Source organism: Paenirhodobacter sp., assembly GCF_041916475.1.
Lineage (GTDB): Bacteria > Pseudomonadota > Alphaproteobacteria > Rhodobacterales > Rhodobacteraceae > Rhodobacter.
Genome location: NZ_JAYRZN010000021.1, coordinates 1 through 54,827 on the forward strand (window position 1 = coordinate 1; position 54,827 = coordinate 54,827).

A 54,827-nucleotide genomic window follows, 5' to 3' on the forward strand; every position below is an offset into this window, starting at 1 on the left:
CTCGGGCCCGAGGAGATCGCGCGCCTCTTCCAGCTCCTCCGCCTCCTCGACGATCTTGGCCAGCACTTCGCGCGAGGAGGGCCAGTCGAAGCCCACCCGCGCCGCGCGCTTTTGCAGCTTCAGCGCCCGGGTGAGCGCAGGCAGCCCCATCGCCACCCCGTCGAGCACGCCCTTTTCGGCCCGGCCCGCGCGCTCGGCCGCCTTGATCCGCTCCCAGTCTGCCACCTGCTCGGCGGCGCTCTTGTCGCGGCTCTCGGTGCCGAACACATGCGGATGCCGCGCGATCATCTTGGCGCAGATCCCGCGCAGCACGTCGGTCAGGTCGAACAGCCCGCCCTCCGCCGCCATCTGCGCGTGATAGACCACCTGCAGCGCCAGATCTCCCAGCTCACCGGGCAGCTCGCCCCAGGCCTGCCGTTCGATCGCATCGGCGACCTCATGCGCCTCCTCGATCGTATAGGGCGCGATGGTCGCGAAATCCTGCTCGATATCCCAGGGGCAGCCGCACGCCGGATTGCGCAGGCAGGCCATGATCGCGGCGAGCCTGCGCATCTGCGCCCCCGCATCGCCCGTGTCGTCGAACAGTCCCGGATCGGTCGGATCGGCCATCTGTGCCTCCATATCTGCTCTTGTGCCCGCGCGCATTTCGGGGGCAAGAGTGTCTAACCCCTCCTGAACCGCAGAGTCCACCATGCCCGTCCTGAACCGCATTGCCGCCTTCGCCCCCGAAATGGCCGAATGGCGCCGCTGGCTGCACCGGCATCCGGAGCTGGAGTTCGATCTGCCGCAAACGGCGGCTTTCGTGGCCGAACGGCTGCGCAGCTTCGGCGTCGATGAGCTGCATGAGGGGATTGCCACCTCGGGCATCGTCGCGCTGATCCGGGGCAATGCGCCCGGCCCGGTGATCGGGCTGCGCTCCGACATGGACGCGCTGCCGATCACGGAGCTGACCGGCAAGGACTATGCTTCGGAAACCCCTGGGCGGATGCATGCCTGCGGCCATGACGGGCACATGACCATGCTGCTCGGCGCCGCGAAATACCTGGCCGAGACGCGCAATTTCGCGGGCACGGTGGCGCTGATCTTCCAGCCCGCGGAGGAAGAGGGCGGCGGCGGCGAGGCGATGGTGAAGGCCGGCATCATGGAGCGCTTCGGCATCAGCCAGGTCTATGGCATGCACAATGCGCCGAACCTGCCGCTCGGCGCCTTCCAGACGGCGCCGGGGCCCCTGATGGCGGCGGTGGATACCGCCTGGGTCACCGTCACCGGCAAGGGTGGCCATGGCGCCACGCCGCAGGCTTGCACCGATCCGGTGGTGGCGATCGTGGGCATGGTGCAGGCGCTGCAGACGATCGTGAGCCGCAATGTCTCGGCGCTGGATCAGCTGGTGGTCTCGGTCACGGAAATCCACGTGGGCACCGCGAACAACATCATCCCCGAGAGCGGCTGGTTCGCCGCCACCATCCGCACCTTCGATCCGGAGATCCGCGATCTGGCCGAGGCGCGGTTCCGCGCCATTGTCGCCGGGCAGGCGGCGGCCTTCGGGGTGCAGGCGGAGGTGACCTATGAGCGCGGCTACCCGCCCACGGTGAACAACCCCGCCCGCGCCGCCTTCGCGGCCGAAGTCGCGCGCGAGATCGCCGGGCCCGCCGCAGTGGAGGATGATGTCGAGCGCGACATGGGCGCGGAGGATTTCTCCTACATGCTGCAGGCCCGCCCCGGCGCCTTCCTGTTCATCGGCATCGGGCCGGGCGAGGGGCTGCATCACCCGGCCTATGATTTCAACGACGAGGCGGCCCCGATCGGGGCCAGTTTCTTCGCCCGGCTGGTGGAGCGCGCGCTGCCGCTGTGAACCCTGCGTGAGGCGGGCCATCGCGCCTTGCCATCACCTGGGGGCGCGGATAGGGTGCGCGCCGATAATCGGGGGTATCCCCCAAAGGCCCCAACGAGAGGACCAGACGATGTTCGTGACCCCCGCCTTCGCCCAGGATGCCGGTGCCGCCGCCGGTGGCATGGCCGCCTTCGGCCAGTTCCTGCCGCTGATCCTGATCTTCGTGATCATGTATTTCCTGCTGATCCGTCCGCAGCAGAAGAAGGTGAAGGAGCATCGCTCCATGGTCGAGGCGCTGCGCCGGGGCGATCAGGTCGTCACCCAGGGCGGCATCATCGGCAAGGTGACGAACGTGAAGGAAGGCGGCGAGGTCGAGGTCGAGATCGCGGCGGGCGTGAAGGTCCGGGTGGTGAAATCCTCGATCACCACCGTCATGTCCAAGACCGAGCCGGCGGCTTCGGCCGAATAAGAAGGCGCCCCCGCCATGCAGCATTTTCCGCTCTGGAAGCGCATCCTCGTCATCGGGCTGTGCCTTGCGGGCTTCGCCCTCGGCGTGCCCAACCTGTTCTACAATCGTGTCGAGGCGCATAATGACGCGGTCACGGTGCTGGAACGCGATGGCGCGGTGACGGACGCGCAATCTGCTGCCATGGCGGGCTGGCCCGCCTGGATGCCCTCGGGGCTGGTGAACCTCGGGCTCGACGTGCGGGGCGGCGCGCATCTGCTCGCCGAAGTGCATCTGGCCGAAGTATACAAGGCGCGGATGGATGGCCTCTGGCCGGAGCTGCGCAAGGCGCTGGCCGATGAGCGCCAGGTGATCGGTTCGATCCGCCGCGTGCCCTCCACCCCCGACGTGCTGAAGATCCAGATCGGCAATGCCGATCAGATCGCCCGCGCGGTCGAGGTGGCCCGGGCGCTGGCGCGCCCCGTGGTCTCCATGACCGGGGTGGGCTCGAGCGACATCGAGGTCACCGGCACCGGCGATACCCTCACCGTGAAGCTCAGCGCGGCCGAACAGACCGCGACCGACGACCGCACCATGCAGCAATCGCTGGAGATCGTGCGCCGCCGGGTCGATGCGGCCGGTACCCGCGAACCCACGATCATGCGCCAGGGCGCGGACCGGATCCTGATCGAAGTGCCGGGCATCGGCTCGGCGGCGGAGCTGAAGGGCCTGATCGGCACCACGGCGAAGCTGACCTTCCATCAGGTGGTGGGCCGCGCGGCCTCGGCCGAGCAGCGCCCCGGCCCCGGGCAGGAAATCCTGCCCGACGCGAACGACAAGACCGCGTTCTACATCCTCGACAGCCTGCCGGTCGTGACCGGCGACGAGCTGACCGACGCCCGCCCCGACAGCGACCAGAACGGCATGCCCGCCGTTGCCTTCCGTTTCAATGCGACCGGCGCGCGCGCCTTCGGCGACTATACCGCGAACCATATCGGCGAGCCCTTCGCCATCGTGCTCGATGGCAAGGTGATCTCCGCCCCGGTGATCCAGACCCATATCGCCGGCGGCTCGGGCGTCATCACCGGCCGCTTCTCGGTGCAGCAGGCGACGGATCTCGCGCTCCTGCTGCGCGCGGGCGCGCTGCCTGCGGGCATGACCTTCCTCGAAGAACGCACCATCGGCCCGGAGCTCGGCGCGGATTCGATCCAGGCCGGCATGATCGCCTCGGCGATCGGCTTTGCTGCCGTGGTGGTGTTCATGATCGCCTCCTATGGGCTTTTCGGCTTCTTCGCCTCGGTGGCGCTGGCGATCAACGTCATCTTCATCATCGCCTTCATGTCGCTCATCGGCGCCACGCTGACGATGCCAGGCATCGCCGGGATCGTGCTCACCATGGGCACCGCGGTCGATGCCAACGTGCTGATCTTCGAGCGCGTGCGCGAGGAACTCCGCCGCGGGATCGCCCCGGTGCGGGCCTTCGATATCGGCTATGACAAGGCGATGTCGGCGATCGTCGATGCGAACGTCACCCATTTCATGGTCGGCATGATCCTGTTCGTGCTGGGGGCGGGGCCGGTGCGCGGCTTCGCCGTGACGCTGCTGATCGGGATCGTCGCCTCGATCTTCACCGCGCTCTGGCTGGTGCGGCTGATCATCGCCGAATGGTACGCCTGGCGGCGACCGAAGACGATCGTGGTGTGAGGAGCGCAACCCATGGCTTTCCGTCTCAAACTCGTTCCGACCCATACCGAATGGGACTTCTTCAAGCATCAGTGGCTGACCTTCTGGGCCGCCATTGTCCTCACCGTGATTTCGGTGGGCGCGCTGTTCTGGCCGGGGCTGAGCTTCGGCATCGACTTCAAGGGCGGCACCACGATCCGCACCGAAACCACGCAGCCACTGCGCATTGATGCTTATCGCGCCGCGCTGGACGGGCTGCATCTGGGCGACGTGCTGATCTCCGAGGTCTTCGATCCCTCGTTCCGCGCGGATCAGCATGTGGCCTCGATCCGGATCCAGGCCCAGGGAGAAGGCCCGGCCGCGATGGACGAAACCGGCATTTCCAAGGTCGGTGAGGCGCTGAAGGCGATCGACCCGGCGGTGAAGATCGTCTCCACGGAATCGGTCGGGCCGAAGGTCTCGGGCGAGCTGATCTGGACGGCGGTCTGGTCCGCGCTGGCGACCATCGTCGGCATCATGATCTATATCTGGGTCCGGTTCGAATGGCAGTTCGCGCTCGGTACCGTCGTGGGCCTTCTGCATGACCTGTTCCTGACGGTGGGCCTGTTCGTGGCCTTCCAGATCAAGTTCGACCTTTCCATCGTGGCGGCGCTGCTCACGATACTCGGCTATTCGGTCAACGACAAGGTTGTGGTGTTCGACCGCCTCCGCGAGAACCTCGCGAAATTCAAGACCATGCCCCTGCGCGAGGTGATGAACCTCTCCGTCAACGAGACGCTCTCGCGCACCATCGCCACCAGCATGACCACGCTGCTTGCGCTCATTCCGCTCCTCATCTGGGGTGGCGATGTGATCCGCGGCTTCGTCTTTGCCATGGTCTGGGGTGTGTTCGTGGGTACCTATTCGTCGATCTTCATCTCCAAGAACATCGTGCTGATGCTGGGGCTGGACCGCAACAAGAAGAAGGTCGATCCTTCGGCCAAGCTGTTCGGAGACAAGGTCGAGGTGGCCGATGCCGATCAACGCGGCTGAATTCGGCGCCACCCTGCCGGTAGATGGCTACGGCCCGGGGTTCTTCCGGGTCGGAGGCGCGGTGTATCAGGGCGGGATCGTGGTCCATGCCGAGGCCGTCGCTCCCTGGGCGGGCTATGAGGATCCGGCGCCGCTCCTCGCGCTCGCGGGGCGGGTGGATATCCTCTTCGTCGGCACCGGCGCCCAGATCGCCTATCTGCCGAAACCCTTCGTGCAGCTCCTGGAAGCCGCGGGGGTGATGGTGGAGGCGATGTCCACCCCCTCCGCCGCGCGCACCTACAACGTGCTCCTGAGCGAGGGCCGCCGGGTGGCGGCGGCGCTCCTTCCGATACCCGCCGCCGCGTGAGGCTTCCGTGCGGGCGCGGGATCGGCTAAGGCTCGCTCCATGACCTTGCTGGCCGTTCATGATCTGACCGTGACGCGCGGGGGCCTGCCCGTGCTGGAAGGGGTGAGCTTCGCGCTCGCGCCCGGCGCGGCGCTTGTGCTGCGCGGCCCGAATGGCATTGGCAAGACGACACTGCTGCGCACGCTCGCGGGGCTGCAGCCCCCGGCCGCGGGCCGGCTGGAGGCCGCGCCCGACCAGATCGCCTATGCCGCCCATGCCGATGGGCTGAAGGGCGCGCTCAGCGTGGCCGAGAACCTGCGGTTCTGGGCCGCGATGCATGGCCGCAGCATCGGCGATGCCATGGCGCGGATGAACCTCACGGCACTGGCTGGCCGCCCGGCGTCGAGCCTTTCCGCCGGGCAGAAGCGGCGCCTCGGCCTCGCGCGGCTTCTCGTCACCGGGCGCCCGGTCTGGGTGCTGGATGAGCCGACCGTTTCGCTCGATGTGGACTCGGTCGCGCTCTTTGGCGAGGTGGTGCGCGCGCACCTGGCCGCGGGCGGGGCGGCCGTGATCGCCACGCATATCGACCTCGGCCTGCCCGAGGCGCAGGTGCTGGATCTCGCGCCCTTCCGCGCCCGCCCACCGCAGGACGCGCTGTCGGGCGGGTTCGATGCGGGCTTCGGGGAGGCCTTCTCATGATCGCGCTCCTCCTGCGCGACCTTCGGCTCGCGGTGCGGGCGGGGGGCGGCTTCGGCCTCGGGCTTGCCTTCTTCCTGATCGTGGTGACGCTGGTGCCCTTCGGCGTCGGCCCGGAGGGGGGCGTGCTCGCGCGTATCGCGCCTGGGATCCTCTGGCTCGGGGCGCTGCTTGCCTGCCTGCTGTCGCTCGACCGCATCTTCGCGCTGGATTTCGAGGACGGCTCGCTCGACCTTCTCGCCACCGCGCCGGTGCCGATGGAGGGGGTGGTGGCGGTGAAGGCGCTGGCGCATTGGATCACCACCGGCCTGCCGCTGGTGCTCGCCGCGCCCGTGCTGGCGAACTTGCTGCATCTGCCCACGGCGGCCTATGGCTGGCTGGTGCTGTCGCTCCTGCTGGGCACGCCCGCGCTTTCGGTGATGGGCGCTTTCGGCGCGGCGCTGACGGTGGGGCTGCGCCGCGGCGGGCTCCTGCTTTCGCTCCTCGTGCTGCCGCTCTATGTGCCGACGCTGATCTTCGGCGCCGAACTCGTGCGACGCGGTGCGGCCGGGATGGCCACGCAGGTGCCGCTGATGATGCTGGGCGGCATTACCGCCGCCACCATCGCGCTCGTGCCCTTCGCTTCGGCCGCCGCGATCCGCGTGAACCTGAGGCAGTCATGAGCAGCCCGCGCGCGCATGCGACCTTCAGCCATCTTGAGCCAAACGCCCCCGAAAGGTAGCCAGAAGCCATGTCGATCTGGGAATATGCCAACCCCGTCAAGTTCATGCAGACCTCGGGCCGGATCCTGCCCTGGGCCAGCGCGCTTGCGGGCCTGAGCCTTGTGGGCGGCCTCTTCTGGGGCTTTTTCCTGACCCCGGAGGCCGAGAATTTCGGCTCTTCGGTGAAGGTGATCTATGTCCATGTGCCCTCGGCGATGATGGCGATCAACATCTGGGTGATGATGCTTGTCACCTCGCTGATCTGGCTGATCCGGCGCCATCATGTCAGTGCGCTGGCAGCGAAGGCAGCCGCGCCCATCGGCGCGGTGATGACGCTGATCGCGCTCATCACCGGCGCGGTCTGGGGCCAGCCGATGTGGGGCACCTGGTGGGAATGGGATCCGCGGCTGACCTCGTTCCTGATCCTGTTCCTGTTCTACCTGGGCTATATGGCGCTGTGGTCGGCGATCGAGAATGCCGATACGGCGGCAGATCTGACTTCGGTGCTGTGCCTGGTGGGTTCGGTCTTCGCGCTGCTCAGCCGCTATGCGGTGAATTTCTGGAACCAGGGCCTGCATCAGGGCGCCACGCTGAGCATGGACAAGGCCGAACATATCGCAGATGTGTACTGGTTCCCGTTGCTCCTGTGCATGGCCGGGTTCATCCTGTTCTTCATCGCGCTGGTGCTGCTGCGTACCCGGACGGAAATCCGGCTGCGGCGGCTGAAGGCGCTGGAGCAGAGGGAGCGGATGGCATGATGCCGGAGCTGGGAAAACACGCGCTCACGGTGCTGGCCTCCTTCGGGGCGACGATCGCGCTTCTGGCGGGGCTGGTGGCGGTGTCGCTCTGGCGCGGGGCCGAGGTGAAACGCGCGCTGAAGGCGCAAGAAGAGCGGATGAGGAAGAATGGTTAAGCCCTTGGTTCTGTTGCCGCCGCTGGCATTCGCGGGGATGGCTGCGCTGTTCTGGTGGGGGATGCAGCGGCAAGACCCGGAGCAGCTGCCCTCGGCCTTCGTCGGCAAGGAGGCGCCGCAGGTGGCGCTGGCGCAGCTGGGCGACAATGCGCCCTTCACCCAGGCCGATCTGCGCGACGGCCAGATCAAGCTGGTGAATTTCTGGGCCTCCTGGTGCGCGCCCTGCCGGGTGGAGCATCCGCAGCTGGAATCCTTGGCCGATGACGGCATCGAGATTTTCGGGGTGAACTACAAGGACAACCCGGAAAAGGCCCTGGGATTCCTGGCCGAGATGGGCAATCCCTTCGCCAAGGCGGGCGCCGATGCCCAGGGCAAGATGGCGACGGATTGGGGCGTCTATGGCGTGCCCGAGACCTTCGTGGTGGATGGCGACGGGCGGGTGCTTCTGCGCTTTGCCGGGCCGCTGACGGAAGAGGTCGTGGCCAATCAGATCGAGCCGCTGCTCGCGGGCGAGGGCGAGTGATCAGCGCCTGACGCGCTCCACCCGCGCCCAGTCGGGCCAGAGCCCGGCCTTCTCCACCGCCACCACAGCGAGCGCCGCCCCCAGCACCACCGCGCCGATCAGCACCGTGCGGCGCGAGGGCGGGTGGCGCAGCCATTGCGCCATCCGCAGGAGCCACAGCGGGCTCATTCGCCGAAGGCGACCGTACCGATGAAGGGCAGGTTGCGGTGGTTCTGCGCGAAATCCAGCCCGTAGCCCACGACGAACTTGTCGGGGATCTCGAATCCGGTCCAGGTCGCCTGCACCGGCACCTCGCGGCGCGAGGGTTTGTCGAGCATGGCGCAGCATTCGATCCGGCGCGGCCCGCGCTGGCCGAGCAGCTCCATCACCTTGGAAATCGTGTGGCCGGTATCGACGATATCCTCCACCACCAGCACATCGCGCCCGCCGATATTGCCGCGCAGGTCCTTCAGGATCCGCACCTCGCGCGAGGAATTCACCTCGTTGCCATAGCTGGAGGCTTCGAGGAAATCCACCTCGCAGGGCACGTTGATCTCGCGGATCAGGTCGGCGATGAACACGAAGGAGCCGCGCAGCAGCCCGATCACCACCAGCCGGTCGGTGCCCGCAAAGCTCTCCGAAATTTCGGCGCCGAGCTGCTCCACCCGCGCCGCGATGCGCTTGGCCGAGATCATCTGGCTGATTTCATAGGAACGTCCGTCTGTGGTGCACGGCATCTTCTTCTCCCGCGGGTTCGGCCCTTGCATTCCCCCGATGCTTTAGCGCAACAAGGGGGGGATGCAAACCGGGCAGACCACGGGGGACCGATGCCGACCCACACCGAAAAGCGGGTGATGCCCTATTCCGCCCGGCAGATGTTCGAGCTGGTGGCGGATGTGGCGAAATATCCGCAGTTCCTGCCCTGGAATTCGGCCGCCCGGATTCGCGCGCGCCGCCCCGGGCCGGAGCCGGACTCGGAGATCCTGGAGGCGGATCTGGTGATTTCTTTCAAGGTGTTCCGCGAGCGGTTCGGCTCGCGCGTGACGCTGTTTCCGGCGATCAACCGGGTGGATACCGAATACCTCGACGGGCCGTTCAAGTACCTGCGCAGCTGGTGGCAGTTCCGCGACCGCCCCGAGGGCGGCTGCGATGTGGATTTCTTCGTGGATTTCGAATTCAAGAACGCGATCCTGCAAGGCGTGATCGGGGTGGTGTTCGATCAGGCGATGAAGCGGATCGTTAAGGCCTTCGAGGACCGCGCGCAGACGCTCTACGGCTGAAGCGCGCGGGCCAGAAGCGCCAGCGCATGGTCGCGGGCGGCAATGCGCACCCGTTCGCGCCCGAGCGCGCCGAATTCCACCGTTTCGGTGAAGGTCGGGCGGCCCTGAATCGCGAGGCCGAAGCAGACCCGGCCTTCGGGTTTGAACTCCGATCCACCCGGGCCTGCGATGCCCGTGACCGAGACCGCGAGATGCGTATCCGAGGCCACGAGCGCGCCTTCGGCCATCTCGCGCGCGACCTCCTCGGATACCGCGCCAAAGTCGGTCAGGCTCGCGGTGCGCACGCCGATCATCTGCCGTTTGGCGAGGTTCGAATAGGTGATGAAGCCGCGCTCGAACACGTCCGAGCTGCCCGCAATATCGGTCAGTGCGGCCGCGACCATGCCGCCGGTGCAGCTTTCGGCGGTGGCGATGCGCCAGCCGCGGGCGCGGGCCGCGGCAAGGATCTGTGTCACCGTCATCGCGCCAGCACTCCGTGATAGAGCCCCGCCAGCGCCACCGAAACGATGGCTGCGAACAGGCCCGCGAACAGATCGTCGAGCATCACCCAGGCCGGGCCATCGTGGCGGTCGGCCCAGCCGACGAGCCAGGGCTTCCAGATATCAAACAGACGAAACAGCACGAAGGGCACGAGCCAGGCGGGCCAGGGCAGGCTGGTGACACCCGCATGCCAGAGCCCGTACGAGGTGGCGCAGAAGGCCAGCAGCTGCCCCGCGACCTCGTCGATCACCACCTCCGAAGGGTCGTGATCGGCAAGCCCGCGCAGCATGTCGGCGCAGGCCCAGAAGCCGAGTGCGGTCGCCAGCACGGTGGCCAGCGCGACCAGCGGGAAGCCGCCCAGCAGATGCAGCCCGGAGGCCAGGGCGATGGTTGCGGCGGAGGCCCAGGTGCCCGAGGCCGGGCGCAGATAGCCCAGGCCGAAGACGGTGGCGATGGCCTTGCCGGCGGTCAGGGTATCCAGGGCGCTCATGGGGCTACTCCGCAATCAGGGTGACGGTGGCGAGCGCTGCGATGCCTTCCTCGCGGCCGGTGAAGCCCAGCCGCTCGGACGTGGTCGCTTTGACCGAGACCCGGTCCGCCGCCAGCCCCATGATGCGCGCAAGCTCCCCCCCCATGTCAAGCGCATGCGGCCCGATCTTCGGCTGTTCGCACACCAGCGTGACATCGCAGTTGGAAATGCGGTAGCCCTTCGCCTGCGCGAGCTTCACCGCATGATCGAGGAAGATCCACGAGGCCGCGCCCTTCCACTGCGGGTCCGAGGGCGGGAAATGCCGCCCGATATCGCCCTCGGCCAGCGCGCCATAGATCGCATCGGTGAGCGCATGCATGCCCACATCGGCATCGGAATGGCCCAGCAGCCCGCGCTCATGCGGCACTTTCACGCCGCACAGCACCACATGGTCGCCCTCGGTGAAGGCATGCACGTCATAGCCGTTGCCGGTCCGGATATCCATTTTCGTCCTCTCTCGGGCGATCGCTCCGGCCCGGGCGAAATCCTCGGGCCAGGTGATCTTCAGGTTGTCCTCATGGCCGGGCACGATCCGCACCGGCAGGCCCGCCGCGCGCGCCACCTCCACATCATCGGCCGCGCCGCCCGGATGGGCGCGGTGCGCGGCCAGAATCGCCGGGAAGTGGAAGCCCTGCGGGGTCTGGGCGCGGTAGAGGCCGCTGCGGTCGCGGGTGCCGCTCACCAGACCATCGGCCCCGGTCCAGAGCGCATCCGTCACCGCAAGGGCAGGGGCTGCGGCCGGGCCCTCCTCCAGCGCCGCCAGCACGGCCTGAATGACGCCGGCCGGCACCAGCGGGCGCGCGCCGTCGTGGATCAGCACCCGGGTCACGTCGGAGCCCTCCAGGCAGTCGAGCGCCGCGCGCACCGAGGCCGCGCGATCCGCGCCGCCCGCAACGAGCGTGACCGTACCGCCCAGGAGCGCCATACCGCGGGCCATGTCCTCGGGATGCAGCACCACGAGAATACGCCCGACGCCCGCGAAGGCCGCCACCGTATGCAGCAGCACCGCCTGCCCGTTCAGCAGGCGCCATTGCTTCGGCGCGCCGTCCCCCGCCCGGGTGCCGCGCCCCGCCGCCACGATGATCACCGCGACCGACATGTTCCCTCCATGTTTCCGGGGCAAGGACTATGGCATGCCCGGCCCGGGCGCAATCCGCGAGGCGGGGTGCCGCGCGGGCGGTGAACAGGAAATAAGCGCTGAAAGTTTGTGCATGTGCCGATTTTTGCTGCCATCAATGTCGGGCTGCAATTGAGATTCTCGTAACGAATGGCTAGCTGAGGGGAAACAAGATCGGAAGTGCCGGTGACAATCAGTCTGGATTCATTGCGCCTTGCCCCGCCGGTGCTGCTGGCGCCCATGGCGGGAATCACCGATCTGCCGTTCCGGCGGATCGTGGCGCGCTTCGGCGCGGGCCTTGTCGTGTCTGAAATGGTGGCCTCGGGCGAGATGCTCACGGCGAAACCCTCGGTCCGGGCGAAGGCGCGTACGGAGCTGGGCCTCGATCTGCCCTGTTCGGTGCAGCTCGCCGGGCGCGAGGCCGCGCCGATGGGGGAGGCCGCGAAGATCGTGGCCGATATGGGCGCCCGCATCATCGACATCAACATGGGCTGTCCCGCGAAAAAGGTCACCGGCGGCTATTCGGGCGCGGCGCTGATGCGCGACCCGGATCATGCGCTGCGGCTGATCGCGGCGGTGACGGCGGCGGTCGATGTGCCGGTGACGCTGAAGATGCGGCTCGGCTGGGATACGGAGTGCCTGAACGCGCCCGAGATCGCGCGCCGGGCCGAGGCTGCGGGCGTGCAGATGATCGTGATCCACGGCCGCACGCGGATGCAGTTCTATACCGGCCGCGCCGATTGGGCCGCGATCCGCGCCGTGCGCGACGCGGTCTCGGTGCCGGTGGTGGTCAATGGCGATATCGTCGATGCCGCCTGCGCGCGCCAGGCCCTGGCCGAAAGCGGCGCCGCGGGGGTGATGCTCGGGCGCGGGGCGCAGGGTGCGCCCTGGCGGCTCGCGGAAATCGCGCATGCGCTCTATGGCACGCCCGCGCCGCAGCGCGGCCCGCTCGCCGATCTGGTGGCGGAGCATTACGAGGCGATCCTGTCTTTCTACGGCGCCGAGCTGGGCCTGCGCCTCGCGCGCAAGCATCTCGGCTGGTACGCCGATGCGGCCAGCGCCCCCCTGCGCGCCGAGATGATGACCTCGACCACGCCTCAGGCCACGCTCGGTCTGATCCGTGCCGCCTTTTCCGAAAGGATGGCCGCATGAACCTGCCGCCCCCCGGTATCATCTGGAGTTCGCTGCCCACGCCCGCGCTGCTGATCGGGGGCGACGACCGGGTGATCGAGATCAACCCGGCGGCGGAGGCGTTTCTCAACCTGTCCTCCAAGATGATCAAGGGGCAGTCCGTGCTGGAGCGGCTGGTGATTTCCGCGCCGCTGGAAGAGATTTTCGCCCGGGTGCGCAGCAACCGCTCGGCGCTGTTCGTGAACGATGTCGATGTGACCACCGGCGAGAAGGCCCCGGTGCAGTGCAACCTGCAGGCGGCGCCCTTGGGCGACGACCCGATGACGGTGCTGTTCCTGATCTTGCCGCGCGAGCTCGCGGACCGCTTGGGCAGGGCGAGCATGGTGAAATCGGCGGCGCGCTCGGCGATCGGCATGGCGGAGATGCTGGCCCATGAGATCAAGAACCCGCTCGCGGGGATCGCGGGGGCGGCGCAGCTGCTGAGCATGAACCTTTCGGGCGAGGATCTGGAGCTGACCGACCTGATCGTCGATGAGACCCGGCGGATCGTGAAGCTGCTCGAGCAGGTGGAGCAGTTCGGCAATGTGCGCCCGCCGGAAAAGCGGCCGGTGAACATTCACGACGTGCTGGACCGGGCGCGCAAATCCGCGATGTTCGGCTATGGCTCGCATATGGTGATCATCGAGGATTACGACCCCTCGCTGCCCTCGACGCTGGGCGATGCCGATCAGCTGACGCAGGTGTTCCTGAACCTGCTGAAGAATGCCTCGGAGGCCACCAAGGGCGCCGAGGGCACGATCCGGCTGCGCACTTTCTACGATTATTCGCTGCGCCTGCGCCGCGCCGATGGCAAGGGCCAGGCGCTGCCGCTGCAGGTGGAGGTGATCGACGACGGCCCGGGCATTCCGCCCGATATCGCCGGCGCGATCTTCGAACCCTTCGTTTCCGGCCGCGAGAACGGGACCGGCCTCGGCCTCGCCCTCGTGTCCAAGATCATCTCGGACCATGACGGCTGGATCAGCGTGGATTCCGTGCCTGGCCGCACCGTGTTCCGCATATCCCTGCCTGTCGCCCCCAAGGAGAAATGACCGATGGACGGCACCGTACTTGTCGCCGATGACGACCGCACGATCCGCACCGTGCTCACCCAGGCGCTGACCCGCGCGGGCTGCAAGGTGCATGCCACGGCCTCGCTGATGACGCTGATGCGGTGGGTGGAGGAGGGCAAGGGAGACCTGGTCATTTCCGACGTGATCATGCCCGATGGCAACGGGCTGGAGGCGCTGCCGCGCATCGCGCAGGAGCGCCCGGGCCTGCCGGTGATCGTGATTTCGGCGCAGAACACGATCATGACCGCGATCCAGGCCGCGGAGGCCGATGCCTTCGACTATCTGCCCAAGCCCTTCGACCTGCCCGACCTGATGAAGCGCGCCGCGCGCGCGCTGGAGCAGAAGCGCAAGGCGCAGGTGACGCCGAAGGTGGTGGAGCCGCGCACCGAGGGCACCGATCTGCCGCTCGTGGGGCGCACGGCGGCGATGCAGGCGCTGTACAGGCTGGTGGCCCGGGTGATGAACGCCGATCTGCCGGTGCTGATCCTGGGCGAGAGCGGCACCGGCAAATCGCTGATCGCGCGGGCGATCCACGATTTCTCGGACCGCCGGACGCTGCCGTTCGTGGTGGCTCAGGCGGCCGATCTGCAGGGCGCGGAGGGGCCATCGGCGCTGCTCACCAAGGCCAAGGGCGGCTCGCTGGTGTTCGACGAGGTCGGCGATTACGACGACGAGACCCAGGGCCGGATCGTGCGGATGCTCGATGCGCTGCCAGACCCCGCGCCGCGGATCATGGCCGCCACCCAGGTCGATCTCTCGAGCCTGATGGAGGCCGGCAAATTCCGCCAGGACCTGTTCTACCGCCTCGGCGGGGTGACGCTGGCCGTACCCGCATTGCGCGAGCGTGTGGAGGACATTCCGCTCCTGTCGGACCATTTCCTCACCCGCGCGGAGCGCGATGGCCTCGGCGTGCGGCGCTTCTCCTCGGAGGCGCTGGCGCTGGTGCGGGCCTATGCCTGGCCGGGCAATGTGCGCCAGCTGGAGAACACCGTGCGCCGCCTGGTGGTGACCTCCTCCGAGGAAGAGATCACCCGCGGCGAGGTGGAATTCGTGCTTGGCAACCAGCCCGCGATCGAGCCCCTGCGCTCGGGTGGCGAGGGCGAGAAACTCTCCGCCTCGATCGCGCGGCACCTGCGGCGCTACTTCGATCTGCATGGCGGCAACCTTCCGGCCCCCGGCCTTTATGACCGGATCCTGAAGGAAATGGAGGCGCCGCTGATCGAAATCGCGCTGGATGCCACCGGCGGCAATCAGGCAAAATGTGCCGATCTGCTCGGGATCAACCGCAATACCTTGCGCAAGAAGATCACCGATCTGGATATTCACGTGACACGGCGCCGCAAGCTGATGTAAAACGGCCACAGGGCGTTGCGGATCCGTCGCATCGGATTCGGCGCAGTGACCGGGGGAAGGCTTGACGACAGCGGTTCATCGCACGGCCGTGGACAAATGGGCCCGGCTTCGGCGTCAGCGCCAGGTGCAGAACACCCTGACCATCGGTCTGACGGTGCTGGGGCCGGTCTTGGCGCTCGCCACGTTCATCGTGATGGGGCCGCTGGCGCAGGGCGGCAATTCGCATGCGCTGCGGCTCGTGCTGCTGGCCGATTTCATCTATTTCCTGCTGCTCGCGGGCCTGATCCTGATGCGGCTGATGCAGATGCTGGCGGCGCGGCGGGCGCGGGCCTCGGGCTCGCGGCTCGCGCTCCGGTTGACGGGCGTGTTTGCCGGGATCGCGCTGGTGCCCACGGTTCTGGTGGCGCTCTTTGCCGGGCTCACGGTGAATATCGGGATGGAGGGCTGGTTTTCCGACCGGGTGCGCTCCGTGCTGGAAACCTCGCTGCGGGCGGCGGAGGCCTATCAGGAGGAGCACAAGCGCGACCTCGTGCAGGATGCCGAGGCGCTCGGCGCCTTCCTGAACCTGCAGCGGCAGGCGGCCACCTTCATGTCGGATGGCGATGTGCGCGAGCTGCTGGCCGCGGGCCAGGCGCGGATCCAGCGCGGGCTGAAGGAAGCCTATGTGATCGACGGCACCGGCCAGATCGTCGCGCGCGGCGAGCGCAGCTACCTGTTCGACTATGAAAAACCCGCCCCCGAGCAGATCGTGCAGTCGCAGAAGGGCGGCACCATCCTGATCGAGGACTGGCCGAATTCGGAGCTGCGCGCGCTGGTGCGGCTCGATGCCTTCGTGGACCGCTATCTCTATGTGTCGCGCAAGGTCGACGGGCAGATTCTGTCGCTGCTGGACGATACCCGCGAGACGGTGAACCTGTATCAGCAGCTGGAGCGCACGCGCGGGCGGGTGCTGTTCGAATTCGGGCTGATCTATGTGGGCTTCGCGCTGATCCTGATTCTGGCGGCGGTCTGGGTCGGGCTGTGGTTCGCGGAGCGGCTCGCGCGCCCGATCGGGCGGCTGGCATCGGCGGCGGAGCGGGTCGGCGCGGGCGATCTGGATGTGCAGGTCATCGAGGAAACGGGCGAGGATGAAATCGCCACGATGGGATCGGTGTTCAACCGCATGACCCGCCAGCTCAAGGGCCAGCGCGAGGCGCTGGTCTCCGTCCACCACACCACCGAGGAGCGGCGGCGGCTGTTCGATTCCGTGCTCTCCTCCGTCACCTCCGGGGTGATCGGGCTCGATGCGGAAGGCCGGATCGATTTCCTGAACCGCTCCGCGGTGCGGCTGCTGGACCTTGCGGGTACCGAGAGCCAGGGCCGCCCGCTTCTCGAGAGTGTTCCGGAATTTTCGTCTCTTTTCCGGAAATTGCAGGACGGTCTTAATCCTGTGGTTCAAGAAGAGGTGCGGATATCGCGCGGTGGGCGGCTGGAGAGCCTGTTGGTGCGGATGACGGAACGGCGCACGGATGAGGGCGCGCGTGAGGGCTATGTGGTTGCCTTCGACGATGTGACGGAGCTCGTCTCGGCGCAGCGGATGGCGGCCTGGGGCGATGTGGCCCGCCGGATCGCGCATGAGATCAAGAACCCGCTGACGCCGATCCAGCTTTCGGCCGAGCGGATCAAGCGCAAATATGCGCGGATGGTGAGCGGCGAGGATCTGGAGACGCTGGAGCAGCTGACCGGCGTGATCGTGCGCCAGACCAACGACCTGCGCCGCATCGTCGATGAATTCTCGCGCTTTGCCCGGATGCCGGAGCCCGACCGGCGCGACCACGATCTGGTGCGGCTCACCCGCGATGCGGTGCTGCTGCAGGAAGGATCGCTGCACGGCGCGCGGCTGGTGGCGAGCCTGCCGGAGGGTCCGCTGGTGGTGGAGCTGGATGCGACGATGATTTCGCAGGCGCTCACCAACCTGATCAAGAATGCCGGAGAGGCGATTGAATCGCTTCAGGAAAAGGGCGCGCCGGAAGGCTGGGTGCCGGAGGTGCGGGTGGCGATGGAGATCGCGGCCGATGCCGTGACCATCCGCATCGCCGACAATGGCATCGGCCTGCCCGAAGACCGGGCGCGGCTGTTTGAGCCCTATGTGACGACGCGGGCGAAGGGCACCGGCCTCGGCCTGCCCATCGTGAAGAAGATCATCGAGGAGCATGGCGGCACGCTCATTCTGACCGACGCGCCCGCCTTCTCCGATACCGGGGGGGGCGCCCATCGCGGGGCGCTCGCCGAAATCCGACTGCCGCGGGCCCGGGCGGCCCAGCGGGCCATCAAGGACAGTGCGAACCATGAGTGACATTCTGATCGTCGACGACGAAAAGGACATCCGCGAGCTGATCGCCGACATCCTCAAGGACGAAGGCTATGCGACCCGCCTCGCGGCCAATTCCGATGCCTGCATGGAGCAGATCAATGCCGCGGCGCCGGCACTGATGATCCTCGATATCTGGCTGAAGGACAGCCGGATGGACGGCATCGACATCCTGAAGACCGTGAAGCGCGACAACCCCGACATTCCGATCATCATCATTTCGGGCCATGGCAACATCGAGATCGCGGTCGCCGCGATCAAGCAGGGCGCCTATGATTTCATCGAGAAGCCGTTCAACATCGACCAGCTGATGGTGGTGATCAGCCGGGCGATGGAGACGGCGCGGCTGCGGCGCGAGAACAGCAGCCTGCGTCGGCGCGACCTGCAGACCGGCGACATGCTGGGCGCCTCGGGGGCGTTCCGCAGGCTGAAGGACCAGCTCGACAAGGTGACCAAATCCAACGGCCGGGTGATGCTCTCGGGCGAGCCGGGCTCGGGCAAGGAGACTGCGGCGCGCTATATCCACCTGCATTCCAACCGCGCCTCCGCCCCCTTCGTGACGGTGAATTCGGCCTCGATCGCGCCCGAGCGGATGGAGGAGGTGCTGTTTGGCCGCGAAAGCGCGGAGCGCGGCGCCGAAAAGGGCCTGCTGGAGCAGGCCCATGGCGGGGTGATCTATTTCGACGAAGTGGCGGAGATGCCGCTGGGCACCCAGTCCAAGATCCTGCGGGTGCTGACGGAGCAGCAGTTCAGCCGCGTCGGCGGCAACGACAAGGTGCGGGTCGATCTGCGGGTGATTTCCTCCACCACACGCGACCTGGCGGCCGAAATCGCCGCGGGCCGGTTCCGTCAGGAGCTGTTCGACCGGCTGAACGTGGTGCCGATCACCGTGCCCACGCTGGCCGACCGGCGCGAGGATGTGCCGCTGCTGGCCGAGCATTTCATCGGCATCTTCAACCGCACCCAGGGTCTGCCGCTGCGCCCGCTGAGCGAGGAGGCCAATGCCGCGCTGCAGACGATGGACTGGCCCGGCAACATCCGGCAGCTGCGCAATGTGGTGGAGAGGATCCTGATCCTCGGTGAAGGCACCGGCGAGATCGAGGCGCGGGAGCTGCCGGGTGAGGGCGCGCCGGGCGAGGAGGGGCGGATCGTGCTCGGCGGGCAGCTGGCGACGCTGCCGCTGCGCGAGGCGCGCGAGCTGTTCGAGCGCGAATATCTGCTGACGCAGATCAACCGTTTCGGTGGCAATATCTCACGCACGGCGAATTTCGTGGGGATGGAGCGCTCGGCGCTGCATCGCAAGCTGAAATCGCTCGGTGTGGTGACCTCGGCCAAGTCGGGTGGGCGGATCGCCCATCTGGAGGATGAGGACGAGGACGAAGAGGTCTGAGATGAAGGTCATCATCTGCGGTGCGGGTCAGGTCGGCTGGCAGATCGCGCGCCATCTGGCGGGCGAGAGGAACGATGTCACCGTCGTCGATTCGAATCCCGAGCTGGTGCGGCGGGCCTCGGATACGCTCGATGTGCAGGGGATCGTGGGCTATGCCTCGCATCCCGATGTGCTGGAGCGCGCCGGCGCGAAGGACTGCGACCTGATCATTGCCGCGACCTATTCCGACGAGGTGAACATGGTCACCTGCCAGGTCGCGCATTCGGTGTTCAACATCCCGCGCAAGATCGCCCGGCTGCGCGCGCAGAGCTACCTCGCGCCGCAGTACAACGCGCTCTACCGCCGCGACCATCTGCCGATCGACGTGATCATCAGCCCCGAGCGCGAAGTGGCAGAGGCGGCGCTGCAGCGGCTGGCGGCGCCCGCGACCTTCGACACCGAGAGTTTCCTCGGCGGCAGGGTGCAGCTCCTCGGGATTGCGCTGGAGGAGGATTGCCCGGTCCTGAACACGCCTTTGCGGCAGCTGACGGATCTGTTTTCCACATTGCGCGCGATGGTGGTGGGCGTGCGCCGCGAAGGGCGGCTGTTTGCCCCGGAGCCGGGCGATCAGCTGTTCACGGGCGATCAGATCTATGTCTTCTCCTTCACCGAAGATGTGAACAGGACGCTCGAACTCTTTGGCAAGACGACGAAAAAGCAGGAGCGCATCGTCATCATCGGTGGCGGGAGCGTGGGGCTGGGCGTGGCCCGGGCGCTGGAGGCGCGCAGCGACAAGGTCCGCGCCAAGATCATCGAGAAGGACCGCGCCATTGCCGAGCGGGCGGCCGATGCGCTGCAGCGCACGATCGTGCTCCATGGCGACGGGATGAGCGCGGAGCTGCTTGAGGAGGCCAATATCTCCCGCGCCGATGCGGTTCTGGCGGTGACGGATGACGACAAGACCAACATCCTGGTCGCGGTGCGGGCGAAGCAGGCGGGCTGCCCGATGGCGATCACGCTGGTGAACGACCCGACGATGGTACCCCTGATGGCGGCGCTCGACATCGACGCCTACATCAACCCGCGGGCGACGACCGTGTCCTCGATCCTGCGCCACATACGCCACGGCCGGGTGCGCGAGATCTACTCCATCGGCGATGCCGAGGGCGAGGTGATCGAGGCGCAGGTGCTGGGCACCTCGCCGATGGCGGGCAAGCTCCTGCGTGAGATCGAACTGCCCGAGGGCGTGCTGATGGGGGCGGTGCTGAAGGGGGAGAAGGTGGTGAAACCCGGCGGCGACACCCGGATCGACGAAGGCGATGTGATCCTGCTCTTCGCGCTGTCTCCGGATGTGCCGGAGGTCGAGCGCCTGCTGCAGGTCTCGGTCGATTTCTTCTGATGCTGCGTGCGCTCCGGGAGACCCCGCTGATCCTGCAGATCGCCGCCGTGGGCGCGGCGGCGATGCTGGTGCCCGCGCTGCATGCGGTGAGCACGTCGGAGTACCGGCTGGCGCGGATCTTTCTCTATAGTGGGCTTCTGTTCCTGTTCCTGACGCTGCTGGCGGGGCTGGCTTCGGCTGCCAACCCGCGCGGCAATTCGGGGCGGGTGCAGCTCCTGACCATGCTCGCGACCTTCCTTCTGGTGCCCGCGATGCTCGCGGTGCCGTTCAACGAAGCGGTGGCCGATACCGGCTTCACCAGCAGCTGGTGGGAGATGGTCTCGGCCATGACCACCACCGGCGCGACCCTCTACGACCCGGAGCGGCTGGCGCCGAGCCTGCATCTGTGGCGGGCGCTGGTGGGCTGGATGGGCGGGCTGTTCATGCTGGTGATGGCAATTGCGGTGCTGGCGCCGCTGCGGCTTGGCGGGTTCGAGATCTTCGCCACCGGCGGCGCCACTGCGGGCGAGGCGCCGACCTTCTTCGAGGAGGACACCGCCGAGCCCGAGGAGCGGATCCGCTATTATCTGCTGCGGATCCTGCCGCCCTATGCCGGGCTGACGGCGGCGCTGTGGCTCGGCCTCGTGCTGCTGGGGGAGCGCAGCCTGGTCGCGCTCTGCCATGCGATGTCCACGCTCTCCACCTCCGGGATCACGCCGCTGCGCAGCCTGGAGGGCAGCGCGAGCGGCATTCCGGGCGAGATGCTGATCTTCCTGCTGCTGATCCCGGCCCTGTCGCGCAGGCTCTGGCCGGGGGGCGGCGAGCTGCGCGCCTCCTCCAGCCTGCGCAACGACCCGGAGCTGTGGCTGGCCGGGGTGCTGGTGGCGGTGCTGACGCTGGGGCTGTTCCTGCGGCACTGGATCGCGGCCTTCGACATCGACATGCCGCTCTCGCCGCTGGCGATCCTGCGCTCGCTCTGGGGCAGCGCCTTCACCGCGCTCTCGTTCCTCACCACGACGGGCTTCGCCTCGGCGAGCTGGGACGAGGCGCGGGCCTGGTCGGGGCTCGGCACGCCGGGGCTGGTGCTGGCGGGGCTCGCGATCGTGGGCGGGGGCGTGGCCACCACGGCGGGTGGCGTCCGGCTGTTGCGGGTCTATGCGCTGGTGCGCCATGGCGAGCGCGAGATGATCCGCCTTGTGCATCCGGCGGCGGTGCTGGGCGGGGGCGCCACGGCGCGCTGGCTTCGCCGGCAGGGCGCCTACCGGGCCTGGATCTTCTTCATGCTGTTCGCGATCACGGTCGCTTTGGTCATGGCCGCGGCGGCGCTCACCGGCCTCGGCTTCGAGCCCGCGATGATCATGTCGATCGCGGCACTCTCGAATACCGGGCCACTGGCCGCGATTGCGGGCGATACGGCGCTGCACTGGGCCGAGCTGAACGGGCCTGCGCAATTCGTGTTCGCGCTTGCGATGGTGCTTGGCCGGCTGGAGACACTGGCGATCATTGCGCTGTTCAACCCCGAACTTTGGCGCGCCTAGGCCACGGCCACACAACGGTTTGATTTTGGGGGTGGAAACTCCTCGGCTCTTGCGCATACTCTGCAAGGACGGGAGCCCGAGTGGCCGACGCGCGACACCACAAAACACAAAAACAATAGGCATAAAATAATGGCTGCCGACAAACAGAACCTCCAGGACGCTTTCCTGAACCACGTCCGCAAGACGAAGGTGCCGGTGACGATCTTCCTGATCAACGGGGTGAAACTTCAGGGTGTGATCACCTGGTTCGATAATTTCTGTGTCCTGCTGCGCCGTGATGGCCAGTCGCAGCTTGTGTACAAGCATGCGATCTCGACCATCATGCCCGGTCAGCCGATCTCGCTGTACGAGGGCGAAGACTGAGCGATCCTGTCCTCTCCGCGGAGCGGCCCACCCGGGCCTATGTCCTTCATCCCGATCTGAAGGATGCCGATGCGCGCCGCGAGCCCGAACTGCGGCTCGCGGAAGCGGTATCCCTTGCGGCGGCGCTGCCGAACCTGACGCTCGTCGGGCAGGAGGTCGTGCGCCTGCCGAAGCCGCATGCGGGGCATCTGTTCGGCACCGGCAAGGTGGAGGAGCTGAAGGCCCGGCTGGAGGCGGCGGAGGTCGATCTGGTTCTGGTCGATGGCCCGGTGAGCCCGGTGCAGCAGCGCAACCTGGAAAAGCTCTGGGGGGTGAAGCTGCTGGACCGGACCGGGCTGATCCTCGAAATCTTCGCCGATCGCGCCCGGACCCGTGAGGGCGTGCTGCAGGTGGAACTGGCGGCGCTGAACTATCAGCGCACCCGGCTCGTGCGCGCCTGGACCCACCTGGAGCGCCAGCGCGGCGGCTTCGGCTTCGTGGGCGGGCCCGGCGAAACCCAGATCGAGGCCGACCGCCGCGCCATCGACGAACAGGTGATCCGGATCCGCCGGCAGCTGGCCAAGGTGGTGAAAACGCGCGAGCTGCACCGTGCCGCGCGGCGCAAGGTCCCGTTCCCGATCGTCGCGCTGGTGGGCTATACCAACGCCGGAAAATCCACGCTGTTCAACCGTATGACCGGCGCCGAGGTGCTGGCGAAGGACATGCTCTTCGCCACGCTGGACCCGACCATGCGCGGGATCACGCTGCCCTCCGGGCGCAAGGTGATCCTGTCGGATACGGTGGGGTTCATCTCCGATCTGCCGCATGAGCTGGTCGCGGCCTTCCGCGCCACGCTCGAAGAGGTGCTGGAGGCGGATCTGATCTTGCATGTGCGCGACATCGCCCATCCCGAGACCGAGGAGCAGGCGGCTGACGTGGGCGAGATCCTGGAATCGCTCGGGGTGGCGGAGGATGTGCCGCTGATCGATGTCTGGAACAAGATCGACGCGCTCTCGGAGGCGCTGCGCGCGGCGCTGTTGGTGCAGGATGCGCGGCGGGCGGATGTGCAGGCCGTCTCCGCGCTCACCGGCGAGGGGCTGGAGGCGCTGCTCGCCGCCATCGAGACCCGCCGCGGCGAGGAGCGCCACGACGACACCCTGCTTCTCGGCTTCGATGCGGGCCGGGCCCGGGCCTGGCTGCACGAACAGAACGTGGTCCGCGCCGAAACCGAAACCAAAGAGGGCTGGGAAATCCGGGTGAACTGGTCCGGCAGCCAGCGCCACCGCTTCCGCGCGCTGACAGGCGCGCCCTCCGCAGAGGCGTGAACGCGCCCTTGGGGCGCGTTCTCCGCTGGATTACGGGCTATCGGCCGCGGGCGCGGGTTCCAGCCGGGTGATCCCGGTCGCCGCCGCCCGCGCCAGCGCCGGATCGAGCGACATCGGGATATATTCGCCCCGCCGCCACAGGTCCGAGAGGTCGTCGTAATGGCGGCTCAGCGGATGGCCCGATTGCCCCGTCGCGATCACGAACACGGAGCTGTCCGGATCGGCGAAATCATAGACCCCGCGATAGCCCGCGCCCGCCACATTGGCGAAGGGGTTCGCGCCCGACCCCGAGGTCTGGCCGCGGTTCAGCGTGAAATCCCCGCCCGAGGTCGATTGCCGGATATTGACGAACCAGCGCAGCAGCGGCGTGCGGCCGAGCACGGCATGGTCATGGCGCGCCTCATGCGCATCGCCCCACCGCCAGCTGTCGATATTGCCGCCGTATTTCGCCTTCAGCGCCATCAGGGCATCGTCGAGCGCCATCCGCGCCATGTCGGTACAGGTTTCCACCGGCGCGGATTGGATGATGTCGCACCAGCGCGCGGCGCCCTCGGTATTGCGGAACACGCGCTCGATGAACAGCGGCTCCAGCTGCGAGAATTCACCGGCGAGCGGCCCGAGCTCGTCGCGGATTAGCCGGTTCTGCAGATGCCGCATCCAGGCCGCATAAATCAGCGGTTCGGGCATGTGCTCGTTCATCTCGCCGTCCCAGGCCGCGAGCAGCTCCAGCGCGCGCTGGCGCATCCGCTCGGGCGTGCCTTCGGGGGCGGGCGCGCCGGTGAACCACAGGTCCTTGCCCACCAGCGGCAGCAGGCCGCGCGCGGCGGGCGAGACGGTATCGAGCTGCGCCGCGATGAAGCTCTCGCGCGAATGCACCTCGCGCTCCCCCATCAGCCGGGTCAGGCGCTGCACGCGCTGGCTGTCGCCCCAGTGGTAGCTGATTTGATAGGGGAAGGGCTGGTCCACGGTCTTGTTGTTGGTGTTGATCACGATGCCGCCGGCCGGGTCGAGGAAGCGCGGGTTCTGCTCATAGGGCACGAAGCCCAGCCAGCGGTTGCGTTCCTCCCAGCCGGGCGAGGGCATCCGCCCCTCGGTCACGTTGCGCGGATCGCGCAGCGGGATCCGGCCCACGGTGACCATGCCGACGCCTTTCTGATCCGCCAGGATCAGGTTCTGCGCCGGGGCAACGAAGCGCGCCCCCGCCGCCGCCGCCTCCGCAACGGAGCCCGCCTTCATCAGCTGTAACCCGGCGCTCATGGAGGTGTCGTCGCGCGCCAGCGCCGTCCAGGAGAGCGACATGACATGGCCCTGCGGGGTGATCGTGGCCAGGTTGAACTGGCCCGAGGGCATCACCGGGCCGTTTTCCGTCCAGCGCAGGGTCAGGGTGACGGGCTGCGCATCCTTGATGTTGATGATCGCGCGGCGGGTCTCGAAGCTCTTCCAGCCATCGGGGGTACGGTAGCGGGTCGGGTCCTCCGGGTTCAGCTCCTCCACATGCAGGTCCTGATCGTCGACATAGGCCGAGGTGATGCCCCAGCCGAGCCGCGCGTTGCGCCCCGTGAGCACGAGGGGGATGCCCGGGATCGTGGCGCCGATCACGCCGCCGGAGGCGAGCTCTACCCGCGCCAGATACCACCAGCTCGGGGCGGTGAAATCGAGATGCGGGTCATTGGCCAGCAGCGATCCGCCCGCGGCGGAGCGCCGGGGCGCCGCGGCGAACGCATTGGAGGCACCCGCAAAGTTGCGCCCCGGGAACGGCCAGAACGATGGCTCGGAGGCGCCCGCCACCCGGGATTCGCGCGGCACATCGGGGAACAGGCTCGCGTAATCGGGCAGGGCGGCGGTGCCGGCGCCCGGAATATCGGGCATGATGTCTTTCACCCAGCCCTGGCCCAGCAGCGAGACCCGCGCGCGCAGCACTTCATCCTGCATCTGGCCGGAAAGGCGCGCGGCCAGGAGCTTCATGATCGCGATCGAATCCGCAGGCGTCCAATAGGCGATCGGCGCGTCGAAAAGGAAGAATTCCGGCGCGCCACGGCCGAGCGCGCCCTTGTTCACCTGCTCAATCCAGGCATTCACGCCGCGGGCATAGGCCTCGAGCGCCGCGGTCGTCTCGGGATCCTGCGCCGCGACGGAGGCGACGGCCGCGCCGTAAAGGTCGAACCGGCGCATGATTTCATCGGTCTTCAGCGTCTCGGTGCCGAACACCTCGCTGAGCCGGCCCTGCACGGTGCGGCGCAGCACCGTCATCTGCCACAGCCGGTCCTGCGCATGGGCGAGGCCGAGGGCGAAGAACACATCCGTATCGGAGGCGCCGAAAATATGCGGCACGTCTTCGGTGGAGCGCACGATCTCCACCGGGGCCGCGATCCCCTGCACCTCGTAGGTGGCGTTGTAATCGGGCAGCGAGCGGGTGGCGAAGAACCACACCCCGAGCCCGCCCAGCACCAAAAGGGCCAGCACCAGGGTCACGACGCGCACCATCCAGCGGAACAGGGTGTACATGGGCAGGCTCTGGGCTGAGGTTGACGGGACGGTCCGGGGCGTTACTAAGTCACGGGCAGCCGATGATCAACGCGCGTTTCGCGCACGAATGCGGGAGAGTGAGATGGCGAAGGTGGCGTTCCTGGGGCTGGGCGTGATGGGCTACCCGATGGCGGGGCATCTGGCGGCGAAGGGGCATGAGGTGCGCGTCTATAACCGGACCGCCGCCAAAGCCGCGGCCTGGAGCGCGCAGCATGGCGGCGCCACCGGCGCGACCCCGGCCGAAGCCGCGCGCGATTGCGACCTGGTGATGGCCTGTGTCGGCAATGACGACGACCTGCGCGGCGTGTGCACCGGGGCGGAGGGCGCCTTTGCCGGGATGAAGCCGGGGGCGGTCTTCGTGGACCATACCACGGTTTCGGCGCTGGTCTCGCGCGAGATGGCCGAAGCCGCGCGGGAGCAGGGCCTCGGTTATGTGGATGCGCCGGTCTCGGGCGGCCAGGCGGGGGCGGAAAACGGCGTGCTCACGGTGATGTGCGGCGGCACCGAGGCGGATTATGCGGCGGCGGAGCCGGTGATTGCGGCCTATGCCAAGGCCTGCCGGCGGATGGGCGATGTCGGCGCGGGGCAGCTGACCAAGATGTGCAACCAGATCGCCATCGCCGGGGTCGTGCAGGGGCTGTCGGAAGCGCTGCATTTCGCCGAGAAGGCCGGGCTGCCGATCTCGGATGTGGTCGATGCGATTTCGCAGGGCGCGGCCGGGTCGTGGCAGATGGCCAACCGCTACAAGACGATGGAGGCCGGGACCTATGATTTCGGCTTCGCGGTGGACTGGATGCGCAAGGATCTGGGGATCTGCCTGACCACGGCGAACGAGACCGGGGCGAGCCTGCCGCTGACGGCGCTGGTCGATCAGTTCTACAAGGAAGTGCAGGGCATGGGCGGCGGCCGCTGGGATACCTCGTCGCTCATCGCCCGGCTGCGCCGCTAGCGCGGAGGGCAGGCCGGGACCACGGGCGGGGCACCTGGGGGGGGGGTGATGACGGTCTGGGCCTGATGGTCGCCGTCAGCGATGCGCGCGGTGCTCCAGCGGGCGCTGGCTCCCGGAAGAATGCGACGGAGCGCAGGCGCTTTGAGGGCCGCCACCCTTGCGCGGCGGGCGGCTTCTGTGTTGCGCCCGTATTGGTAAACCCGGGTGAATTGGGATCCGCCTGCGGGCAGATTGTCAGGCATCGGGCGCCGCAGGAGATTCGCTGCATTCTTCGCCCGGTTCTTCTCGGATCGGGCATCGGCGAAGACATCACCTTGTCCTGATTCTGCGCGCCCGATTCATCGGTGGCAGCCGACGCTGAAGGGGGGCTCGTGCATTTACCGGTTTGAGCCTGGCGCGCTGGCCCTGCCATGCGGCGGTGCCGGGAAAGGAGCCACTTCGGCACGGAAAGATCATCTGCATTCGCGAGCCGGGACCCGACGCAGCCTGCAGCTGCCCGCGGCAGGATCTGGCCGTCGATGCCGCTGAAAGGCGCCGGAATTCGCAGTCATCCATGCCAGAGAAGCTGGCGCTCCGTCATTTGATGCACCAAGCCTCGTAAGCGTCCAATGCAGCCTTCTCCTGATGCGTGGCAGGCGCGCGTCCGCTTGCGGCAATGTCGGCGCCGAGGCGGATTTCCGCATCGATGGTGTCCATCCGGCGAAACAGGCGTTCGAGCGTGCGTCTCGTAAAGGAAATTGGGGAGAATGCGGCGAGTGCGTGCAATGGGGCCGCCTGCCGGCGAAATTTTCACCGATAGGCATGCCGTGAACTGGGTAAGAAACGTTTACGGTGTGTTGCTGAAATAAATATAATTTTCAGGAAATGAACCGGCCGCCCCCCCGATCCCGATCCGGGAAGGCCGCCTTCGTCGTGCCGGGAACGCGCGGGCGCCAGCTGAGGGCACGCCAAAAACAAAACCCCGGCCACATTCAAGTGACCGGGGTTTGCGAATTCTGGTGGGCGATAACGGATTTGAACCGCTGACATCTTCGATGTGAACGAAGCGCTCTACCGCTGAGCTAATCGCCCGATGGGGGGCTTCTAGCGTCAGCGTTCGGGCTCTGCAAGAGGGGCTGTTCGATTCTTTGCATTTTTCGAACATGCATCGTTCTGTGGGGCCCATTCGTCTGCTGGCGCCTAACGAGCCGGGTTTGTGGGGCGGCGGAAACGTACCGCGCGCATCAGAGCATTGGGCTGGCGCTATCGCCGCCTTTTGAGCAGACGAACGGGCGGCAAACCCGGCGCAGCGGTGCCAGAGCATTGCGCCTGCGCTTCATGAAGGACGTCCGTTGCCTGATTCCAAAATGCATGAGAGCCGGCGCGGGCCGGCTCTCATGCATTCGGGAATGCGGTGATGGTGCGGTCCGGGTGGCTCACTTCGTGAGGATCAGCTTGCCTGCCTTGGTGATGCGCAGCGTATAGATCTGGCCGTCGAGCGCGATATGCGCGAGCGAGCCACCGTCCGTCAGGTTGCGCGCGTCATGGGCGGGCAGGGCCGGGGCATAGCTTTGCATGGCGAAGTTCATCGGTGCGGTCATTTCAGTCCCTCCAGGCGATCAAGCATCATTTCAAGTCCTTGCGCCGGGGCCATCCCGGTGCAGATGGCTTCGACCAGGTCGCGCAGGGTCAGCGAAGCTTCGGAACGTCGGGCGCTCTGCGCAGCGGGGCCGGAGTGTGAAAGCGTCGGCATGTCCGGTTCTCCTCTTCGTGCCGTTTCGATGCCTCTAACCTGACTGAAACAATAGGTTTTGTAAAGGTGATTCTTTTACTCGGATAATAATCCGCGCCCAAATGCAAAAGGGCCGCCCGAAGGCGGCCCTTTGCGGCGCGGTGGCGCGGATCACTCCGGATCCACATCCCCCGAAAGCCTGCGGTCGTTCTGCAGCTCGAGCCACATCGCATTGGCAACGGCCAGCAGCGCGGCGAGGGGAAGGCCCAGAAGCCAGGCGAAATACCACATGTCCGTCTCCTTCAGTAATAGGTGTGGTTGTGTTCGGTGACGTCCTTCGCCGTGACCTTGCCCCAGAGAACCTTGTAGACCCAGGAGGTATAGGCAAGGATCAGCGGCACGAAGACCACCGCGGCGCAGAGCATCACGAACAGCGTCAGATGCGAGGACGACGCGTTCCAGACGGTGAGCGCGGCGTTCGGCTGCACCGAGGAGGGCAGGATGAACGGGAACATCGTCAGCCCGACCGAGGAGATCACGCCGAGGATCCCGAGCTTCGAGAAGGCCATGGTCGAGAGCTCGCGCCCCGCGCGCAGCCCCAGCACCGCCAGTGCCATCCCCGCGACGCCCAGCACCGGCGCGACCCAGATCCAGGGCCGCAGCGCATAGGCCTGCATCCAGGAGCCCTCGCGCACGACCTGGGTGAGCAGCGGGTTCGACGGGCCATCCGCCAGATGCGGCGAGACGATCCGGTAGCCCTCGATCCCATAGGCCAGCCAGACGCCGCCGAGCACATAGCCGAGGATCGCGACAAGCCCGGCGATCGCGCCGTAGCGCCGCGCCCGCGCCTGTACCGCGCCCTCGGTCTTCAGCGAGAGCCAGGCGGCGCCGTGCAGGATCAGCATCGACAGCGACACCACCCCGGCGAGCAGACCGTAAGGGTTGAGCAGGGCCGCGAATTTCCACCAGAACGGCCCCGGATACATCGGCATCTGGAATTCGTTGAGCTGGAACGGCACGCCTTGTAGCACATTGCCGACCGCCACGCCGAAGATCAGCGCCGGCACCGCGCCGCCTACGAACAGCGCCCAGTCCCAGTTCCGCCGCCAGGCGATGCCCTCGCGCTTCGAGCGGTATTTGAAGCCGACAGGGCGCAGGATCAGCGCGGCGAGGATGACGAACATGGCCAGGTAGAAGCCCGAAAAGCTCACCGCATAGAGCGGGGGCCAGGCGGCGAAAATGGCCCCGCCGCCGAGGATGAACCAGACCTGGTTGCCCTCCCAGACCGGGCCGATAGTGTTGATGACGATGCGGCGCTCGGCATCGGTGCGGCCGACGAAGGGCAGGAGCGCGGCCGTGCCCATATCGAAGCCGTCGGTCAGCGCAAAGCCGATCAGCAGCACGCCCAAGAGCACCCACCAGATGAGCCGGAGCATGTCCAGGCTGAGAAGATCGTGAAGGATCATGATATCACTCCGCTGGCTGATAGGTCTTGGCGCTCAGGCGCGCATCGTGGCGGCGCATCCAGGCTTCGGTTTCGGCCACATCCTGCACCGGGCCCTTGCGGATGTATTTCAGCATCAGGCCCATCTCGATGACGAAGAGCACGGTATAGAGGATGACGAAGCCCGCGAGCGTGATCACCAGATCGCCCACCGACAGATGCGAGACCGACAGCGCGGTGGGCAGCACCCCGTCCACCGTCCAGGGCTGGCGCCCGTATTCGGCCACGAGCCAGCCCATTTCCGCCGCGATCCAGGGCGCCGGGATGATGGCCACCGCGAGCCGCAGCGCCCACCGCGGATAGGTCATGCCGCGGAAATTTGTCTGTACGAAGAAATAGGCCAGCACCCCCAGGAACAGGAAGCCGAGGCCGACCATAATCCGGAAGCCCCAGAAGATCGGCCAGACATGGGGCACGGTATCGTTCGCGGCCATCTGGATCTGCTCGGGCGTGGCTAGGCGCGGATCCTCGATGTAGCGCTTCAGCAGGAAGGCGTAGCCCAGGTCGCGCGAATGGCTTTCGAATTGCGCGCTGAGCTCAGGCGTTTCCGCCTGCGCCGCGCGGATCTGCATCAGCGCGTCATAGGCAATCAGGCCGGAACGGATCCGCTCGGCATTATGAGCGACGAGCTCGTTGATGCCGGTGATTTCCTCGGTGAGCGAGCGGGTCCCGATCAGGCCCATCACATAGGGCACCTGGATCGCGTAATGGGTCTCGCGCGCGGCCTGGTCGGGGAAGCCAAAGGCGGTGAAGGCCGCGGGGGCGGGCTCCGTCTCCCACATCGCCTCGATCGCGGCGAGCTTCATCTTCTGGTTTTCCGAGGCCTCGTAGCCCGATTCGTCGCCGAGTACGATCACCGAGAGCGCCGAGGCCAGCACGAAGACGGCGGCCGTCACAGAGCCCGCCGATACGGTATGGACGAATTTCGCCTGCGCGACCGGGTTGAACAGCACGTCGAAGAACGAGGTCATCTCCATGCGCATGGTCATCGGGTTGAACTTCGCGCCGACCGGGTTCTGCATCCAGCCATTGGCGATCAGGATCCACAGCGCCGAGAAGTTCGACCCGATCGCCACCAGCCAGGTCACCATCAGGTGCTTCACCCGGCTCAGCTTGTCCCAGCCGAAGAACATCAGCCCGACGAAGGTCGCCTCCAGGAAGAAGGCCATCAGCCCCTCGATCGCCAGCGGCGCGCCGAAAATATCGCCCACATAATGGCTGTAGTAGCTCCAGTTCATGCCGAACTGGAACTCCATGGTGATGCCCGTGGCCACGCCGAGCACGAAATTGATGCCGAACAGGCTGGCCCAGAACTTGGTCATCTGGCGCCAGACGGGCCGGTTGGTCATCACATAGACCGTCTCCATGATCGCCACGATGATCGACAGACCGAGCGTGAGCGGCACGAAGAGGAAGTGGTACATCGCGGTCATGGCGAATTGCAGCCGTGACAGCTCGACGATCCCGAAGTCCATTCTCGTCTCCAATATCGGTACCCTCGCGGCGAGAGGTCGCGAGAGGTGCTTCCGTCATATTCATTTTTCAAGGATGCACCTTAACGGCGATCAGTGGACCCGAAATTGATACGGATCAAACGGACGTATTGTCGCATATCGGATTTTCGGGAAAAAATTCCTGACCTGTGCGTCAGGAGGCCGCAGCCTGAAGGCGGATATGGCGGTGCGCCAGGGCCTGATCGGCCTCCCGGTGGCTGACGATGACGATGGCCGCCTCGGGCAGGAGCTGCCGCAGGCCGCTCAGGGCGGCGGCGGCGGTCTCTGCATCCAGCCCTTCGGAGGGCTCGTCGAGAAGCAGGATCCGCGGCGCGCGCAGGGCCGCGCGGGCGAGGCAGAGCCTGCGCGCCTGGCCGCCCGAAAGGCCGCTGCCGCCGGGGCCGAGGCGGGTCTCCAGGCCCTCGCGCGCCTGCAGGGCGGGGGCGAGCGAGACCGCTTCCAGCGCCTGCCACATCCGCGCCGGATCATCGGTTCCGGCGAGGGCGAGGTTCTCCGCCACGGTGCCGCAGAGGAGGGCAGAGCGCTGCGGCACCATGGTAATGTGCGCGCGCAGCTCGGCCTCGGGCCAGGCGCTGATCTCCGTGCCCGAGAGCCGCAGCCCGCCCGCCGTTGGCGGCATGAGCCCGGCCAGCACCGAAAGCAGCGTGGATTTGCCCGCGCCGGAGGGGCCGCTGATCAGAACCGTTTCGCCCGGATGCAGCGTGAGATCGAGCGGGCCGAAGACCGCGCGCGCCGCCCCCGGCCGGGTGTAGCACAGCCCCTCGGCCCGGAGCAGCGGGCCCTGCGCCGCGGCGCGCGGGCCGGGCGCGGGGCGCGCGGGGGTATTGCAGAGCGCCATCACCCGGTCTGCGGCGCCGCGCATCCGGCCGCGCTCCGCAATCCCGCGGCGCAGGAGCAGGATGCCCTCGCCGAGCGCGAGCGCCACGAACACCCCGATTGCCATCGTGGCCGCGTCGATGCGGCCCGCCTGCGCGAGGCGCCCGCCGAGCCAGAGCGCCGCCGCCGTGGCCGCCGCCGTGGAGAGCGACAGGATCGCCGCACCCTGCCGGTCGAGCGCATCGAGCGTGGCGCGCGCCTGCGTGATCCCGGCCACTTCGCCCGCAAGCGCCGCGCCCGCCCGGCCGAGCGCCCCGGCGACGGCCAGATCGGCGCGGTTGCACGCAAGATCCAGCGTGCCCGCGCGCAGGCCCTGCAGGGCATTTTCTTCCTCCGTGGCCGCCCGGTCCGCGTGCCGTGCAGCCAGCCGCAGCGCCGCCACGCCGCCCGCGGCATGCAGCGCCACCACCGCCAGCGCGACCTCTGGCGCCACCAGCCACCACAAGACCCCCAGCCCCGCCAGCAGCACCAGCGCCGCTGAGAGCGCGGGCAGCAGCAGCCGAAGCATGAGCCCATCGAGCGCATCCACATCGGAGGTGAGGCGGTTCAGTGCGCGGGCGGCGCGCAGGCGCTGCTGCGCCTCCCAGGGCAGGCGGGTGATTCCGGCGTGGATCTGCCCGCGCAGCTGCGCGAGCGCGCGCAACGTGGCATCGTGGGTCAGCATCCGCTGGCCGTAGCGCGCCCCGGCGCGGCCCATGGCGAGGAAGCGCACCCCGGCGGAGGGGCGGAAGAAATCGAACCCGATGCCCACGCCCGCGAGCCCGGCCGCCGCCGAAGCGGTGACGAACCAGCCGGAGAGGCCGAGCAGCGCCGCCCCCATCAGCAGCACCACGATCGCCAGCGCCGCGCCGCGCCCGAAGGCGCGCGGCGCGGCGTGGATCATTGTGAGCGCCAGACGCGCGAGCGGGCTCATGGCGCGCCCCGCAGCGTGAGAACCGCATCCATCGCCCGCAGGACCGCCGGATCATGGCTGGCGATGATGACTGCGGCGCCCTTGTCGCGCAGCGCGAGCAGCCCGTGCAGCACCTGCGCCGCCGTGTCGGGATCGAGGTCCGCGGTGGGCTCATCGGCGAGGACCAGCACGGCCGCCGCATGATGCGCGCGCGCCACGGCGAGCCTGCGCGCCTCGCCGCCCGAGACGCCGCCGCCGAGATCCCCGAGCCGGGCCGCAAGCCCGCCGGGCAGCGCGGCCACGATATCGGTGGCCCGGGCCGCCCGCAGCGCGGCCTCCAGATCTCCGGCGCGGCCGAGGGTCAGGGCTTCGGCCAGCGGCGCATCGATGAAGCGCGGCATCTGCGGAACCCAGGCGAGCCCCGCGCGGAAGGCATCGGCGCTCTGAGCATCGAGCGGCCGCGCGCCCCACAGGATCTCGCCCGCCTCCGGTCGCAGGAGGCCCGCGAGGACAGCGAGAAGCGTCGTCTTGCCGGCCCCCGATGGCCCCGCGATCCCAAGCGCCTGTCCGGGGCGCACGGAGCCGTCGGGCAGGGCGATCGGCGGCGCATCGGGCCCCGGGCGCACCCGCAGCCCACGCCAGGACAAGGGCGCCGCGGGCAGGGGGGCCGCCGCAGCCCCAGCCCCCAGGATCGTGCCGCTCGCGGCCAGCTGCGCTTCGGCCGCGGCGATTTCCTCGGCCACCGCCTGCGCCGAGGCCCGGTCATGCCAGGCGGCGGCGAGATCGCGCAGCGGCTGGAAGAATGCGGGCGCCAGCATCAGGATGAAGATCGCGCCTGCCGGGCTCAGGCCTGCGCCCCAACTGCCGAAGGGCAGCTCCCCAAGCAGGTTGAAGCCGACATAGACCGCGACCATCGCCACCCCGAGCGCGGAGAACAGCTCCAGCACGGTGGAGGACAGGAACGCCACCGCCAGCACCTTCATCGTGCGCATGCGCAGGCTTTCGGAGGCGCGCGCCAGATCCGCGCCCGCCCGCGCCTCCGCGCCCAGCAGGCGCAGATCGGCGATGGCCGCGATCCGGTCCACCAGAAGGCCGTTGAGGCTGCCGATTTCGGCCATCTGCCGCTCCGATGCCTCGCGCGCGGCCATGCCCACCAGCGCCATGAACACCGGGATCAGAGGCCCGGCCACCAGCAGCACCAGCGCCGCCACCCAGCTGAACGGCGCCACCAGCGCCAGCAGCACCAGCGGCACGATCCGCGCGCGGACCATCGCCGGGCGGAAGCGCGCGGCCCAGGGGCCGAGGAGGGCTGCCTTCTCTGCCGCGAGGCTCGCGAGGGCGGCGGGGGCGGGGCTCTGGGCGGTGGGGGGCTGCAGCGCGGCGTCAACGATCAGGCGGCCCCGCACCCCGGCCACCAGCCGGCTCGCGGCGCTCTGGGCCGCGCGCGCGGCCAGCGCATCGAGCCCCGCGCGCAGCCCCCCGAGCACGAGAAGTCCGAGCGCCAGAAGCCCGAGCGCCGCCAGCCCGGGCGCGGCAGCGGGCCCCGAAAGCAGCCCGCCGATCGCCAGCGCCGCGCAGGCGGCCTGCGCCGGCCACAAAAGCTCTGAGAGCACGGCAAGCGCCCCCGCGCGGCCAAGCGCGCGCGCTTCTGGGGCGGCGAGGCTGCGCAAGGCGTCATCCGCGCGCGGGCTTTGGGAGGAGGGATCTGTCATCGGCGTTTCCTGCGCCGAAGATCGGCCAAGGCCTGCGCCGTGACAAGAGGGGCAGGGTGCGGCAATCCGCGCGGGCCGGAATGGAAAAGGCCCCGCCGGGGCGGGGCCTTTCGGATCAGCTGCGCAGCAGGTGCAGCAGCTCTTCGAGAGACTTCTTCGCGTCACCGTAGAACATCCGCGTATTGTCCTTGTAGAACAGCGGGTTCTCGATCCCGGAATAGCCGGTGCCCTGGCCGCGCTTCGACACGAACACCTGCTTTGCCTTCCACACTTCCAGAACCGGCATCCCGGCGATCGGGCTGTTCGGGTCCTCTTGTGCGGCGGGGTTCACGATGTCGTTCGAGCCGATGACGATCGCCACGTCGGTTTCCGGGAAGTCCTCGTTGATCTCGTCCATTTCCAGAACGATATCATAGGGAACTTTGGCCTCCGCCAGCAGCACGTTCATGTGGCCGGGCAGGCGCCCTGCGACCGGGTGGATCGCGAAGCGCACGGTCTTGCCCTTCGCGCGCAGCATCGAGGTCAGCTCCGACACCGCCTGCTGGGCCTGCGCCACCGCCATGCCGTAGCCCGGGATGATGATGATGCTGTCGGCCTCGTTCAGCGCATCGGCCACGCTGGGCGCGTCGATCGCGATCTGCTCGCCGGTGACTTCCATCGCGGGGCCCGTGGTGCCGCCGAAGCCGCCGAGGATGACCGAGATGAACGAGCGGTTCATCGCCTTGCACATGATGTAGGACAGGATCGCACCCGAGGAGCCCACCAGCGCGCCGGTGACGATCAGGAGATCGTTGCCGAGCGAGAAGCCGATCGCCGCCGCAGCCCAGCCCGAATAGCTGTTCAGCATCGACACCACCACCGGCATGTCGGCGCCGCCGATGCCCATGATCAGGTGATAGCCGATGAAGAAGGCGAGCAGTGTCATCCCGATCAGCGCCCAGGCACCGGCGCCGTTCATGAAGGCGATCAGCAGCGCGACCGAGCCGATGGCGGCGATGGCGTTCAGCACATGGCCGCCCGGAAGCTTTTTCGCCTTGCCGTCGACCTTGCCCGCGAGCTTGCCGAAGGCGATGATCGAGCCGGTGAAGGTCACCGCGCCGATGAACACGCCGAGGAACAGCTCCACCCGCAGGATGCTCAGCTCCACCGGGGTCTTGTGCGCGACGAGGGCCGCGAAGCCGGTGAGCGCATGGCGCGCCTCTTCGGTCATCGCGCTGACGCGGGCGAGCTCGATATAGGCATTGTAGCCCACGAACACGGCCGCGAGGCCCACGAGCGAGTGCATCGCCGCCACCAGCTGCGGCATTTCGGTCATCTGCACGCGCTTCGCGACGATCCAGCCGATGATGCCGCCCGCCACGATCAGCACGGCCGAGAGCACCCAGAGCCCCTTGCCCGGGCCGATCAGCGTCGCGGCCACGGCGAGCGCCATGCCGACAATACCATACCACACCGCGCGCTTCGCGCTCTCCTGCCCCGACAGGCCGCCGAGCGAGAGGATGAAGAGGACGGCCGCGACGACATAGGCGGCGGTCGTGAATCCGAATTCCATAACCTCTTCCTCCGATTACGACTTCTGGAACATGGCAAGCATGCGCCGGGTGACCATGAAGCCACCGAAGATGTTGATGCCGGCCATGAACACCGAGAGCGCCGCCAGCACGATCACCAGGAGCGAGCCCGAGCCGATCTGCATCAGCGCGCCGAGGATGATGATCGACGAGATCGCGTTCGTCACCGCCATCAGCGGCGTATGCAGGCTGTGCGAGACGTTCCAGATCACCTGGAACCCGACGAAGCAGCTCAGCGCGAAGACGATGAAGTGCTGCATGAAGGACGCGGGCGCCACCAGGCCCACGCCCAGGAGCAGCACCGCGCCGATGCCCAGCAGCAGGATCTGGTTGCGGGTCTGCGCCTTGAAGGCCGCGGTTTCCTGCGCGCGGCGCTCTTCGGGCGTCAGCTCCTTCGGCTTCTCGGCGGGCTTCTTCGCCGCGATCGCCGCGATCTTCAGCGGCGGCGGCGGGAAGGTGATCGCGCCTTCATGGGCCACGGTGGCCGAGCGGATCACATCGTCTTCCATGTTGTAGTTGACGATGCCGTCCTTGCCGGGCGTCAGGTCTGCCATCATGTGGCGGATGTTCGTCGAATAGAGCTGCGAGGCCTGCGCAGCCATCCGCGAGGGGAAGTCGGTGTAGCCGACGATGGTCACGCCATTGTCGGTCACCACCTTCTGGTCCTTCACGGTAAGCTCGCAGTTTCCGCCACGCTCGGCCGCGAGGTCGACGATGACGCTGCCGCGCTTCATCGCCTCGACCATGTCCTTCGTCCACAGCACCGGGGCGTCGCGGCCCGGGATCAGCGCGGTGGAGATGACGATGTCCATCTCCGGGGCGAGCTCGCGGAACTTCTTCAGCTGCGCGTCGCGGAATTCGGGGCTCGAGGGCGCGGCATAGCCGCCGGTCGCGGCGCCGTCCTGCTGCTGCTCCTCGAAATCCAGATAGACGAATTCGGCACCCATCGATTCGATCTGCTCGGCCACTTCGGGCCGCACGTCGAACGCATAGGTGATCGCGCCGAGCGAGGTCGAGGCCCCGATCGCGGCAAGACCGGCCACGCCCGCGCCGATGATCAGCACCTTCGCCGGCGGCACCTTGCCCGCGGCCGTCACCTGGCCGGTGAAGAAGCGCCCGAAATTGTTCGCAGCCTCCACCACGGCGCGGTAGCCCGCGATATTCGCCATGGAGCTGAGCGCGTCCATCTTCTGCGCGCGCGAGATCCGGGGCACCATGTCCATCGCGATCACATTCGCGCCGGTGGCCTGCGCCTTCTCCAGCAGATCCTTGTTCTGCGCCGGATAGAAGAACGAGATCAGCGTCTGGCCCTTCTTCAGCCAGGCGAGCTCGCTCTCGACCGGCGGGCGCACCTTGGCGACGAAGTCCACCGCGTCGAACAGCGCCTGCGCGCCGCTGATCACGGTGACGCCCGCCTTCTCATAGGCCGCGTCGGTAAAGCCCGCGGCAAGCCCGGCGCCCGATTGGATATAGCAGTCATGGCCCAGCTTCTGCAGCTGCACGGCCGAGTCGGGCGTCATCGCAACGCGTGCTTCGCCCTCGAATGTTTCTGTCGGTGCCCCGATCTTCACAGTCAGTCCCCCTTGTCACTCCGACCGGGAATGACCCCGGTTGCAGATGCGGCGGAATCTCCATAACACCGCGCAATAATGTTTCACAAGCACTACTCTTGGTGTAACACCTTAGTATGTTGCGAGTGCAACATATATCCCGACTGTATACCTTGGGATACGATCTTCATCACCGATTGCAACGGCTTAGCAAATGCCTACAGCCAGCGCCGTGTGCGCAGGCGCCAGGCGGCGAATTCCTGCGGAAAAGCGGCCGCAAGTACAGCCTCCTCGGCCCGGATGTAGCGCTGCAGCAAGAATGCCATGAAGGCCGGCACCAGCGGCAGCGTCCAGACGCCGTCGATCCAGAGCAGCCAGCCGGTGAGCGCAATCGCATCCCCGAGATAGATCGGGTTGCGCGAGAGCGCGAACAGCCCGCCCGTCACCAGCTGGCGCGGCGCGCGGCGGGGAATCGCCGTGGTGCGGTGCCAGGCCATCTGCGCGACGGCCGCGAGCATCAGCCCGATGCCCGCGGCCATCAGCGCGAGGCCCACCGGCCGCAGCAGCGGCACGGGCAGGGCCCAGAGCCGCACCAGCCCCCATCCGGCGAGGCCGAAGACGATCAGCCACAGCGGCGGGATGTCGATCTCGCGGAGCAGCCGGCGCATGTCAGTTGTTCTGGAAGACGGTGACCTCTGGCAGGTCGGTGAGCGAGCCGCCGAGGAGCCGCATGGAGGCCAGCGACAGCTGCGAGCCCGCGCCGCGCTCGCCGCCCATCGGCACCAGATCCACCTGGACCGAGGCGCCGGTCTTGTCGTTCACCACCCGGCCCTTGCCTTCCTCGCCGACAAGCGGCGTGCGCAGCCAGAAGCCCGGCACCGTCGGATCGCCCAGCGTGGCCACGGTCTGGCCGATCCGGGTCTCGCCCGAGAGCGCCTGTTCGAGGATCGGCTGGCGCGGGTCGATCGGGGCGCCATCGCCCGATTGCAGGGCGGGCGGCGGAGATTTGCGGGTGGAGCTTTTCTTGCTGCAGCCGGTCACGGCCATGGCCGCGATCAGCACGCAAATACCCACCGTAGCGATCCGCATGGACGCAATCTCCCGTCGTGACACCCCAGCCGAACCTAGGGCAGGGGGCCTGGCTGCGCAACTCATGACATCGCCCCTTGTTCCCGCCCCCCTGTTGGCCTAGCTGTAGCGGATGGACCACGCGCCCCTCATAGACCCTTTCCTGCGGCCGATCACCTATCTGCGGGTGTCGGTGACGGATCGCTGCGATTTCCGCTGTGTCTATTGCATGGCGGAGCATATGCAGTTCCTGCCGAAGCGCGACCTGCTTTCGCTCGAGGAGCTGGACCGGCTGTGCTCGGCTTTCGTGGGGCAGGGCGTGCGCAAGCTGCGCATCACCGGCGGCGAGCCGCTGGTGCGGCGCGACATCATGACCTTCTTCCGCGCGATGGGGCGGCATCTGCAGAGCGGCGCGCTGGAGGAGCTGACGCTCACCACCAACGGCTCGCAGCTCGCGCGCTTCGCGGATGACCTCGCGGCGGTGGGGGTGCGGCGGGTCAATGTCTCGCTCGATACGCTCGATGCGGACCGCTTCGCCGCCGTGACCCGCTGGGGCCGGCTCGATCAGGTGCTGGAAGGGATCCGCGCCGCGACCCGCGCCGGGCTGAAGGTGAAGATCAACACCGTCGCCCTGAATGGCTTCAACGAGGACGAGCTGTTCGGCCTGGTCGACTGGTGCGGCGCCGAGGGCCACGACCTGACCTTCATCGAGGTCATGCCGATGGGCGACATGGAGGAGGCCGGGCGGCTCGGCCAGTATTGGCCGCTGAGCGACCTGCGCGCGCGCCTGGCCGGGCGCCACGAGCTGGTCGACATTGCGGAGCGTACCGGGGGCCCCGCGCGCTATGTGCGCCTTGGCGGCAGTGGCCAGAAGATCGGCTTCATCACCCCGCTCACCCATAATTTCTGCGAAAGCTGCAACCGGGTGCGGGTGACCTGCACCGGCGAGCTTTACATGTGCCTCGGCCAGGAAGACAGCGCCGACCTGCGCGCGGTGCTGCGCGGATCGGAAAGCGATGCGCCGCTCCGCGAGGCGATCCGTGCGGCCATATCGCGCAAGCCGAAGGGCCACGATTTCGACTATTCCCGGGCCCGGATTTCGGGTCAGATGAGCCGGCACATGAGCCATACAGGCGGCTGACCCGCCAGAAAGGACGCCCGATGTACAAGCACATCCTCGTTCCCGTCGCCTTCGACGACGATCACGATCCGGCCGCGGCGCTGGAGGCCACGCGCAAGCTGGCGGCCCCCGATGCGCAGGTGACGCTGGTCCATGTGATGGCGGATGTGCCGGGCTATGCGATTTCCTACATGCCGCCGGGCTATTCCGATGAGCTGAAGCGTACGCTGCAGGCCTCGCTCGACAAGCTCGCCGAGGGGTTCGACAATGCCCGGGGCGTGCTGCGCGAAGGCAGCCCCGCCAATGAGATCCTGGCGCTGGCCGAGGAATCGGGCGCCGATTGCATCGTCATCGCCTCGCACCGTCCGGGCTTCGGCGATTATCTGATCGGCTCCACCGCGGCGCGGGTCGTGCGCCATGCGCATTGCTCGGTGCTGGTGCTGCGCTGAGGGCCAAGGGCCCAGAATGCGGGGCTCAGAATCCGGGCTTCAGAACGTGGGGCCCAGATCCATTTTCGAGCCATCGCTGAACCGGCTCAGGCGGAAGCGCGCGAGGTCATGGCCCGGCGCGCGGCCCTGCATCATATCGGCCATCACCCGCCCGATGGCCGGGCCGATGCCGAAGCCATGGCCGGAGAGGCCGGTGGCGATATAGAAGCCCGCGATCGCGCTCTGGTCCAGCACCGGCACGGTGTCGGGCATCACGTCGATCATGCCCGCCCAGGCGCGCAGCACCTGCGGCGCCCCGAGCTGCGGGAAACTGCGCGCGAAGGCCGCCCGCGCGCGCTCCAGATAGGCCGCGTTCGGCGCGGGGTCGAGCACGCGGAGCTTTTCGAACGGGGTTATATCGGCGCCGGTCCAGCGCCGCGCGGTGGCCCAGCCATCGGGCCAGCCTGCGCCGGGCGCCCGCGGCCGGAGCGCGGTTTTGGACAGGTCGCGCCGCATCTGCGGCACATAGAAGCCGAAATGGCGGAAGGCATCGGGGCCGATGTAGAAATCGTGATGCGACCCGGAGGCGAGCGTATAGCCGCCATCGGCGCGCTGCCGCCAGGCGAAGGTCTCGTCCACGCCGGAAGGCCCGAGCGGCGCGCCCGCCATCGGCGCGAGCTGCGCCACCGTGGAGCGCACCGACAGCTGCGGCAGCCGCACCCCATGCGCCCGCGCGAACAGCCCCGACCAGGCGCCCCCCGCGAGCAGCACCCGCGGCGCCCGCACCCGGCCCATTTCCGTGACCACGCCCACGAGCCGCCCGCCCGCCATATCGAGCCTGCGCACCGCGCAATTCTCGACGATCTCCACCCCCTCACGCACCGCCAGATGGGCCAGCAGCCGCACCGCGACCCAGGGCTCCGCCCGCGCGTCGGAGGGGGTGATCAGCCCGCCCTTCCAGCCCGCCGCATTGGGCAGGATCTCCTGGATCTGCGCCGGGGTCAGCAGGCGGCTTTCCAGCCCATGCGCATGCGCGATCCGGACCCAATGCTCGAAATTCGCGAGGTCCGCCTCGGTGTGGGTATAGTAGGAGACGCCACAGCGCGCGAAGCCCAGCTCCGGCCCGATTTCCTGCGCGAGCTGCTCCCACAGGCGCAGCGCCTCCATCGTGATCGGCAATTCGGCCGGATCGCGGCCCTGCTGGCGGATCCAGCCCCAGTTGCGGCTGGATTGTTCGCCCGAAACCCGGCCCTTTTCGCACAGCACCACCCGCTGGCCCGCCCGCGCGAGGTAGAGCGCCGTGCACACCCCCGCCACGCCGCCGCCGATGACGACCACATCCGCCTGCGCCGGCGGCGGGCCGGGGTAGACGACGGGATCGGTGGCGGAGATCACGAAGCTCATGCGCAGAGCCTGTCCACCAGCCGCTCCATGAAGGCCCAGCCTTCCTCGAGCTGGCTGAGCGCGAGCCATTCGTCGGGCTGGTGCGCCTGTTCGATATTGCCCGGCCCGCAGACCACCGCCGACCAGCCCCGGGTCTGGAACTGCCCGGCCTCGGTCGCATAGCTGACGACGCCGCTGTCGTTGCGCCCGGTGAGCGCGCGCGCAAGCGCCTCGGCCGCGCCATTCTCCTCGGGGGCGAGCGCGGGCAGGGTGAAATCCTCGCTCACCTCGATCCAGGTCTCGGGGCGCACGGCCTTCATCTGCGTCTCCACCTCGGCCACTTTCGCCATCAGCTTCGCATGCCAGTCGGCGAGGCTCTCGCCCGGGATCACCCGGAAGCCCACGGCGAATTCGCACAGCCGCGCGGTGATGTTGTGGGCGGTGCCGCCCTGGATCTTGCCGGTGTGCAGCGTGGTCCAGGCAGGCACGAAGGGCGCGCCGCGCGCGGCCTGCGCGCCTTCGGCATTCATTTCGTTGATCCAGTGCAGGATCTTCGCCGCCTCGTGGATCGCGTTCACGCCGGTGTGCAGGATCGAGCTGTGCACCTCGAAGCCGTGGATCCGGATCCGCCAGGATCCGCCGCCCTTGTGGCCGGTCACGATGCGCATCTGCGTGGGCTCGCCGACGATCACCGCCGCGGCGCGGGGCAGGGCCTGCATCGCCTCGATCATCGGGATGCAGCCAAGGCAGCCCAGCTCCTCATCATGGCTCAGCGCCAGCTGCAGCGGCCGTTTCAGCGGGCGCTGCGCCGCCAGCGCGATCGCGGCGATGGCGAGCGCATCGAAGCCTTTCATGTCGCAGCAGCCGCGCCCGATCAGGCGGCCGTCGCGCTCCGTCACCGTCCAGGGGTCGGAGGTCCAGTCCTGGCCCTCGACCGACACCACATCGGTATGGCCGGAGAGCACCACGCCGCCCTCCACCGCGGGGCCCGCCATCGCATAGAGGCTTTCCTTGCCGGGCTGCGCCGGGTCCGGCAGGCGCACACAGGAAACGCCCCGCTCCGCCAGCCAGCCCTCCACCCATTCGACGAGCGCCCGGTTCGGCCCGGTGCAGACGGTGGGGAAGGCCACGAGCCGCTCGAGCAGCATGCGGGCGGTGGCGAGGTCGGTCATTCCGGGCTCCTATGCGGGATGTTCTGGCGGAGGCTCGCGCTCCGGCGCGCCAAGGTCAAGCCCGTATGCAGGCGGCGCGGGCCGGCGCGCGCATTGCCCGAAAAAGCCGCAGATGACGATTGCGCAGGGCGCATGACGGATATGTGAACCGCGCGAGGCCTTGCCGCAGCGCGGCAATCATGCGAGGCCATGAGGCACCGCCTCCGGGCCCGAAGCCGGGCCGAAGGGGCGCGGATTTTACCTTGAATCTCAGATATATGTTAAGCGCCGCACGGGCAGGGTGGCGCGCCGGCTGCGGCCATCATATAGAAATTTCACGATTTTTAGCCCGGATGCTGTCGCAGGTTCTGCGACATAATGCCCCATGACGGCGCGGATGTTCGGTGGCTAAGCGGCGGCATCTGTCTGGCGGGGACGACCTCGTCAGGTTCCTCCCAGATCGCAGCCCGGCGGGATCGGCCCGTCCGGGCTGGAAATGCCGCAAGAGGCCGGATTTGTTGAAACTGCCCAAACTCCTCCTGATGCTGCCGGTCGCAGTATCGCTGGCGGGATGTCAGTACGACGTGCTCGTCCCGCAGGGATGGGTCGGCGCTGAACAGCGCGACCTGCTGATCATCTCGACGCTCCTGATGCTGATCGTCATCATCCCCGTTCTGGTGATGGCGGTCTATTTCCCGTGGAAGTACCGCGCGAGCCGCGCCGATACCTCGGATTACGACCCCCATTTCCATCATTCGACCAAGATCGAGATCGCCGTCTGGGGCGTGCCGATCCTGATCGTGATCGCGCTCGGCTGGTACACCTATGTGTATACGCACCGGCTCGATCCCTACCGCCCGCTCGACCATGGCGGTGAGCCGCTGGTCGTCGAGGCGGTGTCGCTCGACTGGAAATGGCTGTTCATCTATCCGGAATACGGCGTCGCCTCGGTCAACGAGCTGGCGATCCCCGCCGGCCGTCAGGTCCAGTTCAAGCTGACCTCCTCGACGGTGATGAACACGTTCTCGGTGCCCGCGCTCGGCGGCATGGTCTATACGATGGCCGGGATGCAGACGCAGCTGCACCTGATCGCGGATCACGAAGGCACCTTCCCGGGCCGTTCGGCGCATTATTCGGGGCCGGGTTTCTCGCACATGACCTTCAACACGAAGGCCATGAACGATGCCGATTTCGCGGCCTGGATCGCGGCGGCGAAGGCCGGCTCCGCGCTGACCGCGCAAAGCTACCTCACCCTCGAAAAGCCCTCGATGGACGTGCCGGTCTCTTCCTATGGCACGGTCGAGGACGGGCTTTTCGACCGCATCGTCGGGCTTTGCGTCGAGCCGGGCCAGGCCTGCATGGGCGAGATGATGATGCAGGACAAGCACGGCGGCGGTGGCCTGCCGGGGATCGGCGCGAAGCAGCGCTATGAATATGACGACAAGCGTTCGATCGACGGTTTCGGCGTGCCGATGCCCGCGATCAAGGCGCCGCTGACGCCGCTGGCGTCGCTCGATGCGCCCTGGACGCAGCAGATCTGCACCGCAGAGACAGGAGTGGTGGCCAATGTCCGCTGAAGGCATCAACCCATATACCGGCCCGGTGTCGCCGCTCTTCGGACGGCTGACGCTCGACTGGATCCCCTACCATGAGCCGATCCTGATCGGCACGTTTGCAGGCGTCGCGCTCGGGGGCCTCGGCTTCTTCGTGCTGATGACCTATTTCCGGCTCTGGATGCCCCTGTGGAAGAACTGGGTGACCACGGTCGACCACAAGAAGATCGGCATCATGTACATGGTGCTCGGCTTCGTGATGTTCGTGCGCGGCTTTGCCGATGCGCTGATGATGCGGGCCCAGCAGGCCATGGCCGCCGGTGGCGCCGAGGGCTTCCTGCCCGCGCACCACTACGACCAGGTCTTCACCGCGCATGGGGTCATCATGATCTTCTTCGTGGCGATGGCCTTCATCACCGGCATCATGAACTTCGTCATGCCGCTGCAGATCGGCGCGCGCGACGTGGCCTTCCCGTTCCTGAACAACTTCTCGTTCTGGATGACGGTGGCGGGCGCGCTGCTGATCAACATCTCGCTGTTCATCGGGGAATTCGCGCGCGTCGGCTGGCTGGCATTCCCGCCGCTGTCGGGCAGCGCCTTCTCGCCGGGGCCGGGGGTCGATTACTACATCTGGGCGCTGCAGATCGCCGGTGTGGGCACCACGCTTTCGGGCATCAACATGGTCGCGACCATCTTCAAGATGCGCGCACCGGGCATGAAGCTCATGGACATGCCGGTCTTCACCTGGACCACGCTCTGCGCCAACGTGCTGATCATCGCCGCCTTCCCGGTGCTGACCGCCACGCTCGCGCTGCTGACCCTGGACCGCTACATCGGCACGCATTTCTTCACCAATGACCTTGGCGGCAATGCGATGCTGTACATCAACCTGATCTGGATCTGGGGCCACCCGGAAGTGTATATCCTGATCATCCCGATCTTCGGCGTGTTCTCCGAAGTGGTGCAGACCTTCTCGGGCAAGCCGCTGTTCGGCTACAAGACCATGGTCTGGGCGACCTGCTGCATCATGGTGCTGTCCTTCGTCGTGTGGCTGCACCACTTCTTCACGATGGGCTCGGGCGCCAGCGTCAACACCTTCTTCGGCATCACCACGATGATCATCGCCGTGCCGACGGGCGTGAAGATCTTCAACTGGCTGTTCACCATGTACAAGGGCCACATCCGGTTCGAAGTGCCGATGCTGTGGACGGTGGGCTTCATCATCACCTTCACCATCGGCGGCATGACGGGCGTCCTGCTCGCGATTCCGCCGGTCGATTTCCAGCTGCACAACACGCTGTTCCTGATCGCGCACTTCCACAACGTCATCATCGGCGGCGTGGTGTTCGGGGTCTATGCGGCGGTCTATTTCTGGTGGCCGAAGGCGTTCGGCTTCAAGCTGATGGACAGCTGGGGCCGGCGCTCGTTCTGGCTGTGGTTCGTGGGCTTCTACTTCGCCTTCATGCCGCTCTATGCGCTCGGCCTGATGGGCGTGACCCGCCGGATCAGCCAGTACATGGACACCGCCTGGCAGATCTACTTCATCGTGGCGGCCTTCGGCGCGCTGCTGATCGCGGCCGGTATCGCCTGCACCTTCATCAACATGTTCCTCTCGGTGCTGAACCGCGACAAGCTGCGCGTGGGCTCTGATCCGTGGAATGCGCGGACGCTGGACTGGGCAACCTCCTCGCCGCCTGCGCCCTACAACTTCCCGGAAACGATCCATGTCCGCGGCCTCGACGAGTTCTGGCGGATGAAGCAGGAAGGCCACAAGTGGTCGGGCAAATACGCGCCCATCCACATGCCGCACTATACCGCGGCCGGTGTCCTGATCGCGGCGGCCTCGCTGGTGTTCGGCTTCGCCATGGTGTGGTGGATCTGGTGGCTGGCCATCGCCTCCTTCGTCTCGATCCTGGTTATAGTGATCGGGCATACGTTCAACTACAACCGCGACTACTACATCCCCGCGGATGAGGTCGCGTCCATCGAAGGCAAGGGAGCCACGGCATGAACGTGATCACCCCCACCACCGCGCAGGAGCTTGCGCACGAGGCGGACCATCATCACGAGAGCCCGACGCCGATCGGCTTCTGGATCTACCTGATGAGCGACTGCATCATCTTCGGATGCCTGTTCGCCACCTACGCAGTCCTCGGCAATTCGTTTGCCGGGGGCCCCGGCCCGAAGGATCTGTTCGAGCCGGAATTCGTCGCCTGGGAAACCGCGCTGCTGCTGCTGTCGTCGGTGACCTTCGGCGTGGCGATGCTGCGCGCCACCGCGGGCAACCTCGCCGGCACGATCAACTGGCTGATGATCACGGGCCTTCTGGGCGCGGGCTTCATCGCGATGGAAATCTATGAATTCCATCACCTGATCCATATCGGCGCGGGGCCGGACCGTTCGGCGTTCCTGTCGGCCTTCTTCGCGCTGGTGGGCACCCACGGGCTGCACGTCACCTTCGGGATCGTGTGGCTGGTGGTGCTGACGGTGCAGCTGAAGATTCACGGCCTCGGCGAGGCCAACATGCGCCGTCTGTCGACGCTCAGCATGTTCTGGCACTTCCTCGACCTGGTCTGGATCGGCGTGTTCTCCTTCGTCTATCTCGTGAGGCTGATCTGATGGCGCATTCGCACACTCCCGCCGCGCATGGGCATGATCCGCATTCGCACGGCACCATGTCGCAGCTGATGATCGGCTTCGCGATGGCCGTGGTGCTCACCGCGGTGCCCTTCGCGCTGGTCATGTCCGAGGTGGAGATGAGCCGCACGCTGCTCGTGGGCATCATCATGGGCCTGGGCGCCGTGCAGATCATCGTGCACCTCGTCTACTTCCTGCATGTGAACTCCAAGGCCGAAGGCGGCTGGACGCTTGCGGCCACGGTGTTCTCGGTGATCATCTTGGTGATCGTTCTGGCGGGCTCGCTCTGGGTCATGCACAACATGAACGTCAACATGATGCCCGTGCACAACATGGACATGGGCGGCGAAACCGTGGGCCTGAGCCCCGAAGCGCCGGCGATGCAGGGCATGGACCATTCGGCCCATACCGGCAACTGATCCGGACGACATCGCATCGCGGGGCCGGGAGACCGGCCCCGTTGTCATTCGAGGAGAGACCCCATGCCCCGCACCCTGCGCTGGCCGCGCCTGATCATCGTGACGCTGATCGCCCTTGTGGGCATCGCCGGGTTCGGCGCGCTCGGCATCTGGCAGGTCCAGCGGCTGCACTGGAAGACGGCGCTGATCGAACGGGTGGAAAGCCGCATCCATGCCGAGCCGGTGCCGGCACCGGGGCCTGCGGAGTGGTCCGGGCTCAGCGCCGAGACCGCCGAATACCGCCGCGTCACCCTGCGCGGCCATTTCCTGAACGCCGACGAGGTGCAGATCTACACCCCCACCGAATGGGGCCCGGGCTACTGGGTGCTGACGCCGCTTGCGCGCGATGACGGCACCGTGGTGATGATCAACCGCGGCCTCGTGCCCGAGGACCGCAAGAACCCCGCGACCCGCCCCGCGCCCGAGGGCGCGCAGACCGTGACCGGCCTTTTGCGGATCTCCGAAGACAAGGGCTGGCTGTTCTCGCGCGACAATAATCCGGCCGCGCGGCTGTGGTATCGCCGCGATATCGGCTCGATCACCGCGGCGCTCGGGCTGCATGATGCCGCGCCCTATTTCGTCGATCAGGAGCTGACCGACCCCGAGGGCTGGCCGCTCGGGGGCAAGACCGTCGTCGCCTTCCGCAATGCGCATCTGAGCTACGCGCTGACCTGGTTCGGGCTGGCGGCCTTCGTCGCGCTGGCCTGGGGGCTGGTGCTGCGCAGCGAGCTGCGCCGCTGAGCGGGGCCGTTGCCGCGCCGGCCCGGCGGCGGATGCTTCACGCCTGGCGCCGGGATGGGAGGCGCTGCCAGCGGCTGTGCACGGGGGCTGCATGGCACCGATCCGGGTTTCGTGCGGACCACAGCAGACCCTCGGGTGCGCGGCGGGCCTAGCTGAGGGTGAGGCTGACGCCCCCCTGCGCGAGCCTTTCGGCCAGCGCGCGGGCGGGGGGTGCATCGGTCACCAGCGTATCGATCCCCTGCCACGGCGCATAGACGGCTGCGAAGATCTGCTCGAATTTGGAATGATCCGCCACCACCACATGCCGCGCGGCCTGACGCGACATCGCGGCATAGACGGCGGCAATGTCGATCAGCGCGTCGGAGGGGCCATCGGGGCCGAGCCCGCTCGCCCCTGTGACGACCGCATCGGCATGGAACCGCTGCAGGAATTCGAGCGTATGGGCGCCAACGGTCGCCCCCTCCGTCGCCACATAGGTGCCGGGCGCGATCATCACCCGGATCGTCGGGTTGATCGAAAGCACCGTTGCCACCCCGAAGGAATGGGTGATCACGGTCAGGTTCTTCATCTCTACCGCGATGCGCCGCGCCAGATGCACGGTCGTTGCCCCCGAGCCGATCATCAGCACGCGGGCGTCGCGGATCAGCGGGATCGCCGCGCGGGCGATGCGCGCGCGCTCCTCCACGAACAGGCTGTGGCGGATGCTGACCGCGGGCTCCTCGGCGGGCGGGCGGATCGCGCCGCCATAGGTGCGGTTCAGCTCGCCGCGCGCGGTCATCTCGTCGAGGTCGCGCCGGATCGTCTCGGTGGAGACATCGAGCCGCCGCGCAAGCTCCGCCACCCGCAGCGAAGGCGCGCGTTCGAGTTCCTGAAGGATCTGGCTCTGGCGGGTGGCCTTGGGGCGTCTCATGCGGGCAGGTAGGTGATCAGCTCTTCCGTGGACATGACAGCGCAATAGATCATGTTCAAGACCTCAAGCTCACGCGTGTGCAGCGCATCGGTGCCCGCAGCGCTCGCATCGGCCACTAGGATCACATCGAAGCTCTCGTCGGCGAGGCTGCGCACCGTGGAGGAGACGCATTGATCGGTGAAGATCCCGGTGCAGACGACATGGGTGATGCCGAGATTGGTGAGGATCAGCCTGAGGCTGGTGCCGGTGAGGGCGGAATCGGTGGTTTTGGTCACCACCACCTCGCCCGGGCGCGGCGCGAGCTCTGGCACGATCTGGGAGGCGGGTTCGTCTTTCGGCAGAAGCAGATCGTTCCAGCCGGGTTTGCGCTGGCTCAGCGAACGGTCGCGCCCGTCGGGCATCAGGCAGGCGATGCGGGCGAAGAGCACATCGAGCCCACGCGCGCGGAATTCCCCGATCAGCCGCGCGGTATTCGGGATCACCGCGCCGCGCATCCGCGCGACGAACGGCGCCCAGGCCGGATCCGTGGTGTCCAGATAGGTGTTCTGCACATCGATCACCAGAAGCGCCACCTTGCCGGGGCGAAGATCCGGATCGGGCGGCTCCGGCGCGCCGGCATAGTAGAAGGAGCGATGATCGGTCTTCCAGCTCATCCGCGCCTCCGGATCAGGGCGAGCGCCGCGCCGCCCGCGAGCATGAGTGCCGCGGCCGCGAGCGTGCTCATGGTACCGAGCGCAGGGACCATCGGCGTATAGCCCGCGACCATTTTCGAATAGAGCCATTTCGGGATCGTGCTGTCGGCCCCGGCCGTATAGAGCGAGAGTGGGAAATTGCCCCAGCTGAGCAGGAAGGCAAAGAGCGCGCCGGACCAGATCCCGGGCCACAGGAGCGGCAGCGTGACCTCGCGCAGGATCGTGAGCCGGCTCGCGCCGAGGTCGGAGGCGGCTTCCTCCAGCATCGGATCGAAGCCATAGACCTGGATCGCGATCACCAGTGTGACCACCGGCACGATCCAGACCAGATGCGCGATGACGGCGGTTTTCCAGCTGGTCGGGATGCCGAGCGCGTTGAACCACAGCAGCAGCGCCAGCCCCAGCACCGGCTGCGGGAAGAACACCGGCAGCAGCAGGAATTTCTGATAGGCGCGGCGGCCCGTCCAGTCGTAGCGCGCGAAGGCCAGCGCGCCGAAGAAGCCGAAGCCCACCGCCAGCACGGTGACGCAGGCGGCGATGGCGGCCGAGTTCTGCAGGAGCACGGTGATCTCGAACGAGCTGAGCACCTTGCCCCACCATTCGCCGGACCAGGCCTTCACCGGGAACAGGAAATAGCGCGATTTCGAGAGCCCCGCGAGCGCGCCGCACAGGATCGGCAGATAGACGACGAGGAGGACGAAGCCCGTCCAGCCCCAGATGAAGGAGCGGGGTTTCATCAGCGCCTCCCGAGAATGCGGTCGAGATCGAGCCGGGCCATCACCGCGAGCGCCAGCGCGCCGATGATGACGACGAGGATGAGCGCGAGCGCCGCGCCGAGCGGCCAGTTCTGCGCATAGGTGAAAGCGGTCTCGATATCCTGAGCGATGGTGATGACGGACTGGCCGCCGAGAATCTTGGCCTCGGCCACGGCGCCGGCGGCGAGCACGAAGGTGAGCAGCATGCCGATGAGAATGCCGGGCATGGCGAGGGGCAGCTCGATCTCGCGCCAGATCATCATCCGCCCGGCGCCGAGATCGCGCGCGGCATCGACCACGTCACGCGGCACCATCGACAGGCCGAGCACCATCGGGAACAGCATGAAGGGCAGATAGACATAGACCATGCCGAACAGGGTGAGCCCCTGCGTATAGAGCCATTCCGGCGCGGAGAGGCCCACCAGCTTCAGCGTGCCGTCGAAGACGCCGTTCTTGATGAAGAACAGCACCCAGCCATAGAGCCGCACGTTCTCCGACACGAAAAGCGGGAAGACGAAAGCGGTGGAGACGAGCCCGGCCCAGCGGCCGAACACATGTACGAGGCCATGGGCGATCGGGTAGGCGACGAGGAGCAGCACGAGGACCACCACCGCCGCGAGGCCCAGCGACCAGGCGAAGGAGGACCATACGGTATTCGCCGGATCGAAGATCTGCGCGAAGTTTTCCAGCGAGAAGCTGCGGAAGGCATCGTAGCTGCGCGGCGTGGCGAAGGCGAAGGCCGCAACGGCCACGAGCGGGGCGAGAAAGCCCGCCGCGAGCAGCGCCAGCACCGGCAGCGCCGCGCGCAGGCCTGGGGGCACCGGAGACCGGGCGCCAGGGATCATGGCGCAGCCCTGCGGAAGCACGCCCGAAGGGGCCGCGCCGGGCCCCGGCGGGGGCGCCATGGGCGCGCGGCCAGATGGTGCACCTTGCACATCTCAGCCCTCCACCACGATCGTATCGCGCGCGTCCCAGCCGATCAGGGCGGTGGCGCCGGGGGCGGGTGTGTCGGCGCCGCGGGCGGCTTCCACCAGCCAGGTACGGGCGCCGTCGCGCAGCTGGAACTGGCTGCGCGAGCCCAGCGAATATTCGTTAAACAGCGTGGCGGAGACGGTGTTCTCGGCGCCTCCGGGGACGGTAAAGCGCATTGCCTCGGGGCGGATCACGGCGAAAGCCTGCGGGGCGGTGCAGCCATGTGGCGGCAGCACGATGGGCGCGCCATCCTCGCGCGTATAGCCGCCCGCGCCGCGAATGAGGGCGATCAGGTTCAGCTCGCCGAAGAATTCGGCCACGAAGCGATCGACCGGCCGGGCGTAGATTTCCTCGGGCGTGCCGATCTGCACGATCCGACCCGCGCGCATCACCCCGATCCGATCCGACATCACCATCGCCTCCTCGAGGCTGTGGGTGATGTAGACGAAGGTCTTGCCGGAGGCGCGGTGCAGGTCTTTCAGCTCCTTTTCCAGCACCTTCTTCAGCTTGTAATCCAGCGCGGAAAGCGGCTCGTCGAAGAACAGCACGTCCGGGTCATAGGCGAAGGCGCGCGCCAGCGCCACGCGCTGCTTCTCGCCGCCCGAACATTTCATCACGTTGCGCGCATAGTACTCCTCGGGCAGGCGCACCATCCGCATCAGTTCCAGCGCCCGGGCCCGGCGCGCGGGCCCCGGGGTGCCGCGCACCTTCAGCGGAAATTCGATATTCTCGCCCACCGTCTTGTGCGGGAACAGTGCCAGAGACTGAAACACCAGGCAGGTCGGGCGCCGGTTCGAGGGCAGGTCGTTCACCCGTTTGCCGCGCAGCTCGATCGCGCCTTCGCTCGGCGCCTCCAGCCCCGCGAGCATCCGCAGCAGCGTGGTCTTGCCCGAGCCCGAAGGCCCGACGATGGTGACGAATTCGCCTTCGCGGATCTTCAGGTCGATCCCTGCGACCGCATCGAACGTGCCGAAGGTCTTGCGCACGCCCGCAAGCTGCAGCACCGGAATCTCCGTCATTTCAGCCCCGCAGACGCTTGGCCGCGGTGAGGATCTCCAGCGCGGCATCGTAATCGGGGACGATGTCATATTCCGCGGAGCGCGCCATGTCCTCCTCCAGCGTGTCCCACTGAATTGCATCGAGCTCCTCGGCGGTGAAGAGCTTGAAGCAGTCGGGGTTGCCCATCTGGCTCACCGGATTGAACGTGCCTTCGGCGAAGGCCACCACATGGGCGACTTCCGGATCCTGCACATATTTCAGGAAATCCAGTGCCTGCGGCGAGAGGTCTGGGTTGTTCACCGTGGAGGTGATCTCGATCCAGCTGATGCCGCCCTTGCCGTCGATCGCACCCTTCAGCGGCGTGATGGCGCGCAGATTGGCGAAGCCATCGGCGCGGGCGGGCGAAACGGAATAGGTGCCCCCCGTCATATGCAGGTCGATCTCGCCCGAGATCAGCGCCTGGTTCATGGTGGCAATGTCGCCGATCATCTTCGCGCCCTTCACCACCCGCTCGGCGGTGTCCTTGAACTTTGCCATTTCCTCGGGCGTATGTTCCTTGAACGGGTTGATGCCCGCGACCATGAACAGGTTGAACACGTTCCAGTCGTCGGATTCAAGAATGCCGTATTTGCCCGCGAGGCCCGGGTCGTTGAACAGATCCCAGCCCTGCTCCTCGGCACTGGCTTTCGAGACCTTGTCGGTGTTCACGACGAAGCTGTAGGGCCCGAAACGCTGCGCCATCCCCAGAAGCTCGGATCCGTCCTCGCTCATCGCCCATTTGTAGGGCGCCTTGAATTCCGGGAGCATCTTGTCGAAATAGGGCTCGAATTCGGCCTTAGGCAGCGGCTTGATCAGGCCGGCGGGCGCCATCACCTTGCGCGCCCAGGGGTTGTTGACGTTGATCAGATCCCAGGTCGCGGTCTCGCCCGCGCGCAGCCGGTTGATCATGGTGGGGTCGTTGGTCAGGCTCTCGGCGCGTACCGTGGCGCCGGAGGCGGCGCGGAACGGATCGAGCACCTGCGCCGAATTGTAGCCCTCCCAGCACAGGATGTTCAGCTCCTTTTCCCGCGCGGCCAGGGCCGGACGCCCGAGCATCGGCGCCGCCGCTGCGGCCCCCATCAGCTTCATCATTCCGCGCCGCGACAGTCCGGTCATCGTTGCCCCCGTTGATTTCGGTATCGTTGTGGGAAGTGTCTCGACAGAATGTGTGTTCTGCAACATAAATTTCACATGTGCCGGTGACGTCATGCTGCAGGGCGGCGAAAGCGTGCGGGTGCGCATCAAAAATCATCAACAGGGAGTATGCGGCATGTTCGAGCCGTTGCAGGGAAAGACCGTGATCGTCACCGGGGCGAGCCGCGGCATCGGCAAGGGAATCGCGCTGCGCTTCGCCGCGGCCGGGCTCAATACCGTCGTCGTCTCGCGCAGCCTCGCGGAGGCAGAGGCGGTCGCGGCCCAGGCCGGGGCGCAGGCGATCGGGGTGGCGGCCGATGTCTCCACGCCCGAGGGCTGTGCGGCGATGGTTGCGGCGGCGGTGGCGCGGTTCGGTGGCGTCGATATCCTGTGCGCGAATGCGGGCATTTTCCCGGCGGCAAAGCTCGCGGAGATGACGGTGGCGGATTTCGACCATGTCATCTCCACGAACCTCAAGAGCACGTTTCTGAGCGTGCAGGCGGTGCTGCCGGAAATGGAGAAGCGCGGGCAGGGGCGGGTGGTGATCACCTCC

General features: G+C 67.4%; 55 protein-coding genes and 1 tRNA gene (1 of these 56 running past the window's edge). 29 read left to right on the forward strand and 27 right to left on the reverse strand.

The genetic code is table 11. From position 1 onward, the window contains the following. Nucleotides 1-552: nucleoside triphosphate pyrophosphohydrolase (mazG, locus tag ACOMG5_RS10155; protein WP_420343741.1), on the reverse strand; the 552-nt coding region annotated here is incomplete at its 3' end. Between the two features lie 139 nt (nt 553-691). Here mazG and ACOMG5_RS10160 point away from each other — a divergent pair. The 10 genes from ACOMG5_RS10160 (at nt 692) to ACOMG5_RS10205 (ending at nt 8,149) form a co-directional block, all read left to right on the forward strand. Next, the gene (locus tag ACOMG5_RS10160) at nt 692-1,852 is read left to right on the forward strand and encodes a M20 aminoacylase family protein (protein WP_420343685.1); all 1,161 of its coding nucleotides are present in this window, start codon (nt 692-694) and stop codon (nt 1,850-1,852) included. 109 nt (nt 1,853-1,961) lie between these two features. Next, complete coding sequence (gene yajC, locus ACOMG5_RS10165) at nt 1,962-2,300, forward strand: preprotein translocase subunit YajC (protein WP_420343686.1); 339 nt, start codon at nt 1,962-1,964, stop codon at nt 2,298-2,300. Between the two features lie 15 nt (nt 2,301-2,315). Further along, nucleotides 2,316-3,980, forward strand: a complete 1,665-nt coding sequence (gene secD, locus ACOMG5_RS10170; RefSeq protein ID WP_420343687.1) for a protein translocase subunit SecD — start codon at nt 2,316-2,318, stop codon at nt 3,978-3,980. Between the two features lie 12 nt (nt 3,981-3,992). Next, the gene (gene secF, locus ACOMG5_RS10175; RefSeq protein ID WP_420343688.1) at nt 3,993-4,991 is read left to right on the forward strand and encodes a protein translocase subunit SecF; all 999 of its coding nucleotides are present in this window, start codon (nt 3,993-3,995) and stop codon (nt 4,989-4,991) included. Further along, entirely contained in the window at nt 4,972-5,337 is a 366-nt protein-coding gene (locus tag ACOMG5_RS10180) for an Mth938-like domain-containing protein (RefSeq protein ID WP_420343689.1), read from the forward strand. The genes secF and ACOMG5_RS10180 overlap by 20 nt, the downstream gene beginning before the upstream one ends. A gap of 39 nt (nt 5,338-5,376) precedes the next feature. Then, the gene (ccmA, locus tag ACOMG5_RS10185) at nt 5,377-6,015 is read left to right on the forward strand and encodes a heme ABC exporter ATP-binding protein CcmA (protein WP_420343690.1); all 639 of its coding nucleotides are present in this window, start codon (nt 5,377-5,379) and stop codon (nt 6,013-6,015) included. Continuing rightward, on the forward strand, nt 6,012-6,674 hold the full coding sequence (ccmB, locus tag ACOMG5_RS10190) for a heme exporter protein CcmB (RefSeq protein WP_420343691.1): 663 nt from the start codon (nt 6,012-6,014) through the stop codon (nt 6,672-6,674). The genes ccmA and ccmB overlap by 4 nt, the downstream gene beginning before the upstream one ends. A gap of 68 nt (nt 6,675-6,742) precedes the next feature. After that, complete coding sequence (locus ACOMG5_RS10195; protein ID WP_420343692.1) at nt 6,743-7,471, forward strand: heme ABC transporter permease; 729 nt, start codon at nt 6,743-6,745, stop codon at nt 7,469-7,471. Then, nucleotides 7,471-7,626 carry a heme exporter protein CcmD gene (gene ccmD / locus ACOMG5_RS10200; RefSeq protein WP_420343693.1) on the forward strand — a complete coding sequence of 52 codons (156 nt, stop codon included), beginning with the start codon at nt 7,471-7,473 and terminating at the stop codon, nt 7,624-7,626. The genes ACOMG5_RS10195 and ccmD overlap by 1 nt, the downstream gene beginning before the upstream one ends. Further along, nucleotides 7,619-8,149, forward strand: a complete 531-nt coding sequence (locus ACOMG5_RS10205) for a DsbE family thiol:disulfide interchange protein (protein ID WP_420343694.1) — start codon at nt 7,619-7,621, stop codon at nt 8,147-8,149. The genes ccmD and ACOMG5_RS10205 overlap by 8 nt, the downstream gene beginning before the upstream one ends. Here the strand turns inward: ACOMG5_RS10205 and ACOMG5_RS10210 are convergent, their stop codons facing one another. Together ACOMG5_RS10210 and hpt are read right to left on the reverse strand one after the other, a co-directional pair. After that, complete coding sequence (locus ACOMG5_RS10210; RefSeq protein ID WP_420343695.1) at nt 8,150-8,317, reverse strand: hypothetical protein; 168 nt, start codon at nt 8,315-8,317, stop codon at nt 8,150-8,152. Then, the gene (hpt, locus tag ACOMG5_RS10215) at nt 8,314-8,865 is read right to left on the reverse strand and encodes a hypoxanthine phosphoribosyltransferase (RefSeq protein ID WP_420343696.1); all 552 of its coding nucleotides are present in this window, start codon (nt 8,863-8,865) and stop codon (nt 8,314-8,316) included. Before hpt ends, ACOMG5_RS10210 begins: the two co-directional genes overlap by 4 nt. A 90-nt stretch (nt 8,866-8,955) precedes the next feature. Between hpt and ACOMG5_RS10220 the strand changes: the two genes are divergently transcribed. Beyond that, complete coding sequence (locus ACOMG5_RS10220; RefSeq protein WP_420343697.1) at nt 8,956-9,408, forward strand: type II toxin-antitoxin system RatA family toxin; 453 nt, start codon at nt 8,956-8,958, stop codon at nt 9,406-9,408. Here ACOMG5_RS10220 and ACOMG5_RS10225 read toward each other — a convergent pair. The 3 genes from ACOMG5_RS10225 to ACOMG5_RS10235 are packed head-to-tail and all read right to left on the reverse strand — an operon-like array spanning nt 9,399 to nt 11,516. Further along, on the reverse strand, nt 9,399-9,869 hold the full coding sequence (locus ACOMG5_RS10225) for a CinA family protein (RefSeq protein WP_420343698.1): 471 nt from the start codon (nt 9,867-9,869) through the stop codon (nt 9,399-9,401). The two genes, ACOMG5_RS10220 and ACOMG5_RS10225, sit on opposite strands and share 10 nt — an antisense overlap. Next, on the reverse strand, nt 9,866-10,378 hold the full coding sequence (locus ACOMG5_RS10230; protein WP_420343699.1) for a phosphatidylglycerophosphatase A: 513 nt from the start codon (nt 10,376-10,378) through the stop codon (nt 9,866-9,868). The genes ACOMG5_RS10225 and ACOMG5_RS10230 overlap by 4 nt, the downstream gene beginning before the upstream one ends. Before the next feature lie 4 nt (nt 10,379-10,382). After that, nucleotides 10,383-11,516 carry a bifunctional 2-C-methyl-D-erythritol 4-phosphate cytidylyltransferase/2-C-methyl-D-erythritol 2,4-cyclodiphosphate synthase gene (locus ACOMG5_RS10235; RefSeq protein WP_420343700.1) on the reverse strand — a complete coding sequence of 378 codons (1,134 nt, stop codon included), beginning with the start codon at nt 11,514-11,516 and terminating at the stop codon, nt 10,383-10,385. Nucleotides 11,517-11,720: 204 nt separating this feature from the next. Between ACOMG5_RS10235 and dusB the strand changes: the two genes are divergently transcribed. The 9 genes from dusB to hflX all read left to right on the forward strand — a co-directional run bounded on the left by dusB (nt 11,721) and on the right by hflX (nt 23,429). Beyond that, a complete protein-coding gene (gene dusB, locus ACOMG5_RS10240) occupies nt 11,721-12,686 on the forward strand; it encodes a tRNA dihydrouridine synthase DusB (RefSeq protein WP_420343701.1) in 966 nt (321 codons plus the stop codon). Next, complete coding sequence (locus ACOMG5_RS10245) at nt 12,683-13,753, forward strand: two-component system sensor histidine kinase NtrB (protein ID WP_420343702.1); 1,071 nt, start codon at nt 12,683-12,685, stop codon at nt 13,751-13,753. The genes dusB and ACOMG5_RS10245 overlap by 4 nt, the downstream gene beginning before the upstream one ends. Before the next feature lie 3 nt (nt 13,754-13,756). After that, on the forward strand, nt 13,757-15,127 hold the full coding sequence (locus tag ACOMG5_RS10250; protein WP_420343703.1) for a response regulator: 1,371 nt from the start codon (nt 13,757-13,759) through the stop codon (nt 15,125-15,127). A gap of 61 nt (nt 15,128-15,188) precedes the next feature. Further along, nucleotides 15,189-17,462, forward strand: a complete 2,274-nt coding sequence (locus ACOMG5_RS10255) for an ATP-binding protein (protein WP_420343704.1) — start codon at nt 15,189-15,191, stop codon at nt 17,460-17,462. Then, on the forward strand, nt 17,455-18,867 hold the full coding sequence (locus tag ACOMG5_RS10260; RefSeq protein ID WP_420343705.1) for a sigma-54-dependent transcriptional regulator: 1,413 nt from the start codon (nt 17,455-17,457) through the stop codon (nt 18,865-18,867). The genes ACOMG5_RS10255 and ACOMG5_RS10260 overlap by 8 nt, the downstream gene beginning before the upstream one ends. Nucleotide 18,868: 1 nt before the next feature. Beyond that, nucleotides 18,869-20,245, forward strand: a complete 1,377-nt coding sequence (trkA, locus tag ACOMG5_RS10265) for a Trk system potassium transporter TrkA (RefSeq protein ID WP_420343706.1) — start codon at nt 18,869-18,871, stop codon at nt 20,243-20,245. After that, nucleotides 20,245-21,762, forward strand: coding sequence for a TrkH family potassium uptake protein (locus tag ACOMG5_RS10270; protein ID WP_420343707.1), 1,518 nt, complete (start codon nt 20,245-20,247; stop codon nt 21,760-21,762). Before trkA ends, ACOMG5_RS10270 begins: the two co-directional genes overlap by 1 nt. A 129-nt stretch (nt 21,763-21,891) precedes the next feature. Next, on the forward strand, nt 21,892-22,125 hold the full coding sequence (hfq, locus tag ACOMG5_RS10275) for an RNA chaperone Hfq (RefSeq protein WP_107323454.1): 234 nt from the start codon (nt 21,892-21,894) through the stop codon (nt 22,123-22,125). Beyond that, a complete protein-coding gene (hflX, locus tag ACOMG5_RS10280) occupies nt 22,122-23,429 on the forward strand; it encodes a GTPase HflX (RefSeq protein WP_420343742.1) in 1,308 nt (435 codons plus the stop codon). The genes hfq and hflX overlap by 4 nt, the downstream gene beginning before the upstream one ends. A gap of 30 nt (nt 23,430-23,459) precedes the next feature. On the opposite strand, the gene ACOMG5_RS10285 is transcribed toward hflX, so the two are convergent. Beyond that, complete coding sequence (locus tag ACOMG5_RS10285; protein ID WP_420343708.1) at nt 23,460-25,934, reverse strand: penicillin acylase family protein; 2,475 nt, start codon at nt 25,932-25,934, stop codon at nt 23,460-23,462. Between ACOMG5_RS10285 and ACOMG5_RS10290 the strand changes: the two genes are divergently transcribed. Next, on the forward strand, nt 25,843-26,904 hold the full coding sequence (locus tag ACOMG5_RS10290; protein WP_420343709.1) for an NAD(P)-dependent oxidoreductase: 1,062 nt from the start codon (nt 25,843-25,845) through the stop codon (nt 26,902-26,904). The two genes, ACOMG5_RS10285 and ACOMG5_RS10290, sit on opposite strands and share 92 nt — an antisense overlap. Before the next feature lie 996 nt (nt 26,905-27,900). On the opposite strand, the gene ACOMG5_RS10295 is transcribed toward ACOMG5_RS10290, so the two are convergent. The 12 genes from ACOMG5_RS10295 to ACOMG5_RS10350 form a co-directional block, all read right to left on the reverse strand. Continuing rightward, nucleotides 27,901-27,975, reverse strand: a tRNA-Val gene (locus ACOMG5_RS10295). Nucleotides 27,976-28,319: 344 nt separating this feature from the next. Further along, complete coding sequence (hemP, locus tag ACOMG5_RS10300) at nt 28,320-28,472, reverse strand: hemin uptake protein HemP (RefSeq protein ID WP_420343743.1); 153 nt, start codon at nt 28,470-28,472, stop codon at nt 28,320-28,322. A gap of 8 nt (nt 28,473-28,480) precedes the next feature. Further along, the gene (locus tag ACOMG5_RS10305) at nt 28,481-28,636 is read right to left on the reverse strand and encodes a hypothetical protein (RefSeq protein WP_420343710.1); all 156 of its coding nucleotides are present in this window, start codon (nt 28,634-28,636) and stop codon (nt 28,481-28,483) included. Nucleotides 28,637-28,786: 150 nt separating this feature from the next. Beyond that, a complete protein-coding gene (gene cydX / locus ACOMG5_RS10310) occupies nt 28,787-28,906 on the reverse strand; it encodes a cytochrome bd-I oxidase subunit CydX (protein WP_420343711.1) in 120 nt (39 codons plus the stop codon). 11 nt (nt 28,907-28,917) lie between these two features. Next, the gene (cydB, locus tag ACOMG5_RS10315; protein ID WP_420343712.1) at nt 28,918-30,081 is read right to left on the reverse strand and encodes a cytochrome d ubiquinol oxidase subunit II; all 1,164 of its coding nucleotides are present in this window, start codon (nt 30,079-30,081) and stop codon (nt 28,918-28,920) included. 4 nt (nt 30,082-30,085) lie between these two features. Then, nucleotides 30,086-31,594, reverse strand: coding sequence for a cytochrome ubiquinol oxidase subunit I (locus tag ACOMG5_RS10320; RefSeq protein WP_420343713.1), 1,509 nt, complete (start codon nt 31,592-31,594; stop codon nt 30,086-30,088). Between the two features lie 172 nt (nt 31,595-31,766). Beyond that, nucleotides 31,767-33,422 (reverse strand): amino acid ABC transporter ATP-binding/permease protein, encoded by a 1,656-nt coding sequence (locus ACOMG5_RS10325; RefSeq protein ID WP_420343714.1) that lies wholly within the window; start codon nt 33,420-33,422, stop codon nt 31,767-31,769. Beyond that, a complete protein-coding gene (locus ACOMG5_RS10330) occupies nt 33,419-35,113 on the reverse strand; it encodes an ATP-binding cassette domain-containing protein (RefSeq protein WP_420343715.1) in 1,695 nt (564 codons plus the stop codon). The genes ACOMG5_RS10325 and ACOMG5_RS10330 overlap by 4 nt, the downstream gene beginning before the upstream one ends. Before the next feature lie 115 nt (nt 35,114-35,228). Then, on the reverse strand, nt 35,229-36,665 hold the full coding sequence (locus ACOMG5_RS10335; protein WP_420343716.1) for an NAD(P)(+) transhydrogenase (Re/Si-specific) subunit beta: 1,437 nt from the start codon (nt 36,663-36,665) through the stop codon (nt 35,229-35,231). A 15-nt stretch (nt 36,666-36,680) separates the two neighbouring features. Continuing rightward, nucleotides 36,681-38,255: a Re/Si-specific NAD(P)(+) transhydrogenase subunit alpha gene (locus tag ACOMG5_RS10340; protein ID WP_420343717.1), complete on the reverse strand. Its 1,575-nt coding sequence runs from the start codon at nt 38,253-38,255 to the stop codon at nt 36,681-36,683. 197 nt (nt 38,256-38,452) lie between these two features. Continuing rightward, the gene (locus ACOMG5_RS10345; protein ID WP_420343718.1) at nt 38,453-38,902 is read right to left on the reverse strand and encodes a methyltransferase family protein; all 450 of its coding nucleotides are present in this window, start codon (nt 38,900-38,902) and stop codon (nt 38,453-38,455) included. A gap of 1 nt (nt 38,903) precedes the next feature. Further along, nucleotides 38,904-39,323 (reverse strand): D-galactarate dehydratase, encoded by a 420-nt coding sequence (locus ACOMG5_RS10350; RefSeq protein ID WP_420343719.1) that lies wholly within the window; start codon nt 39,321-39,323, stop codon nt 38,904-38,906. A gap of 112 nt (nt 39,324-39,435) precedes the next feature. Between ACOMG5_RS10350 and moaA the strand changes: the two genes are divergently transcribed. Both moaA and ACOMG5_RS10360 read left to right on the forward strand, forming a co-directional pair. Next, complete coding sequence (gene moaA, locus ACOMG5_RS10355) at nt 39,436-40,443, forward strand: GTP 3',8-cyclase MoaA (RefSeq protein ID WP_420343720.1); 1,008 nt, start codon at nt 39,436-39,438, stop codon at nt 40,441-40,443. A 20-nt stretch (nt 40,444-40,463) separates the two neighbouring features. Continuing rightward, complete coding sequence (locus tag ACOMG5_RS10360) at nt 40,464-40,871, forward strand: universal stress protein (protein ID WP_420343721.1); 408 nt, start codon at nt 40,464-40,466, stop codon at nt 40,869-40,871. Nucleotides 40,872-40,910: 39 nt separating this feature from the next. Here the strand turns inward: ACOMG5_RS10360 and ACOMG5_RS10365 are convergent, their stop codons facing one another. Further along, nucleotides 40,911-42,254 (reverse strand): NAD(P)/FAD-dependent oxidoreductase, encoded by a 1,344-nt coding sequence (locus ACOMG5_RS10365; RefSeq protein ID WP_420343722.1) that lies wholly within the window; start codon nt 42,252-42,254, stop codon nt 40,911-40,913. Continuing rightward, nucleotides 42,251-43,405: an acetylornithine deacetylase gene (argE, locus tag ACOMG5_RS10370; RefSeq protein ID WP_420343723.1), complete on the reverse strand. Its 1,155-nt coding sequence runs from the start codon at nt 43,403-43,405 to the stop codon at nt 42,251-42,253. Before argE ends, ACOMG5_RS10365 begins: the two co-directional genes overlap by 4 nt. Nucleotides 43,406-43,926: 521 nt before the next feature. Between argE and cyoA the strand changes: the two genes are divergently transcribed. The 5 genes from cyoA to ACOMG5_RS10395 all read left to right on the forward strand — a co-directional run bounded on the left by cyoA (nt 43,927) and on the right by ACOMG5_RS10395 (nt 48,773). Next, nucleotides 43,927-44,961: a ubiquinol oxidase subunit II gene (gene cyoA / locus ACOMG5_RS10375; RefSeq protein WP_420343724.1), complete on the forward strand. Its 1,035-nt coding sequence runs from the start codon at nt 43,927-43,929 to the stop codon at nt 44,959-44,961. Further along, complete coding sequence (gene cyoB / locus ACOMG5_RS10380; RefSeq protein WP_420343725.1) at nt 44,951-46,948, forward strand: cytochrome o ubiquinol oxidase subunit I; 1,998 nt, start codon at nt 44,951-44,953, stop codon at nt 46,946-46,948. Before cyoA ends, cyoB begins: the two co-directional genes overlap by 11 nt. Next, on the forward strand, nt 46,945-47,556 hold the full coding sequence (gene cyoC, locus ACOMG5_RS10385; RefSeq protein ID WP_420343726.1) for a cytochrome o ubiquinol oxidase subunit III: 612 nt from the start codon (nt 46,945-46,947) through the stop codon (nt 47,554-47,556). The genes cyoB and cyoC overlap by 4 nt, the downstream gene beginning before the upstream one ends. Then, the gene (gene cyoD, locus ACOMG5_RS10390; RefSeq protein ID WP_420343727.1) at nt 47,556-47,993 is read left to right on the forward strand and encodes a cytochrome o ubiquinol oxidase subunit IV; all 438 of its coding nucleotides are present in this window, start codon (nt 47,556-47,558) and stop codon (nt 47,991-47,993) included. The genes cyoC and cyoD overlap by 1 nt, the downstream gene beginning before the upstream one ends. Nucleotides 47,994-48,056: 63 nt before the next feature. Beyond that, on the forward strand, nt 48,057-48,773 hold the full coding sequence (locus ACOMG5_RS10395; RefSeq protein ID WP_420343728.1) for an SURF1 family protein: 717 nt from the start codon (nt 48,057-48,059) through the stop codon (nt 48,771-48,773). A 148-nt stretch (nt 48,774-48,921) separates the two neighbouring features. Here ACOMG5_RS10395 and ACOMG5_RS10400 read toward each other — a convergent pair whose 3' ends face one another. From ACOMG5_RS10400 to ACOMG5_RS10425, 6 genes are all read right to left on the reverse strand, one after another. After that, nucleotides 48,922-49,683, reverse strand: coding sequence for a DeoR/GlpR family DNA-binding transcription regulator (locus ACOMG5_RS10400; RefSeq protein WP_420343729.1), 762 nt, complete (start codon nt 49,681-49,683; stop codon nt 48,922-48,924). Next, nucleotides 49,680-50,336 (reverse strand): cysteine hydrolase family protein, encoded by a 657-nt coding sequence (locus ACOMG5_RS10405; protein ID WP_420343730.1) that lies wholly within the window; start codon nt 50,334-50,336, stop codon nt 49,680-49,682. Before ACOMG5_RS10405 ends, ACOMG5_RS10400 begins: the two co-directional genes overlap by 4 nt. Beyond that, nucleotides 50,333-51,112, reverse strand: a complete 780-nt coding sequence (locus tag ACOMG5_RS10410) for an ABC transporter permease (RefSeq protein WP_420343731.1) — start codon at nt 51,110-51,112, stop codon at nt 50,333-50,335. Before ACOMG5_RS10410 ends, ACOMG5_RS10405 begins: the two co-directional genes overlap by 4 nt. Next, nucleotides 51,112-51,975, reverse strand: coding sequence for an ABC transporter permease (locus ACOMG5_RS10415; RefSeq protein ID WP_420343732.1), 864 nt, complete (start codon nt 51,973-51,975; stop codon nt 51,112-51,114). The genes ACOMG5_RS10410 and ACOMG5_RS10415 overlap by 1 nt, the downstream gene beginning before the upstream one ends. A gap of 93 nt (nt 51,976-52,068) precedes the next feature. Then, nucleotides 52,069-53,121 carry an ABC transporter ATP-binding protein gene (locus tag ACOMG5_RS10420; protein WP_420343733.1) on the reverse strand — a complete coding sequence of 351 codons (1,053 nt, stop codon included), beginning with the start codon at nt 53,119-53,121 and terminating at the stop codon, nt 52,069-52,071. A 1-nt stretch (nt 53,122) separates the two neighbouring features. Further along, a complete protein-coding gene (locus ACOMG5_RS10425; RefSeq protein ID WP_420343734.1) occupies nt 53,123-54,256 on the reverse strand; it encodes an ABC transporter substrate-binding protein in 1,134 nt (377 codons plus the stop codon). A gap of 154 nt (nt 54,257-54,410) precedes the next feature. Here ACOMG5_RS10425 and fabG point away from each other — a divergent pair, with 154 nt between their 5' ends. Next, on the forward strand, nt 54,411-54,827 hold the 5' portion of the coding sequence (gene fabG, locus ACOMG5_RS10430) for a 3-oxoacyl-ACP reductase FabG (protein WP_420343735.1). It continues 354 nt past the right edge of the window; 417 of the gene's 771 nt are visible here — the first part of the coding sequence; the start codon lies at nt 54,411-54,413; its stop codon lies beyond the right edge, outside the window.

Excerpts from the sequence above, each read along its gene's own strand:
- ACOMG5_RS10400 (WP_420343729.1), bottom strand. The coding sequence starts at position 49,683 with ATGAGACGCCCCAAGGCCACCCGCCAGAGCCAGATCCTTCAGGAACTC.
- ACOMG5_RS10395 (WP_420343728.1), top strand. The coding sequence starts at position 48,057 with ATGCCCCGCACCCTGCGCTGGCCGCGCCTGATCATCGTGACGCTGATC.
- secF (WP_420343688.1), top strand. The coding sequence starts at position 3,993 with ATGGCTTTCCGTCTCAAACTCGTTCCGACCCATACCGAATGGGACTTC.
- ACOMG5_RS10350 (WP_420343719.1), bottom strand. The coding sequence starts at position 39,323 with ATGCGGATCGCTACGGTGGGTATTTGCGTGCTGATCGCGGCCATGGCC.
- hpt (WP_420343696.1), bottom strand. The coding sequence starts at position 8,865 with ATGCCGTGCACCACAGACGGACGTTCCTATGAAATCAGCCAGATGATC.
- cyoD (WP_420343727.1), top strand. The coding sequence starts at position 47,556 with ATGGCGCATTCGCACACTCCCGCCGCGCATGGGCATGATCCGCATTCG.
- ACOMG5_RS10320 (WP_420343713.1), bottom strand. The coding sequence starts at position 31,594 with ATGGACTTCGGGATCGTCGAGCTGTCACGGCTGCAATTCGCCATGACC.
- moaA (WP_420343720.1), top strand. The coding sequence starts at position 39,436 with ATGGACCACGCGCCCCTCATAGACCCTTTCCTGCGGCCGATCACCTAT.
- ACOMG5_RS10270 (WP_420343707.1), top strand. The coding sequence starts at position 20,245 with ATGCTGCGTGCGCTCCGGGAGACCCCGCTGATCCTGCAGATCGCCGCC.
- ACOMG5_RS10360 (WP_420343721.1), top strand. The coding sequence starts at position 40,464 with ATGTACAAGCACATCCTCGTTCCCGTCGCCTTCGACGACGATCACGAT.
- ACOMG5_RS10245 (WP_420343702.1), top strand. The coding sequence starts at position 12,683 with ATGAACCTGCCGCCCCCCGGTATCATCTGGAGTTCGCTGCCCACGCCC.
- ACOMG5_RS10330 (WP_420343715.1), bottom strand. The coding sequence starts at position 35,113 with ATGACAGATCCCTCCTCCCAAAGCCCGCGCGCGGATGACGCCTTGCGC.
- ACOMG5_RS10225 (WP_420343698.1), bottom strand. The coding sequence starts at position 9,869 with ATGACGGTGACACAGATCCTTGCCGCGGCCCGCGCCCGCGGCTGGCGC.
- cydB (WP_420343712.1), bottom strand. The coding sequence starts at position 30,081 with ATGATCCTTCACGATCTTCTCAGCCTGGACATGCTCCGGCTCATCTGG.
- ccmD (WP_420343693.1), top strand. The coding sequence starts at position 7,471 with ATGCCGGAGCTGGGAAAACACGCGCTCACGGTGCTGGCCTCCTTCGGG.
- ACOMG5_RS10180 (WP_420343689.1), top strand. The coding sequence starts at position 4,972 with ATGCCGATCAACGCGGCTGAATTCGGCGCCACCCTGCCGGTAGATGGC.
- ACOMG5_RS10425 (WP_420343734.1), bottom strand. The coding sequence starts at position 54,256 with ATGACCGGACTGTCGCGGCGCGGAATGATGAAGCTGATGGGGGCCGCA.
- ACOMG5_RS10220 (WP_420343697.1), top strand. The coding sequence starts at position 8,956 with ATGCCGACCCACACCGAAAAGCGGGTGATGCCCTATTCCGCCCGGCAG.
- yajC (WP_420343686.1), top strand. The coding sequence starts at position 1,962 with ATGTTCGTGACCCCCGCCTTCGCCCAGGATGCCGGTGCCGCCGCCGGT.
- ACOMG5_RS10325 (WP_420343714.1), bottom strand. The coding sequence starts at position 33,422 with ATGAGCCCGCTCGCGCGTCTGGCGCTCACAATGATCCACGCCGCGCCG.
- ACOMG5_RS10250 (WP_420343703.1), top strand. The coding sequence starts at position 13,757 with ATGGACGGCACCGTACTTGTCGCCGATGACGACCGCACGATCCGCACC.
- ACOMG5_RS10410 (WP_420343731.1), bottom strand. The coding sequence starts at position 51,112 with ATGAAACCCCGCTCCTTCATCTGGGGCTGGACGGGCTTCGTCCTCCTC.
- trkA (WP_420343706.1), top strand. The coding sequence starts at position 18,869 with ATGAAGGTCATCATCTGCGGTGCGGGTCAGGTCGGCTGGCAGATCGCG.
- argE (WP_420343723.1), bottom strand. The coding sequence starts at position 43,405 with ATGACCGACCTCGCCACCGCCCGCATGCTGCTCGAGCGGCTCGTGGCC.
- cyoC (WP_420343726.1), top strand. The coding sequence starts at position 46,945 with ATGAACGTGATCACCCCCACCACCGCGCAGGAGCTTGCGCACGAGGCG.
- cydX (WP_420343711.1), bottom strand. The coding sequence starts at position 28,906 with ATGTGGTATTTCGCCTGGCTTCTGGGCCTTCCCCTCGCCGCGCTGCTG.
- cyoA (WP_420343724.1), top strand. The coding sequence starts at position 43,927 with ATGCTGCCGGTCGCAGTATCGCTGGCGGGATGTCAGTACGACGTGCTC.
- hemP (WP_420343743.1), bottom strand. The coding sequence starts at position 28,472 with ATGAACTTCGCCATGCAAAGCTATGCCCCGGCCCTGCCCGCCCATGAC.
- ACOMG5_RS10335 (WP_420343716.1), bottom strand. The coding sequence starts at position 36,665 with ATGGAATTCGGATTCACGACCGCCGCCTATGTCGTCGCGGCCGTCCTC.
- hfq (WP_107323454.1), top strand. The coding sequence starts at position 21,892 with ATGGCTGCCGACAAACAGAACCTCCAGGACGCTTTCCTGAACCACGTC.
- ACOMG5_RS10205 (WP_420343694.1), top strand. The coding sequence starts at position 7,619 with ATGGTTAAGCCCTTGGTTCTGTTGCCGCCGCTGGCATTCGCGGGGATG.
- ACOMG5_RS10305 (WP_420343710.1), bottom strand. The coding sequence starts at position 28,636 with ATGCCGACGCTTTCACACTCCGGCCCCGCTGCGCAGAGCGCCCGACGT.
- ACOMG5_RS10160 (WP_420343685.1), top strand. The coding sequence starts at position 692 with ATGCCCGTCCTGAACCGCATTGCCGCCTTCGCCCCCGAAATGGCCGAA.
- ACOMG5_RS10210 (WP_420343695.1), bottom strand. The coding sequence starts at position 8,317 with ATGAGCCCGCTGTGGCTCCTGCGGATGGCGCAATGGCTGCGCCACCCG.
- ACOMG5_RS10285 (WP_420343708.1), bottom strand. The coding sequence starts at position 25,934 with ATGTACACCCTGTTCCGCTGGATGGTGCGCGTCGTGACCCTGGTGCTG.
- cyoB (WP_420343725.1), top strand. The coding sequence starts at position 44,951 with ATGTCCGCTGAAGGCATCAACCCATATACCGGCCCGGTGTCGCCGCTC.
- ACOMG5_RS10405 (WP_420343730.1), bottom strand. The coding sequence starts at position 50,336 with ATGAGCTGGAAGACCGATCATCGCTCCTTCTACTATGCCGGCGCGCCG.
- secD (WP_420343687.1), top strand. The coding sequence starts at position 2,316 with ATGCAGCATTTTCCGCTCTGGAAGCGCATCCTCGTCATCGGGCTGTGC.
- ACOMG5_RS10415 (WP_420343732.1), bottom strand. The coding sequence starts at position 51,975 with ATGATCCCTGGCGCCCGGTCTCCGGTGCCCCCAGGCCTGCGCGCGGCG.
- ACOMG5_RS10260 (WP_420343705.1), top strand. The coding sequence starts at position 17,455 with ATGAGTGACATTCTGATCGTCGACGACGAAAAGGACATCCGCGAGCTG.
- ACOMG5_RS10420 (WP_420343733.1), bottom strand. The coding sequence starts at position 53,121 with ATGACGGAGATTCCGGTGCTGCAGCTTGCGGGCGTGCGCAAGACCTTC.
- ACOMG5_RS10345 (WP_420343718.1), bottom strand. The coding sequence starts at position 38,902 with ATGCGCCGGCTGCTCCGCGAGATCGACATCCCGCCGCTGTGGCTGATC.
- ccmA (WP_420343690.1), top strand. The coding sequence starts at position 5,377 with ATGACCTTGCTGGCCGTTCATGATCTGACCGTGACGCGCGGGGGCCTG.
- ACOMG5_RS10365 (WP_420343722.1), bottom strand. The coding sequence starts at position 42,254 with ATGAGCTTCGTGATCTCCGCCACCGATCCCGTCGTCTACCCCGGCCCG.
- ACOMG5_RS10230 (WP_420343699.1), bottom strand. The coding sequence starts at position 10,378 with ATGAGCGCCCTGGATACCCTGACCGCCGGCAAGGCCATCGCCACCGTC.
- ccmB (WP_420343691.1), top strand. The coding sequence starts at position 6,012 with ATGATCGCGCTCCTCCTGCGCGACCTTCGGCTCGCGGTGCGGGCGGGG.
- ACOMG5_RS10195 (WP_420343692.1), top strand. The coding sequence starts at position 6,743 with ATGTCGATCTGGGAATATGCCAACCCCGTCAAGTTCATGCAGACCTCG.
- ACOMG5_RS10235 (WP_420343700.1), bottom strand. The coding sequence starts at position 11,516 with ATGTCGGTCGCGGTGATCATCGTGGCGGCGGGGCGCGGCACCCGGGCG.